Source organism: Paenibacillus sp. NPDC058071 (assembly GCF_042885235.1).
Lineage (GTDB): Bacteria > Bacillota > Bacilli > Paenibacillales > Paenibacillaceae > Pristimantibacillus.
Genome location: NZ_JBHVSK010000007.1, coordinates 226,400 through 276,439, shown reverse-complemented (window position 1 = coordinate 276,439; position 50,040 = coordinate 226,400). Strand labels below are relative to the sequence as shown.

The following is a 50,040-nucleotide window of genomic DNA, read 5'->3' as shown; positions in this document are numbered from 1 at the left end:
CGAGCCTTACAGCACAGTCGCAGGCTCGTTTTCTCCTCTGTAAGGCGCTTTCGAGCATTACAGCACGGTCGCAGGCTCATTTTCTCCTCTGTAAGGCGCTTTCGAGCCTTACAGCACAGTCGCAGGCTCGTTTTCTCCTCTGTAAGGCGCTTTCGAGCCTTACAGCACGGTCGCAGGCTCATTTTCTTCTCTGTAAGGCGCTTTCGAGCCTTACAGCACAGTCGCAGGCTCGTTTTCTCCTCTGTAAGGCGCTTTCGAGCCTTACAGCACGGTCGCAGGCTCATTTTCTTCTCTGTAAGTCTTTTTCGAGTCTTACAGCACGGTAACTGCTCGCCGTAAGACGGTTTTCCGGCTTACAGCGACGATTTGTGCTCCATGTGCTCCCCTTAAGGCTATTTTTCCAACTTACGGGAGACTTCACGTAAATAGGTTACCTACCTCCACCTGATGAAACGAGCGACAGAGTGCCGGCTGTACACAACTTATTGGAGTTGCAGCAGTTTGTTAGAATAGAAAGAGCGGCGGCTTGGCCCGCCCCGCCCCGTTCCATTCCGTTCTTGTTCAGTTCTCCCGCTCCTAAGCCACTGCCCACAATAACTGAACAAACTAGCTATACAAAAAGGCAGCAGCGCTAGATCAGTGCTCCCTTATCTACATCAGTCCACTATCACGTTAAAAGCGACAGTACGCCTCATTGTCCCCCTGTCACCCGTCCTCCCCCATTTCCGCAGCGTCAGACAGCCGCACCGGCGCAATGCTATGAAAGCTGGCCCACTTGCCGAGCTGCGTGAGCTTGTAGCTGATATTCGGCTCCATGCGGGCGCCAGGGGCCAGGTCAAACAAAACGATTGGGCCGTACCTTGAATGGGGGCGGTAACGGGCTTTTATCATCGCGCCTGCGGGATCTGTCAGTCTTAATTCTCTGGAAGCGGTCGCTTCGTCCTTTGGGTCAAGCTTTAGATGAAGTACCAACGTTCGTTCGTCGATCGGCCGCGCCGCAACGACGGCAAGCGGTTTTATGCTTTTGCCCCTCAGTTCTGCTTTTCGAATAGTCGCCCAATCGGCGAAAACCCTATATTTCATGCCAGGCGTCAGCTCCTGACCTTCGGGTAGACGAAACTTCGGCGCCTGCCGTCCATCCGTTGCTTGCGTGAAAGGCACATAATAAGCTTTAACCGACTCGCCCTTCGCTGGCGTTAACGTAATCGACAGCCCTCTCAGCGACGGAATAATAGCAAAAGGACGCTCCCCCCGCTTGTTGTTCTCTGCAAGCGTAAAATCGAGACCGTTCCGCTTTCCTGCATACTTTTGGACTACATTATGATAATCGGTCACGCCTTCTTCCAAGTCGGAAATAAGCTCAACTGTATCGTAGGCCGTTTGCTTGACTGACCAAAACGCAACCGGCTCGGCATTCGAAGTGAACGAGACCGGCTCTCCTCCCGGATACGATAGCCGATAGGTTTTTCCAGCTTCTTGAACGGTAGTTGGAACGAGATACGTCGAAGCGCTGCCGGTCATTCGGAGCGGCGGCTGCCTTACTTCAAGCCCGCCGTCGAAGCGCCAGCTCTTGGCGGCTTCATCATCGTCTAGCGACTGCGGCCATTTCACTTGCAACGCGATGGCATTCAGCGGAACGACGACGGGCTTCACCTCCATTTCACGCGGCGATCCTTCCTGTGACGCAGACGCGGTCGGAGTCGCATTAATCGTGCCGCTGAAAAGCAACACAAGGCAAACCGTAATGCCTCCAATTCGGTTCGGCCATGTAGGCTTCATCGTTTTACCTCCCTTTATTTGTTAGAGGTAGTATTTGATAAGCCGGGATGTTCATGCATGCCGAGGAGACTCAGCAGCTTCAAACAGCTCGATAAACTGCCTGGCGCTCTTGGACAAATAGCGATCTTTCAGCCATACGATTCCGACTTCCGATTGAATGTCGGCGTCTTCGATCGTCAGCATGCGGATCGTTGGCAGCGGAAACGACGCCATAACCGATTTTGGAAAAACAGTTGCTCCGATTCCCGCAGCAACGAGCGCCATAATGACGGCAACGCTGGAGCATTCACAAATGACATTGGGCTCGAAGCCGTGCGCCCTCGCTTCCACCATTACTTGATGATGCATACCGGTCGTCTTGTCCGTTTTCAAAGTCAGAAAAGGCATCCCGGCAAGCTCTTTCATTTTCATCGACGTTTGCTGAGGTTCGGCAACCCAACTGGATGGTAACACAGCAACATAAGGATCCGACGGCAATGGTAAAATCGATAGCGGCTTCATGTCGGCCGTTTCGAACGGCAACCGGGCTAATATCAATTCGATGCTTCGCAGCTCCAGCTCGCGTCCAAGCAAATAGTGATCGCCCTCCGCGATTTTGAACGTCACCTTCGGATGCAACTGCCTAAACCGCTCAATCGTAGGCGGAAGCAAGGAAATACAGGAAACGACCGAACCGATCGCAAGCATCCCTTGTATCCCTGCGTCCAGCTCCTTCACTTCCTTTAACGTTTCTCCAAATTGATGAAGCAGTAGCTCGGCCTTATCGCGCAGCAGCTCACCCGCATGGGTCAGCGTCAGTCCTCTGCCGCTCCTGTCAAACAGCGTGACGTTTAACTCCTGCTCCATCAGCTTCAGCTGCCGGCTTAACGGAGGCTGCTCCATATTTAATATTTTGGCCGCTTTCGTAATTTGACCTTCCTTCGCGATCGCCAAAAAATACCTTAATTGACGAATATCCATAAAGGCCTCCCCTGTATACCTTGAAAGTATGGTGATCCGATAAAACAGATACTATTAATATACCTTCATAAGTGGTACGATTCAAATAACCAATCCTATATAGGGAGCTGTTTTTCGACATGACACAATCAATTCGCATCGAACGTTCCGCAATTAAAAAAACGCAGCCAAAAGCTTCCGAGCTTGGCTTCGGCAAATATTACACCGACCACATGTTCATTATGGACTACGATGACGCGAAAGGGTGGCACGACGCCCGTATCGTCCCTTATCAGCCCATTACGCTAGATCCGGCTGCCAAAGTTTTTCATTATGGACAAACGGTATTTGAAGGTCTAAAAGCATATAGAACGGCAGATGACATCATCCGCTTGTTCCGTCCGGACCGCAACTTCGCCCGTCTTAACCGTTCCAACGAGCGCCTGAGCATACCGGAGCTGGACGAGGAACTGGCGCTTGAGGCTTTGAAGCAGCTCATTTTGGTCGACCGCGAGTGGGTTCCTTCCGAAGAAGACACGTCGCTCTACATCCGTCCTTTTATTATTGCAACGGAAGCTGCGCTTGGCGTCGCTCCATCGCTGCAGTATAAATTTATGATCATCATGTCGCCTGTCGGCTCTTATTATGCGGAAGGCATCCACCCCGTTAAAATTGCCGTTGAATCGGAATATGTCCGCGCGGTTAAAGGCGGCGTAGGCAACGCAAAAACCGCCGGCAATTATGCGGCGGGCTTGAAAGCGCAAGAGAAAGCTTCCGCGCAAGGAAGCTCTCAAGTGCTATGGCTGGACGGCGTCCATCGCAAATATATCGAGGAAGTCGGCAGCATGAACGTGTTCTTCAATTTGAACGGAACGATCGTGACGCCGGCTTTGAACGGCAGCATTTTGGACGGCATTACGCGCGATTCAATCATTCAAGTGATCAAACATTGGAACATTCCGCTTGAAGAGCGTCAGCTGTCCATCGATGAGCTGGTGGAAGCTCACGCGAACGGAACGCTGATTGAAGCGTTCGGAACCGGTACAGCGGCCGTTATTACGCCAATCGGCGAACTGCTGTGGGAAGGAAAGCCTCTCGTCATCAATAACGGCCAAACCGGCGAATTGTCGGCCAAGCTGTACGATACTTTGACTGGCATTCAGCGCGGCTCCGTCGCCGATCCTTTCGGATGGGTGCTTGAACTTGATTACCGGCAAGCTTCAGCTGCCAAGAACTAAGATTCGCCGTCGTATTTTTTAATCGCCATTTCATCTAAGCTTTTAAACGTATAGCCTTGCCTTCTGGCCTCCTCAATAATGCTTCCGAGCGCTTCGGCATTATCCTTCGACACGGTGTGCAGCAGTATAACTGCCCCGGGATGAAGCTGTTTAATGACCTGCTCGTATGCATATGAGGGGCCTTTTTGGCTATTTACGTCCCAGTCCTTATAAGCAACCGACCAGAATACGTTGGTATAACCCGACTGCTTGCTAACGGCAAGCACATGATCGTTAAAAATGCCTCTAGGCGGACGCAAATAAGTCATATCCGGCCTACCCGTCAGTTGCACCACCTGCTCCTTTACCTTTTCCAGCTCCGTTCGAATTTGCTCTGACGAGAGCTGCGTCATATCCGGGTGACTCCAGGAATGATTGCCTACCAGATGCCCTTCCGCCGCCATTCGACGAACAAGCTCAGGCTGATCCTTCACATAATGGCCCGTCACGAAAAATACGGCCGGCACCTTCTTCTCCTTCAGCACATCAAGCATTTTCGCCGTATACCCGTTCTCGTAGCCGTTGTCGAACGTTAAATAAAGCTCCTTCTGGGCGGTATCGCCTAGAAAAATCGCGCCATGCTTCATAACGATATCTTTGAAGCCTTCTTCGTTGATTGACGGCAGGCGGCCCTGTACGCTTTTCTTGAAACCGAAATGGAACGCTCCGTTCGAGGCGGCTGCGTAGCCGGTTAACAGCAGCAAGCCGGCGGCTGCGGCGATTATTATGCGCGCGGCGTTGCGGTAGGTCTTCATTGTCGCTCTCTCTCCTTCTTAGCTGGACTCAAACGTTACTTTTCCCCAATTCGCCCAATCGTATCATTTTGGAGCTTCCGTCTTATTTGTGAATACGCTTTCGCAAAATCAGGGCTTCTCCCCCTGCCGTTCAGGGCTTTCCCCGAATTACAGCTTTCTCTCAATCATGCTACGATGGGATTAGCCCAATATCTTACAGTCAGGAAGGTGCCGCCCATGTCCAAATTCAAATTTAGTCTCGTCAAAAAAATCGTACTCGGCATTACCATCGTATCCGCCGTCACTTACGGCACAAGCGCCTTTTTTATTTTCGTAATCAACGACTTTACGAAGAACTACATACCGGAATGGATTTTTACGATCATTACCCTTTCCCTGGGCATATTCTGGACGGCTTTTCTCGGTTGGATTGCAGCGAAATGGCTCATTAAACCGCTTATTCAAATGACGGCCGCTGCAGAGCAAGCCGCCTCCGGCAATTTGAACGCCGTCGTTGTGCCAAGCGAGTCCGATGACGAGCTCAGGGCACTAGGCCTTTCCTTCCGCAATATGATGTCGCATCTAGGAGCAGTTGTGAATGGCATCAGCGACTCCTATCAGGAGACCGACCGCCATACGGCAGAGCTGAATACGGCTATCTCCCATGCTGCCCGGCATATCGAATCCATCACGGAGACGGCAGAGCAGATTGCTGAAGGCGCTGAATCGCAGTCCAGCTCCACCGACACGATGTTCCACTCGGTCCACCGGATGACGGAAACGGCAAACGAGATCGAACGGCAGGCCGGACAGGCGCGCGAGCTGACAGCCGGTATGGTCGAGACGATTCGCGGCAATGCGGCCGTTATCCAGTCGCTGGTCGACGGAATCTATGGCATGGTCGAGACGAGCGGCCGATCTGCCGACCGGATGCGCAATCTGAATGAACAAGCAGAGCAAATTAACGGTATTTCCGCCCTAGTCGGGGAAATTGCTGAGCAAACGCATCTGCTTGCCCTGAACGCATCGATTGAAGCGGCTCATGCTGGCGAGCACGGCAGCGGTTTTGCAGTCGTAGCCGGCGAAGTGAAAAAGCTGGCCGAACAAAGCGCGGGCGCCGTATCATCTATTAAAGGATTAATTGCAGGCATACAGACGGAAATACAAGAAACGTCGCGGCAAATCGCGCAACAGGCGGAAGCGGCGCGACGAGAATCGCAGAGCGGAGCTGCCGTGTCCGAAGCGCTCGGGCAGATGAGCGAGACAGCGAGCGATGTATACGGAACTTTCGAGCATATTGCTCAAATGCTTGAGGGGCAGGTTGAACAAGTGCAGCTTACGCTGCGGGAAGCGAAGCAAATGGCCGCCGTTTCCGCCTCCATTCAGACGGGAGCGAAGGGCGTTTTCGCCTCGACGCAGGAACAAACGGCGCTGATGCAGGAAATTGCTGCCGCTTCTGATTTTCTCCGACAGCAGTCCGGCTCGCTGAAGAAGCAAATCTCATTTTTCGATAAAACGGCTTAATTTTCTGTAATTAAAAAAAGGGCTTAGTTTCCGCTCGTCGCTGAAAGGTTCGCGAGCGTGAAATCTATGCCCTTTTAGTTTCTTGTTTGGCTCTGGAGAAACGATAGTGTTCGCCTTTAAAGTCCGATTTTTACCGCAAACTTATAGAAAATAAAGGAATCGGGCTTTAACAGCGAGTGAAAGAATCCTCTGCCACGCAGCGTTCTCTCTCACTCGAAGTCAAGTCAACCGATCTAATCGATAGGTATATCCGCAAAACTTGCATTTGAACAGAACCCCCGACTCGGATACGGTAAAGGTCAGCCGATCGTCGTCTTCCAGCTCAATATATTCCTTTCCGCTATCGTCGCGATCTCCCGTGGCAAACATACCCGTTTTGTTCCCGCAAACACATTCAAACATAATGACCATAATCTATTATCAGCCAACTTTCTTTATGATTTATAGGAAATACTTGACATGATACATTTCGTATCATAAATTACTATTAGTGGGTGAATATCTTTAGGTGAGGAGCCACTGCTCATGACGATGGGAGATCGCCTGAGAGAGCTTCGGATCGGCAGAAGCTTGTCCCAGGAAGCCGTTGCGCGAACAATCGGGATTACTCGTTCCGCCTACAGTCATTATGAAATCAACAACCGCCAGCCCGTGTATGACACGCTGCTGAGACTGGCCGACTTTTTCAACGTGACGACCGATTACATTATAGACGGAAGCGCTCGCAATGGCGACACGGCAATGTCGGCCGAGACGCTCGAAATTGTCCGTCTGCTGAATGGCATGGACACCGACCGGCGAAAACAGTCGATCGACAAAATGCTGACCGCCATCCGAGAGTCCGAATAGCCGTTGTCCCGCTGCGGGCAACGGCGGTTTTGCCTTTTCGCCAGGAAAAGCGATTTTTGATGCCACTGCCCTTTGCATCTGTCTCTTTTCACAATTAAAGCGCTTCTCTAGGCATTGAATTCTCTACTGCTGCCATTCCTTGCGCTTCTCGACTTCCTGCTATGCCTTACCCGCACACCTGCTCATTGTGTCATCTTTCGGCTTCTATTGCGTGTTTCCCGCTTCTCCCGCTAGCAACTTCGCCCTTTTCGATTGCTTCGGCATGCTGGCTTCGATATAATATTCGGGTGACATCATTATAATACAAATTTGTCGTTAAGGAAGGGTTTCTTACCATGTACGTAGCAGATAAATGGACCGATTACGAGCTTTTGGACACTGGAGCCGGAGACAAGCTGGAGCGTTGGGGACCTTACGTTCTCCGCAGACCGGATCCGCAAATCATTTGGCCGCTCGCCAAAGAAACGGGCCAGTGGAAACAAGCCGACGGTCATTACCACCGCAGCACATCGGGAGGCGGTCAATGGCAGTTCAAATCTACGCTTCCAGAGCGATGGACAATCGCATACGGCGAGCTGAAATTTCATATTAAACCGACCAACTTCAAGCATACGGGGCTTTTCCCGGAGCAAGCAGTCAACTGGAGCTGGATGATGGATAAAATCCGTTCGGCAGGACGGCCGATTCGCGTCCTCAACCTATTCGCCTATTCCGGCGGAGCTACAGTAGCGGCGGCGGCTGCCGGCGCAGAAGTCGTTCACGTTGATGCAGCGAAAGGGATGGTCCAATGGGCAAAGGAAAACGCTCAGCTCTCGGGTCTAGAAAACGCGCCGATTCGATACATTATTGATGATGTTTTCAAATTCGTACAACGCGAGCAGCGCCGCGGACGGCAATACGATGCGATTATAATGGACCCGCCTTCTTACGGCCGCGGTACGAATGGCGAAACGTGGAAGCTGGAAGAAAATCTTTATCCGTTCCTCGAGCTTTGCACTACCATTTTGTCGGACAACCCGTTGTTCCTGCTTCTCAACTCTTATACGACGGGCTTATCGCCTTCCGTACTGCATAATTTGCTCCATATGACGATGCAGCGCAAATATGGCGGCGAAATTAATTGCGGCGAAATCGGGCTGCCTATTACCGCTACCGGGCTGCACCTGCCATGCGGCATTCTTGGCCGTTGGGAGTCCGTCTAATGACTGAGGATCGTTTATCGGCCATCCCGGTGCTCTATGAGGACAATCATATGATCGTTGTCGTCAAGCCTCCGGGTATTCCTTCTCAGGAGGATGAAACGGGCGATCCCGATATGCTTACGCTCCTCAAGCAGGATTTGAAAATTCGCTATAACAAGCCCGGCAACGTTTTTCTCGGACTTGTGCACCGGCTCGACCGGCCGGTAGGCGGAGCGATGGTATTCGCAAAAACATCGAAAGGCGCGTCCCGGCTATCGGAAGCGGTACGCAGCCGCTCTTTCGGAAAAACGTACGCTTGCGTCGTACACGGCTCGCCTAACGCTCCGCAAGGACGTTTGCAGCATTATATTCGCAAAGATGCGAAAAAAAATCAGGTCACTGTTTTCAACCAGCCTGCTGCTGAAGCAAAAGAAGCGATTCTTGATTACCACGTTATTGCTCAAAAAGGCGGTTTCACGCTTATTGCGGTATCGTTGCTCACCGGACGGCCGCATCAAATTCGGGCGCAGATGGCGCATATCGGCTGTTCGATTATCGCCGATCGCAAATACGGTGCGCCTCCCACTCCATCCATTACCGATATCGCTTTATGGTCAACCTCCGTATCGATGCCACATCCAGTGACCAAGGAACAGCTGCTGTTCCGCTCCGTTCCAGCGGGTTCGCCCGCTTGGAGCCGATGGAGCGAACAGGAGCTGATGGAAGCGATCGATTGGTTTATACAATAAGGAGGAAAGATCTCTGATGCGACGAAAACGCAGCAAACATACCGTCTTCAACTTTGTTTTATTACTGTTGTCGACGGCAGGACTGCTGTTTATCGTAATCACCATGCTTACGGAAGACGGATCCGGGAGCCGTTCGGTCCAGACCTCCGCGTTCGCAACGCCGGAGCCCGACGGTCTCCCCTCAGACGAGGCAAAGGCCCCCCCTTTGCCTCCGTCACCAACGGCTTCGCCGCCGCCTGCGCCGACGCCGGAGCCGACCCCCGTTTACCAGGAAGCAACACTGATTGCCGTCGGAGACATCATGATGCATAAGCCGCAAATACCCGGCGCTTACGATAAAGTCAAGAAACGATACGATTTCAGCGAGTATTTCAAGCAGGTCACTCCGCTTTTTGAACAGGGAGACTGGGTGATGGCCAATCTAGAGACGCCGATAGCCGGCGCATCCTATGGCTACACCGGCTATCCAAGCTTCAACGCTCCTATTGAACTGTTGGATGCGCTTGACGACGCTGGCGTCAATATTTTGACGAACGCCAACAATCATGTACTGGATAAAGGCGAGAAAGGCTTGTTAAGGACGCTAGAGCATTTAAAGCAATATTCATTTGCTATTAAAGGCTCTGCAGCTTCGCGGGAAGAAGCCGATGCCAATGTTATCGTCGAGCGTAATGGCATTAAGATGGGCATTCTTGCATACACGTACGGTACGAACGGCATCCCGATACCGGAAGGCAAGCCTTATATGGTCAATATGATTGACGAGAATAAAATCATTGCCGACATCAAAAAGACGAAGGAAGCCGGAGCCGACCTCGTTACAATCGCCTTGCATTTCGGGACAGAGTATCAAACGCAGCCGAATGAGGAGCAAAAACGGCTCTCTCGTAAGCTGATCGCCGAAGGGGCTGATATTATTGCCGGCTCCCACCCTCATGTCATACAGCCTTATGAAGTGTTGCAAGCGACAGATGGTAAGGGCGGTACCCGCCAAGGACTCATTATTTATTCTCTTGGAAACTTTATTTCTAATCAAAGGGACAATACGAAAGATTACGGCGTCATTTTCAAAGTTCATATCCGGAAAAACGCAACAAACGGCACTGTCGAGCTCAAAGAAATTACGTCAATCCCGACATGGGTCCACCGCTATCAGCCAGACCGCAATTATCGTTACCGCATCCTTCCTGTCGAACAAACGATTAAAGACAGCTCGGACAGTCTGTTAACGGCAGCAGATTACAAGTCGCTTAAAACTCATCTGGCGCTCCTTCGCAACAGATTGGAATCGATGAGGTAGCGCCAAGGCCAAGGTGAGCTTCGCTTAGGGATTTTGTGGTTCTCATTCATAGAAAAACGAGACCCGTATTTATGGTCTCTTTAAGATTCGTAAGAAACCCGCTTGAATCGGTCGGGTTTCTTTTTTTATTTCAAGCCAGATCAACCTAACTAACAGCAGGCATACCCAGGCTCTGGCGCTACTCTACTCTAGATCTACTCTAGATCTACTCTAGATCTACTCTTGATTTGCTCTTGATTTGCTCTAGATCTACTTTTGTTTCACTCTAGATCTACTCTAGACCTGCTCTAGACTTGCTATGCTTCTACTCTGTTTCCTCTCTATATTTGCTCTATATTTGCTCTAGATCTGCTCTAGCTTAGCTCTAAATCTTACTATAGTTCTTTTCTAGATCTCGCTATGATTGTTTGCCTTGCCTTCGTCATTCGTTCGCTTAGCGCGATCAATGCATTTCGATCGGCTCACGAACAGCATTGCCGCCCAAATGCAGCACAATATGCGACTTAGCCATATTGCACGTCTCCGGGTCGGGGTCGGGGTCGGGGTCGGGGTCGGGGTCGGGGTCGGGGTCGGGGTCGGGGTCGGGGTCGGGGTCGGGGTCGGCAGCATTCGGCGGTGAAAAACTGCAAATAACTGCCAAAATGCAGTTATTTCTCCTTGCACGAGCATCATTTAAGGGAATAACTGCCATATCGCAGTTATTTATTTGAGATCAAGGCATTTGGGCGCCTTGAACGTCAAATAACTGCCAAAATGCAGTTATTGCCCTCTTGCAGAGCGTCATTTGAGTAAATAACTGCATTTTGGCAGTTATTCACTAAAGCAAGCATGAAGATGATGTCGGAGTGGATTGAAAATATACGGCAAGCCGTTGATGCTGTTGATGCTGTTGATGCTGTTGATGCTGTAGCTACACCGCCAACATCTTCCTGGAAATGAGTCGGCTCATTTTCCGCTTCTTGCACTGCACACAGTGGCAGCACAAATCTAATACTGCAATAGCTGCTGCCGGCATTTGCCTCCAACTATTGCTTCGATGCCCAAATCGGCCGGGTGATGCACCTACATAGCGATATAATTGCACTGTCCCTCGCCTCAAGTACCGTGCCTCGCCGCATAACAAAGCGCCGCGCTCAGAGCGCGGCGCTTATCCACTTAAAACCCAGCTCCCTTCAGGGAGTCAGTCGGTCATTTCCGCGCTCAGAGCGCAGCGCTTATCCACTTAAAACCCGGCTCCCACAGGGAGTCGGTCGGTCGATTTCGCGCTCAGAGCGCGGCCGCTTATCCAAAATTCCACTCCCTTAGGGAGCCTGGCGGTCCATGCCACGCCTTGAGCGCGACGCTTATCTACTTAAAACCCGACTCCGGCAAGGATGTCGGTCGGTCGTTTCCATGCTCCTCGGTCGTCAGGCGTTCGCCACTTTGCCGAGCAAATAGACAAGCAGTTGCTGGTTATGTGAGGAGATGCGGTCGAGCGATTCTCCGATCAGCGTGGCGCGAATGGCGCTGCCGCGTTCGGCTTCTGACCGCCCTTTGTCCGATACGGAAACCCATACGATACGCCGGTCGTTATCGTCTCTTGTTCGAATAACGAGCTCGTTTCGCTCCATCCGATCCAGCAGCGTCGTGATGGCGGCAGGGGTTGTCGACAAGTATTGCAGCAAATCGGAAGGCTTCATCGGCTCGTGCTGCAGCATCAGCTCCAATACATTGAGCTGACCTTCCGTTAACGGCGCCAGTTGTTCCTCCAGACTCATCTTCCAATCTCGCGTCAGCTTTGTCCACAATCGAGTAAATTCTTCAGAAACCATAATACACCCGCTTTCTGTCCAATTTTCTCCTTTGTTCCTAATTATACCATTGCAACATGTCGAATTAAAGGTTAACCCAATTAATAATTTGAGCTATTAATCGCTAACAATCCGAACGTTTTGACAAAGCTAGACATACAATGAGCATAGGCGATATCCCATTTTGTCACTTGCAACAGCTGACAAAGGATAACGTTATGAGCAACAAGAGCCGAAGGAGTGACCCCTATGGAAGAGCGGAAGACGGAAATTTTGCGGAAAATAAAAGCTTACGGCATAATAAAAGACCCGCAATGGTTGGACCGCCCGGATGAGCCGGTTCCATTGTGGGTCATGCTTGATGCGCTAATTAGTCTGATCGAGCGTTTCGATCCGCCTAATCGGCCTTTTGATTAACAGTAAGCTCTGAACGAATGATCAGCCTTGTGATCGCGTCGTTTTTCTCGACAGCCGCTACCTGTTTGCCTATCGATTTGCGATCCTCGATCGGCGCCTTCTCCGAGCTGAACGGAAGCTGAGCCCCGCTGGCTGTCAAAGCGACCAGATCGACCGCTTTCGTCACGTATAAAGCCGCGGCGAGAACCGAACCGTTCGGCTTCACACGCTTGCCCTCTTTGAACTCAAACGTCTGTACGCCTTTACCGCCTCTGCCTTGCAGCGGGTAATCGAGCAGCAGTGTTCGTTTCGCATAGCCGATATCGGTAACGACCATCAGCTCGCCTTCGTCGTCGGCCACCCAATCGGCGGATACGATCTCGTCGTCATCCTTCAACTGCATGCCGCGCACCCCGCCGGCGACGCGCCCCATCGTATTCACTTCGCTTTCCGCAAACCGAATGCTCATGCCCAGCTTCGATACAAGCAGCAGTTGTTTCGTCGCATCGCTTAGCGACACACGAATAACCTCGTCCCCATCCGATACTTTGCACGCTGCTACGGCCGTCGAGCGGGACGTCATATAATCCTTCAGCTCTGTCCGCTTCACTTGCCCCCGCTTCGTCACAAAGACGAGCGATACGCCTGGCAAATCGAACGATTTCACTGGAATAATGCTGACAACTGCATCGTCCTTCGGAATCGGCACGATGTTGACAATCGCAGTACCGTTGTCCTTCCATTTAAATTCCGGAATTTGATGGACAGGCAGCATATAATACTGGCCTTTGCGTGTGAACAACAGCAAATTGTCGAGCGTGTTCACCTCGAACAAATCAGTCACGGCATCGCCGTCTTTCACGCCGGCGCTTTCCAGTTCCCCGCCGGAACGGGTAAAGCTGAGCATGCTGGTTCTCTTCATGTAACCTTCGTTGCTAAGTGTCACAAGTACGTCTTCGGCCGTTACCATCACTTCCAGATTTACTTTCAGCTCTTCGACCTCGCCGCGAATTTCGCAACGACGATCAATGGCATATTTGTCGCGAATTTCAACCAATTCGTCCTTAATCACGCCAAGCAGCTTCTTCTCGCTGTCCAGAATGGAACGGAAGTAAGCGATTCGCTTCTGAACCTCTTTCAGTTCCTTCTCCAGCGAAGTAATTTCTAGATTAGTCAGACGATACAATTGGAGCGTCAGAATCGCATCGGCTTGACGTTCGCTGAAGCCGAATTTCTCGACCAAGTTGGATTGCGCGTCAGCGCGGTTTTTTGACGCTTTAATCGTGGCGATAACTTCATCCAGCAAATTGAGTGCTTTAACCAAGCCTTCGACGACATGAGCCCGGTCTTCCGCCTTTTCCAGCTCGTACTTCGTCCGGTACGTGACAACTTCCTTCTGGTGCTCGATATATGCGTGTAATATCGGCTTGATGCCCAGCTGTTGAGGAGCTTTATTGACAATCGCGACCATATTGAAGTTATAAGTCACCTGCAAATCGGTCTTTTTCAGCAGATAAGCTAAAATACCGTTCGCATCGGCTTCCTTCTTCAGTTCAACAACGATACGAAGGCCGTTGCGTCCGCTTTCATCGCGCACCTCGGCAATGCCTTCGATTTTTTTCTCAAGCCTAATATTTTCAATCGCCGTAACGAGCCGTGATTTGACAACTTGATATGGAATTTCCGTCACCGTAATTTGCTGGCGTCCGCCGCGCATATCTTCGATTTGTACCTTAGAACGGATATAAATACGGCCTTTGCCGGTCGCATACGCATCACGGATGCCCTCTTCGCCCATAATGATGCCGCCCGTCGGAAAATCCGGCGCCTTAATGATCGTCATTAACTCTTCAATCGGCATGTCGGGACGCGCCATCAGCGCGATGCAGCCGTCGATAACCTCGCGAAGGTTATGCGGCGGAATTTCCGTCGCGAAACCGGCGGAGATGCCAGACACGCCGTTGACGAGCAAATTCGGATAACGGGAAGGAAGCACGACCGGCTCCTTCGTCGTATTGTCGAAGTTATCTTTGAACTGTACGGTCCGCTTGTCGATGTCCCGCAACAGCTCCATGGCGATCGTAGACAGCCGCGCTTCGGTGTAACGCATAGCCGCCGGCGGATCGTCATCCATCGAGCCCCAGTTGCCGTGTCCGTCGATTAGCGTATGGCCCATTTTCCAAAACTGCGCCATCCGGACCATCCCGTCGTAAATGGACGAGTCGCCATGCGGATGATAGTTGCCCATTACGTCGCCGACCGTCTTCGCCGACTTCCGGTACGGCTTGTCCGGCGTATTGCTGGAGTCGTACATGGCGTACAGTATCCGGCGCTGCACCGGCTTTAAGCCGTCGCGAACGTCGGGGATCGCCCGGTCTTGAATAATATATTTAGAATAGCGTCCGAAACGGTCTCCTACGACCTCCTCCAGATACGCCGGTAAAAATTGTTCGAGCATGCCCATGCCGACAGCCTCCTATTCCTCGTACTCGGTAAAATCGACATTTTCGAGAATCCAGCGCTTGCGCGGGTCGACCTTGTCGCCCATGAGCGCAGATACGCGACGTTCCGCTTTAGCCGTATCGTCGATCTGCACTTGCAGCAGCGTCCGCGACTCCGGATTCATCGTCGTTTCCCACAGCTGATCAGGGTTCATCTCGCCCAGCCCTTTATAACGCTGCAGTTCAAACGCTTTGCCGAATTCCTTCAAATAGTTTTGCAGCTGTTCGTCGGTCCAGGCGTAACGAATCGTTTCCAGCTTGCCCGATTTTTTCGATATTTTATAAAGCGGAGGCTGCGCGATATAGATGCGGCCTGTGTCGATCAACGGCTTCATGTACCGATAGAAGAACGTCAGCAGCAGCACCTGAATGTGCGCGCCGTCCGTGTCGGCGTCGGTCATAATAATAATTTTGCTGTAATTGCTTTCTTCGACGTCGAACTCCGGCCCGACCCCCGCTCCGATGGCGGAAATAATCGCTTTATACTCGTCGTTTTTCAAAATATCGAGCAGCTTCGCTTTTTCGGGGTTCATCGGCTTGCCCTTAAGCGGCAAAATCGCCTGATACTTGGAATCGCGCCCCTGCTTAGCCGAGCCGCCCGCCGAATCGCCTTCGACGATGAACAACTCGTTCCGCGAGAAGTCTTTCGATTGCGCAGGCGTCAGTTTGCCGTTCAAATTGGAGCTTTCGCTCCTCTTCTTGCCGCTGCGAATTTCTTCTCGCGCCTTACGAGCCGCCTCGCGCGCTCTGGACGCTTGCACCGCCTTCTTCAGCAGCAGCTGCGCCACTTGCGGATTCTCTTCGAGAAACACTTGCATTTTCTCGGTTACGACCGCGTCGACCGCGCTGCGAGCGGATGCACTGCCGAGCTGGTCCTTCGTCTGGCCGACAAATTCGACCTCCGACATTTTTATGTTGATGACGGACATCATGCCTTCCCGCAAATCGTTGCCTTCCAGATTTTTGTCCTTTTCCTTCAGCAAGCCGGCTTTGCGCGCATAATCGTTCATTACGCGCGTATAAGCCGTCTTAAAGCCGGTTTCGTGCGTGCCGCCGCCCCTAGTCGGAATGGAGTTAACGAACGAAGCGATCGTTTCCGTGTAGCCGTCATTATACTGCAGCGCCACTTCCACCTCGATATCGTCGCGCTCGCCTGCAAAATGGATAACGTCGTGCAGCACCGTCTTATCGTCGTTCAAATACTCGACGAATTGGCGCGCTCCGCCTTCGTAATGAAACACGTCCTGCTTGCCGCTGCGGTCGTCCTTGATCGTTACTTTCAAGCCTGAGTTGAGGAAGGCGATCTCCTGCAAACGCTCGGCCAGCGTGTCGTAATTGAGATTGGTACCGTTCTGGAACACGCGTCCATCCGGCTTGAACGTCACTTTCGTGCCCGTCCGGTTGGTCGCCCCGATTACTTCGAGGCCGGTGACCGGCTCGCCGACATGCTCCTTCCCTTTCTCATCTACCCAATATTCGAAACGCATTTTATGTATTTTTCCGTCACGAAAAATTTCGACTTCCAGCCACTCGGATAACGCGTTCGTTACCGAGGCGCCGACGCCGTGCAAACCGCCTGACTTTTTGTAGCCGCCTCCGCCAAACTTGCCGCCTGCGTGCAAAATTGTATAAACAACCTGCGGCGTCGGAATGCCGGTTTTGTGCATGCCCGTCGGAATGCCGCGACCGTTGTCGTGCACCGTTATCGAGCCGTTTTTATGCAAAGTCACGTCGATAGCGCTGCAAAATTTGGCAAGATGCTCGTCCACCGCGTTATCGACGATTTCCCAGACGAGGTGATGCAAGCCGGAACTGCTTGTACTGCCAATATACATGCCCGGCCTTTTGCGTACGGCCGTTAATCCTTCAAGCACTTGTATGTCATCGGCCTCATAATGCCGGTCAGCGGCCGTCGTGTTCGTGAAAAGATCTACTTGCTCTGCCATAGGGCCTGGCCCTCCTTATCTACAGTCACGTTTCCACATCTTCATGTATTTTAATGCAAATGATCCCGATTAGTAAAGATACCGGATCACTGGTTTTGCCGAACAATCGGCGCAATCGCAAGCTAGGCAAGGGCTGAGAGGGATGATAATTTCAGTCGTCCGTCGATTCTGATCGCGTTAATGCGATAGAATAGCGATCCGTATCGATCAGTTTTGCCGGAAATCGTTATTTATAAGCTTTACTCCGTTTTATCAACTCAAACCAAAAATCAGTACTTGGCTTCATTTTTACCCAAATAAAGGGCAAACGTTCGGCGACGTCCGCACACGCAAACCGCCCTCTTGGTCCGTATATTAATCAGAAATAGAGCAATAGAGAGGAAGTCGGCACATGGCGCATAACGAAGCGGCGGAGCATTATTTGGAGCTGCTGAAAAAAACGATACTGTTCGAAATTTGGCTCGAGCACGAAGGCGGTCTCGCTACCCCTCATAATCGCAAGCTCGGCCTCGACTGGCCGAATATCGCCCACAGCATGATCGGCCGGGTTAGAATGAATCAGCTACATGCTGCGATGGATACCGTGCTCGAAGAAAATATTCCCGGCGATTTCATCGAGACCGGCGTTTGGCGCGGCGGCGCCTGCATTTTTATGCGCGGTTTCCTGAGAGCGCACGGCGTGGGCGACCGGAAAGTGTACGTCGCCGATTCTTTCCAAGGGCTGCCAGAGCCTGACCCCAATTATCCCATCGATGCAACGTCAACCTTCCATTTACAGCCATTCCTGCGAGTCTCGCTTCCGGAAGTGATGGATAATTTCAAAAAATACGATCTGCTCGACAATCAAGTGTCGTTTCTAAAAGGTTGGTTCAAGGATACGCTCCCCGTCGCGCCGATCAAACAAATTGCCGTTGCTCGATTAGATGGCGATATGTACAGCTCGACGATGGACAGTCTCCGAAGCCTCTATGCAAAAGTATCCATCGGCGGCTTCATCATCATCGACGATTACTCGATCGGTTACTGCTCTGCCGCTGTTCATGACTTTAGAGCTGCTCTTGGCATCACCGATCCTATTTATCCTATCGACGATACCGGCGTCTATTGGCGCAAATCGAAGTAACGGAGAAGGCAAAAGCCAAAGACTTCCGGTCTGTGCCGGTTGCCTTTGGCTTTTCATCTGCCGAATTTCCGCTGTGCTGCAGAACTGGCTGAGACTAATCGATATATTCAACCGTTAAAGCTTTCGCTGCTTCGGCAGCCGTTCGCCGTGCCTGCTCGACGTCCGCGGCTGAGCTCAAGGTGACGGCCATCCGCCGTCCCTTCTTCGTCTCCGGCTTGCCGAAAACGCGCACCTGCGTAAACGGAAGCTCGAGCGCCGTCTCCACCCCGCCGATCCGGAAATCTCCACAGTCGCGGTCGGCTTTTAGTGTATGCGAAGCGCCTGGCGAAAGCAAGCGAATCGAAGGAATTGGGAAGCCCAGAATCGCTCGGACGTGCAGCGCAAATTCGGACAAGTCCTGCGTGGCCATCGTCACCATGCCGGTATCGTGCGGGCGAGGCGACACTTCACTGAACAGCACGCCGTCTTTCGTCAGAAATAGCTCAACGCCGTATAAGCCATAGCCGCCCAACTCGTCGGTGATGCGTTTCGCGATCGCTTCGGCTTCCTCGATTTGTTTGGTCGACATCGCATGCGGCTGCCACGATTCGATATAATCGCCGTCCTTCTGCACATGGCCGATCGGCGCACAGAAGCTTGTCCCCGAAACAGAGCGCACGGTGAGCAGCGTGATTTCGGATTCGAATGTAATAAAGCCTTCTACAATAATCCGCTGCTTTTTCGCCCGACCGCCCTCCATCGCATAATTCCAACAGGTCTCGATTTCTTCTTCGGACCGGCAAACACTTTGGCCTTTGCCCGAGGAGCTCATGATCGGCTTAATAACGCAAGGGAAACCAAGTTCCTTCGTTGCCGCCTTCAGCTCGTCCAACGAATCGGCGAACCGGTACGGCGCAGTCGGCAGTCCAAGCGTCTCGGCGGCCAGCCGGCGAATGCCCTCGCGGTCCATCGTCAGCCGCGCCGCTCTTGCGGTCGGAATGACGCCGAACCCTTCGCTCTCCAGCTCGAGCAGCGTCTCGGTCGCGATTGCCTCGATTTCCGGAACGATATAATCCGGGCGTTCTTCCTCAATAATGCTTCTGATCGAATCGCCGTCCAGCATATCCGTCACGTAGCTGCGATGGGCGACTTGCATGGCCGGCGCGTTCGCATAGCGATCGACCGCGATTGTCTCTACGCCGAGGCGCTGCGCCTCGATGACCACTTCCTTGCCCAGCTCTCCCGAGCCGAGCAACAGCATTTTCCGCGCCTGCGGCGACAATGGCGATCCGTAAACCATCAAAAAAACCTCCCAGGAAGTAAGCCGGACCTTCGGCTGCGGAATAAAGGATTGCCGCAAACCGAAAGTCCGGATTCATTTTCTTCCATTGTGGAGGTTCTTCATTCAAATTGCAAGAGCTAAGCGGATAGGAAGCGGTACTGCGCTTCGATCAGGCCATTATAGACGCCGCCCTTCGCAATCAGCTCTTCATGGCTTCCTTGCTCGACGATACGTCCATGATCAAGCACAATAATTTCGTCCGCGTTACGAATCGTCGACAGCCTGTGGGCGATCATGAACGAGGTCCGGCCGGCGAGCAGCGTCTTGAGCGCACCTTGAATTTTCAGCTCCGTCTCCGTATCGATGCTTGCGGTCGCTTCGTCTAGAATGAGTACACGCGGATCAGACAGAAGCGCTCTTGCGAAGCTGAGCAACTGCCGCTGCCCCATCGACAGCACGCTGCCCCGCTCCTCGACTTCCGTATCGTAGCCGTCCGGCAAATTCACAATGAATTCATGCGCATTGACCGCCTTCGCCGCCTCAACGATCTCTTCGTCTGTCGCGTCCAACTTGCCGTAACGGATGTTGTCCCGGATTGTACCCGAGAAAATAAACGTATCCTGCAGCACGATGCCGACCTGCGAACGCAAGCTGTCGATGGTGACGTCTCGAATATCCCGGCCATCCACGAGCACTCGGCCTTCAACAGGATCGTAGAAGCGGCAGAGCAGGTTGATAATGGTGCTTTTGCCGGAGCCGGTATGGCCGACAAGCGCGATCGACTGGCCCGCTTTCACGTCGATGCTGACCCCTTTCAGCGCTGGACGCCCCTTCTCATACTCGAACACGATATTGTCGAACTTCACGTCGCCCCGAATATTGGCAAGCGGCTTCGCATCCTGTTGCTCGGAAACCGTCGGGTCTTCGTCGATAAATTCGAATATTCGCTCCGATGAAGCCATGGCAATTAGCAGCTGCGAATACATTTGGCCGAGCCGGTTGATCGGGTCCCAGAAGTTTCCGATATAGTTGGCAAAGCCGACCAGCACACCTACCGTTATCAAATTATTCTGAATGAGATACGAGCCGTACATGAACAGAATGAACGTCCCGATTGCAGAAGTGATCTCAATAATCGGACCGAAAGATTGGTTCAATGTCGAAGCCCGGTTCCACGACTTCAGGTTGTCGCTGTTCATATGCTCGAAAAATTGCATATTGTCCTTCTCTTGCACGTAAGCTTGCGTTACCTTCATACCTTGAATACTTTCGTTTAAATGGGCGTTGATGCGCGACTGCTTCATTCGCACCGTCTGCCAAGCGAACCGGATGCGCTTGCGAAGCGCCGTCGACACGATGAACATAAGCGGTACCGTCACCATAACGGCAAGGCCCAGCTTGAAGTTCCAAATCAGCAAAATCGCAACGATGCCTACGAGCTGTACACAGTCCATCAGCAGGTTGACGACGCCATTCGTGAACAGATCCTGCAGCGCATTGACGTCGTTCGTCACCCGAACAAGTACCGAGCCAGCCGGCCTCTTGTCATAGAAGCGGAAGCTAAGCTTCTGAATATGCTGGAATAAATGATGGCGTAAATCGTAAATGACCTTCTGGCCGATGATATTCGTATATTTGATCCGATAAGCATTGGCCGCCCACTGAATGACAAAGAGCGCAAGCATGATGCCGCCGAACATATAAAGCTTCGTAAGGCTCGGCTCTCCGTGAGCCGGGTTGATCGCTTCGTCAATAGCCAAAATGACGAGCGCCGGAATAGCCAGTCTTGTCAACGTACCCAGTATCATCATAATAATGACCGGTGTAAGCTGCTTTTTGTACGGGCTCATATAGACAAACAGTCTTCGTATCTGCGCCCAGTTAAACGGTTTCTCGATCGCTTCGTCATCCTGATAGATAAATCGCTGCCGTTTATCGTTCACGTTCTTGTTCGTACTGCCGCTCATTGGACGATGCTCCTTTTCCGCTCCTCGTCGGCCGCTTCCGATTGCAGATCGGCGAGCGGTCGGTCGGCGTATTGAATATTGTAAGTATCACGGTACGGACCGCTCAGCGAGACTAGCTCTTCATGCTTGCCCCGCTGTACAACCTTGCCTTCATCAAGCACGATTATTTCGTCGGCATGCCGCAGCGAAGAGATGCGGTGAGCGATGATGAAAGTAGTCCTACCCGCCATCAGTTCCTTGAAGCCGGCTTGTATTTCATGCTCTGTCTCCATATCAACGGCGCTTGTCGCGTCGTCAAGAATAAGGATGCGCGGGTTCTTGATCAGCGCGCGAGCAATCGCGATTCGCTGCTTCTGGCCGCCGGATAAGCCCATTCCCCGTTCGCCGACGATGGTATCGTAGCCGAGCGGCAGCTCCATAATGAAATCATGCGCTTTCGCCAGCTTGGCCGCCCGCTCAATTTGTTCGTTCGTTACATCGCGCACGCCGTAAGCGATATTGTCCCGAATAGAGGCGGAGAACAGGAACGTTTCCTGGAACACCGGCGCGATCTGGCTGCGCAGGCTGACGACGTCGATATTGCGGATATCGATGCCGTCCAGCGTAACCGTGCCATTCTTTACGTTATAAGCGCGCATTAGCAGTTGAATAACGGTCGATTTGCCCGAGCCGGTTGCGCCAAGCAAGCCGATAACCGAGCCTGCCGGAGCGTCGATCGACAGATCGGTCAGCGCCGGCGACTTGTCCGGGTAATTAAACGTCACGTGATCGAAGCGGACATGCCCCTTCACCATTTTCGCATCCAGCTCAATCGGTTGCTCGATATTTTTGACGTGGACATGCTCGTTGAGCAGGCCAAGCACCCGTTCGCCTGACGCTTTCGATTGCGTATAGTTGTTGATATGAAAGCCAATGCCCCACATCGGTCCGATAATGTACCAGATCAAGCTGAAGAAGGCAACCAGTTCGCCGAGCTGCAGCTCCTTGCGAATAACGAGTGCTCCGCCGACGATGAGCAGGATAACGACGCTTAGGTTGGCAGCAAGCTCCATCAGTGGAAAATACCTGGCCCAGATTGCCGCAGCTCCGACCTGATTCGTCTGATAAGCTTCGTTGCGGACGGCGAATTTGCTCACCTCATGCGGCTCGCGGGCGAACGATTTGACCGTTCTGACGCCCGTAATATTTTCCTGTACGGCCGTCGTCAAGTTGCTAAGCGCTTTTCGCATTTCCCGAAATGCCGGATGAATGCGGTTTTCGAAGCGAATCGCCGTATAGGCGAGCAATGGAATTGTAACGAGCGTAATCAGTGTCAGCTGCCAATGAATCGACATCATCATCGCTGCGCCGAAGACGATCATCAGTCCGACGTTCAAAATTTGCGCAAAGCCGAAACCGATAAAGTTGCGGATGGCTTCCAAGTCGGCCGTCAACCGTGACATGAGATCGCCGGTCTTCGCTTTATCATAATATTGGAAGGAAAGCGCTTGTAATTTGTCGTAGCATGCATTGCGAAGCCTGGAAGCTACCCGGTTGCCGAGTCTGGCTCCGAAAAAACCGTGCAAAAACTGCATCGAACCTTTTAATATCACGACGCCGACTACGGTTAACGCGATCATCGGCACTTGCCCGAATTGCTCTTTCAAAATAACATCGTCAATCAGAATGCGCAGCATGTTCGGATATACAAGCCCTAGCGCCGTCGCGAACATTAAGCTGACAATCGAGGCGAGCAGAAATCTTCGTTCCACCCAATAAAATCGCTTTAATTGCCTAAAGACGTCCAATTCGTTCCATCTCCCCGTCTCTAATTGTTAAGTATGAGTGAATCTTATCAGCATCAATACGGGGTAGCAAACAGGAGATAAATCCGAATAATGGATTGTTAGAGCCGAAAATGGCGAATTACAGCCGTGAACGGGGGTATCCTCCCAAATGGTCCCAAATCATCCCTCACGTACGTGTATTCCTCCATTTTTGCATCTGAGCACACATGAAAACAAAAAATGCTTCCGTTATCCTTTGAAAGGTAACGGAAGCATCAAGCGATTATTGATATGAATGGTTAGGCAATCGTTGACGATTGGAGATCGGTTAGCTGTTCTCGCAGTCGCTGCAGCGCACCAACGTCCGCCTGGTCGGCCAACGAGCTTTGCTTGCCTTCCACGAAGGCAGCCAAATCGGCCGCAAGCCTCTCGCCAGCGGAAACCGCCGATTGCTGCCATAGATCATCGTATAGCTTCGTCCAAGCCGCTCCGTGCCGCTTCATCCAGTCCTGCAAGGACGGCCAAATGACCGCCTCTAGCTCTTTGCGCAGCGTCGCCTTGCCTTCTCCTTCGAAAAACTGACGAGGCGATTTGAAACGGCTCGACAGCCATTTCGCGTCAATCCCATCTGCCTGCCAGTCAACTTCGGCCGACGGCGTAGGAAGCTGCGCCGCTTCGTACGGACGGCTATCATAGCCGCCGATCGCTTCCTCCAGCCGTTCTGCGCAGCTGTCGAATTGCTTCTGCAGCAAGGCGTTCAGCATCCGCTCCATGCGCAGCGATGTCGCCTGCAGCTCTTGAGACAGCTCCGTCCGCACAAGCCGCTGCAGCTCAAGCCAGGAGGTCCAGATCATCCGGCGCAAATCGCGGCCGTCGTCCTGCAGCGTCGATGGATTAAACGCATAGTTGTAGAACTCGCCGAACCGCAGTTGAAGCCGCTGTACGACATAATAGAGCAGCTCGTTCAGCTCCTGCTCCTGCTGGGCAGGCGCGGTGCCTCCGGCGAAAGCCGCGAGCTCCTGCTTCGCCTGCTCATATAGACGCGCCAGTTCTTCGCTTTCAGCTCGCCGGGACGCGGCATCACCCGTCGCGCTTTTCAGCCAGCCGTCCACCGCTTTGGTCGCGCGGCCGATTTCCTGTTCTGCCGCCTCGACGGCAAGCCGTCCCAAATCGTTTTGGACGAAACCAAGGAAGCTTTTCTCGAACGCCTCTACGCCCGATTGCGTTAGAAGCGCCTCGTCGCCGGCTTGCTTCGCATCCAGTGCCTGCAGACTCGATACAGGGAACAATCGAGGATTGCGGATGCCGTGCTGCAACAGATTGACCTCTACATGTTTCAGTACGCCCGCCAGTTCGTTCTCATCTGCCGCCAAATCGGCAGCGTTGACAAGGAAGAACATTTTATCCAGCTCGAACTGGTCCTTAACCCGTCCCAATTGCATCAGGAATTGCCGATCTGCTTGTGAGAACGCATGGTTGTAATAGGTGACAAATAAGACCGCATCTGCGTTTTTAATGTAATTAAACGCAACCCCAGTATGGCGCGCATTTACCGAATCGGCGCCAGGAGTGTCTACGAGAACGATCCCCTGTCTTGTCAGAGCGCAATCGTAATGAAGCTCGATTTCGCTCACGAAGCAGGAACGGGACTCTTCCGCGACATATCGCTCGTATTCCTCCTGCGACACGGACATTCGCTTGCCGAGCTGGGCCTCATGAAGTTCCCATCCGGCTCTGGCCGCCCGCAGGAAGCTGAAATGCGGACGCCCGCCCGCATGAATGGATTCCGGCGTCAGCTTGTCAATCGCCTTCAGAATAGCCGCAGCATCGGGCAAAGCCGCTTCCGAGGCGTCCTCGCCAAGTAATGCGAGCGAGTAGCGCAGATCTTCAAGAATCGCTTCACGCGATTTCATGACGACAGAGGCGGTGCCGTGTGGCTGCTCCGCTGTCGGAGGCACTAGCCGATTGATCGCCGCCGTCGTCGGATTCGGCGATACCGGCAGTGCCGATTCGCCGATCAGCGCATTGGCAAGCGAAGACTTGCCCGCGCTGAACGCGCCGAACAGCGCGATAGTGAATCGGCTGTGCTGCAAGCGGCCTGCTTTGTCGCGCATCGCCTGCGCGGCCGCCGCTAGCAGCGGATGCGGCGCTAGCAGCTCCGCCGCGCGCTGCAGCCTGTCTGCGGCGCCGTGCTGCTGTGCCAGTGCCGCGCCGCCCGCTAGAGCGGCTCCTGCCTGCGCAGCCGCTTTCGCTGCGCTGCTCGTTGCCGTCGCTTGCCGGGCAACCGGCCGTTCTCCGGCTGGAGACGGCTGCGAACCTGCCGCCGTGCCGGCAGCCGATCCGCTTTTCGCCGCCGGACGAGGCTCGGGAAGCGACGGACGAGGCGCTTTCGACGGCAGCGCCGCTTCCAGCTTCGCCTCATGCGCCGCAAGTCTGTCTCGCATCGCCGTCAGCATCGTCAGCGCCTTCGCCTGCTCAGCAAGCTCCTCAAGCTCGCTTTCGGCCGCTTGGCCTGCGGCCTCGCTAGCCGCCGCCGTATGCTCCGCAAGCTGATCGATAACTTCAAACGACCGCTTGCGGTAAATTGCTTTCACTTGTGTTTCCAGCTCGCGTGAATAAGTCATCGTATATTCGTTGCCGAATACAGCGCCTGTATTCACTCGCTCGATCAGCCACACGGAATCCGGCGACCAACTGAATGAATCGGCCGCCAGCTCACGCTCTAAAGGCTCGGTAGGATAGCCTAGCCGCTCCGCCGCTTTCCGCAGCAAATCTTTCAAATGCCAATCGATGGCAGCGTCGATCTGTCCCGCAAATTCGCTGCGGAACGTTTCTAGCCTTCGCTCTTGCTCGGCTGCCGTCTTCGCACCGGCGAAGAGCAGCCCCGCTTTAAAGCCCGGCTTGCGGCTTTCCAGAAAGACGTGTGCCTTATCTCTGAGCGCGGCGGGCGTAATAATCGCGTTGTCGATTAGCGCCTGTGCCTCTCTGCGCAGCTCGGCGCGCACCCGTTCGGATTCGCCCAGCAGCCGCTCGCGTTCGCCACTCAGCCGGTTCAGTTCCGCCTGCACCTGCGCGGCCGCTTCTTCGCCGCCAGCCTCGGCCAATAGCCGCTCGCGCTCCGGCTCCTCGCCTTGCTCCAGCAGCTTGCCGTGCTCCGCCAGCAAATGGCGCAGCGACGCGTCGACGCTGTACGCCGCAAGCGGCTCACGAAGCTTCGCCAACTCGCTGAGCAGCCGCTCCAGTTCCTCCCGCTCGCTATGCGGATGATCCGGCTCACGCAACGACAAATAGACGATCCCCGCTGGCTCGAGATGCCAAGCTTGGAACGCTTCCGCTACGCTTTTTCGATAGGACTCGAACGAAAGTTCACTCTCGCGATGCTTATCGATCTGATTAACAATAAAGTATAAGGGCTTGCCCCAATCCTTCAATTGCTTCGCAAAAGCGAAATTGATCTCGGATTGGACATGATTATAATCCATGACATAAAAAACAACATCAGCCAAATGAAGCGCAGACTCGGTGGCCATGCGATGCGCATCGTCCGTCGAATCGATTCCCGGCGTATCGAGCAGCACCGTATGATCGCCCAACCGTTCGGTGGGGTATGAAATAGCTACCGATACGATCTGTTCGCCGTTCTTGCAATACGCATCTAATTCATCCAACGGAATATCTACCGTTTCCGTTTGTCCATTCTCTTCCTTGACGACGCTTGCTTCCGCCCTTTCACCGCCCCGGATGGACACGACATTCGCGCTTGTCGGGATCGGACTTGAAGGCAGCAGCCGCGCGCCGCATAACGTATTGATTAAGGTTGATTTGCCGGCGGAGAAATGCCCGCAGAAAGCAACGGTAAGCCGACCCTCGGTCAGCTTACCGTTCAGCTCGAGCGCCTGCTTCGCATGAAGCGCATCCCCTGTTGCGGTCATTTCACGGGCCGCAAAGGCGATCGCATCCGCCATGCTCGTTAGCGTCGTTTCCGTCATCGTCTATACAGCTTCCTCTTCCGTTGCAGGCAGGACAATTTCAAACACATTGCCATGCTGCAAAATCATAATGTTGCGTTCTTTTTCCCTCATCACGACAACTTCCGGTTTTTGACGCATGCGCTCGATGTATTGCTCAGGCACGTCTCCGGAACCGCTAACCGTTATGCCCTCAACCAAGATGTCTTCATTCTCTTGAGGAGGAGATTCCAGCACCTGCTCGTAAATATCAGAAAACAGTTCAAAATTGTTCGTATACACGGAAATGCACTTCATCTTCATCATCCTTCATTTGCTTTTTTCGGTTTAATCGTCTTTTTACTAGTTTTGTTCAATATTCCCGGCTTCATACGTTTTTGCCCTTCTTTGCACAAATCGAGCAGCGGGCAAATCGGACATTGCGGGTTTTGAGCCTTGCAATGGTAGCGTCCGAAAAAAATAAGCCGGTGGTGGGTCAACGTCCATTCTTCACGCGGAACAAGCTTCATCAGCTTCTTCTCGACCTCCAGCACCGAATCGTCCGGTTTAGCAAAGGCAAGTCGTTTCGATACGCGATCCACATGGGTATCCACCGCAATGGCCGGCACTCCGAAAGCGTTCGAGACGACCACGTTCGCCGTTTTCCTCCCCACGCCAGGCAGCTCAGTCAGCTGCTCATGCGTGGAAGGCACGTCACCGTCGTACCGATCAATCAGAATGCGGCACAGCTTCTGAATATTGGAAGCCTTGCTCCGGAACAAGCCGATCCGCCGAATATCCTGCTCAAGCTCTTCCAGAGGAACGGCTAGATAATCTTCCGGGCGCTTGTATTTCTCAAACAGCGTCGCCGTTACCTTGTTTACCGTTTCATCCGTGCATTGAGCAGACAGCAGGACGGCGATGGTCAGCTCGAACGGATTGCGGTGATGCAATTCGCAATGCGCGTCCGGGAACATATCAGCTAATGTATCCAGTATATGGCGCATTTTTTGTTTCGCATTCATCGTTCTTCGCTCCTTGTTCATCAAAGCCCAGCCATTATCCGTCTAATCAAAACTATATTCTTAAACACTATCGTTCAAAGTGTAGCGAAATTTGTCACGCCGCGCAACTATATTAACGATTAAAAAAAGAAAAAACTGCCCAAAGGGGCAGTTTAGTCACATAACCTTACGATTTTTTTAAAGTTTCACAATTTCAAACGCTCGATTGCGAACCGCTAAAACTTGCAGCTGATCTCCCGCTTTCAGCGTAAAGATGGAAATCGTCGCTCCTTTATGCGTTACCTTTGTGTCGCCTGCTACGACATAGAAATTGGCATTATCCGTCGAAGATTTCTTCAATACCCAAAGCGTCGAATCGTAGCTTGTATAATCGGTGTACGTTCTCGTCTCCGCAACAGCAATCGTCACGACAAGCGCATTGGTCTCATCACGATACGTCTCTACGTAATCCCCGTTTTGAATAAGCGAATAATTTCCTTTCTGCGAGCCCTTCAATACGCGGTAGTTCGTTGTGAACGCGACGTTCTTCGTTGTGCCGTCGCCGAGCGTAACGGCGATGCCGCTGCTGGTCACGCTTTGCACTTTACCATACGTGAATTCGAGCGTTTGAGCGGATTGCAGCTGCTTACCGGCGTAAGAAACGTTGAGATACATGCCAATGGCCAAGTTCTCGAACGAAATTTTCTTGCCGGTTTCATCTGACAAGCTAATGTTTGCCAAATACAACTCGGTCAACACGCCGTTCGAGCTTAACGCATTGACGCGTTTTGCAGTTGTGCTAATCGATTTAATCTCATATTGCAGCGTTTTATGAACCTGCAGCGTGCTGATTTTATCTTGCGATGCATTCAATACAGCTGTAACCGTAGAGCCTTCCGCAATATCGGTAATATAAGCGTAGGTTTGGCCTGGAATTTCTACAACCGGAGAATCATAAGGCAGCGTGACTTTGGAGCCTCCAGTAAGTTCAAGCGTAATGGTATTGCTATTCGTGTTCACGGAAAGTACTTTACCTGTTTGTTTATAGATAAAGGAAATCGAGACCGCCATATCACCTGAATAAGTAACAGACAGCTTACGATCTTTCGTCATATAACCCGGCAAGTCTGTCACTTTGACAGGCGTGCCGTTATAATCGATTTTCGTACGTTCGGTAATGTTCAACAATACGCCGTTCTTGCCAGACGAATCGTAGACAGTTAAAACGCGGCGAGTTGGATTATAATTGTCGACAGTCGCGCCTACAAGCGTCTTCACGTTGCGGTTGACAACTGTGATTTTCGTTACCTTCTCCTCGTCATTCAGCGTCAACTCAACATTGTCCACTTCTTTCAGCAAATCGTCGACGGTAGGCGCTTCGATGCCTGGAACTGTAATTTCCACATTATCGGCCAAAAATTTGGAGACAAGCTCTTTTTTCGAATTGAGGTACGTGACGACCGTCTTGTCGACGTTCAGCAATTGACCGTTTACTTTGCCGGCGCCCATCTGCTGCTCAACGACGACCTTCATCGCCACTGGAGTGGAGCGGAACTTATCCTGCAAAATCGTAACCGTGCTGTCTCGTTTGACAGCCGATATATCGATTGGGTTACCCGACAAATCCGTAAATGCTGTCGTTGTGTCGTAGTTGATTTTAACCGGCTCTTCGTTGATCCATACGTAGAAGTACTTGCTACCTTGTACGTTGCGCTCGAACTTCGCCTTAATCGTCTCGACCTTCTGCGTATCGCCTAAAATCTCAACGTACTGCGCTTGGCCCAGCGCGCCGATGATCGTAATGTCGGTATAGAGCTGCACGCTCGCGGCAGTGACTGCCGTTTCGCTGTCATGGCGATAGAACATGGAATTGCTCGCGATCGTATACGTTTTCTCGGTACCGTCCGCGAAAATCGTAATGGAAGAATCGGTCTTCTTTGTCACGATGCCGGTAGCTTGTCCTTCGTATTGTACCGGATAAAGCGGCTCGGCGCGGCTAATCAAAGCAGCGAGGCTCATCCGGTTAACCGGTGCCTTAGGATCGAACTTGTCTGCCGTCACGCCCTTCACAAGTCCGAGCGATACAGCAGCATTTACATAACCTCTGTAATTAGAAGCAATCTGCGAGTCGTCTGCGAATGAGGATGCTGTCAGGCTCAGTTGCTTAGCTGTCGCATCCTCGCCAATTGCTCTAACGAGCAGCTTCGTTACCCACTCGCGGGTAGCCGGTAAGCCGCCCCAGCCCTTGCCTCCGTTACCCTCAGCGATACCAAACTCTTCGCTTTGATCCAAGAAACCTTTATCGAACGCCAGTTTAATGAACGGTTTGAAATACCCGCCCACTTTAAAGCTTTCCGGGAAAGCAATAACGTCCGATACAGAAGCCTGCTTCTCTAAGCCAGCGAAACGAAGCGCCATAACGACCGCTTCCTCTTGTGTAATGCTTTTCGCCGGTCGGAATTCGGATGTGCCGTTAGCCAAGGAATAACCGTTTACGATGCCTTGCAGAGACAGTTTGGCGATGTGCTTCTCCGCCCAATGACCTGCGCTTACGTCGGTAAACGTCGTGTTCCCCACAGCCGCATAAACGGAAGATACGGGAAGCAGAGTCGCGGTGCCGGAAGATAGAAGCGTTAGCGCAAGAGCGCCGGCAATAATTTTTTTGCGTGCATCAGAAGTAGGCATCGATAAGTTCCTCCTAAAATAGTTTCAATTAGGCAAAACAGGCGGCAACCGAATTATTCGGCGCCGCGGATTGTTGGATATTCAAGCTCTACATGCCCCATAAGACTGTCCACTTGGGAGCCGTCTACCAGCAAATTATAAGATTGGACGAAATCAAATTGGAACAATGTTCGCGATAACGTCTCCAGAGCGGTCACTTCACCCGCCGAACCTGATCGTGCTTCGTCTGGCATATGGATGTCAAGCGTCACAACGCCGTCCTCCAGCTTGACCGATTTAAACTCCATCTTCTCCCAAGGGGAAGGAACATCGTTGTCTCCTCTTTGTTGAAGAGCGGCAATCGCTTGCTCAAGAAGTTCCTGATCGTTATCGTATGTCACGTCGATCTGCCGCTTTAAGTAGTCCGTCAGCTCCGTGTCGGTGTAGTAGACATCGATAGAGCGATGCGGTTTTGGACTTTCCGTTGGGGCTATACTTATAGTCGGCGGAGGGTCCGTCACTTCTCCCCCGGCTGATCCTCCCGTGCCGTTCAGCTTGCCGGATTGGCCGCATGCTGTCAGCAGCGTCATGACAAACAGGACGGGCAGAAGCCATGCCGTCGATTTACGCATTGTAAATCCCCCCGCTTTCTAAGGTAGTTTCAAATACTCCTTGATGCCTGCAACGATGGCGGCAGCCATTTGGTTTTGCGCGCTGTCGCTGTACAATATAGCCGAATCGCTAGCATTGGATAGGAAGCCCGCCTCCAGCAAGATGGCCGGCATCGTCGTCTCACGGATAACGTGGAAGCTGTTCTTCTTCACGCCTCTGTCCTTCAACCCAGTTGATTTGGCCAAATGCTTGTGAACGATATCCGCAAGCGGCTTACTGGCGTCGCGATAATAATAGGTTTCCGTTCCCGTTACCGTTGAGTTCGTATTGCTGTTCGCGTGGATCGAGATAAACAAATCAGCTTTGTTGTTTTTCGCAAACGTGACGCGATCGGAAAGCGTTGGATACGTATCTCCCGAACGGGTCAACAGCGGATTAATGTTTTTCTCGTTATCGAGCAGTGCTTTTACTTTCAATGTAAGCGACAAATTGAATTCTTTCTCCCATTTGCCTTGAATAATGCTCTTTGCTCCCGGATCGGTACCGCCATGGCCCGCGTCAATAACGACGTTGAATACTTTGTTCGTCGGATTCGTCGGCGGCGTGGTTGGCGGATTCGTCGGCGTCCCCGGATCGATCGGCGGCTGCGGCTCGGTCATATGAATACGCAGCTCGTTCGTGCCCGCGGTTAGCTCCGCATCGGCGTCCGAGTACAAGTCCAGCACGATCCTAGACGTTACCGGATTGTTACTGAAGACGGAGTAGCGCACCGATTGCAGGTAAGCGCTTGTCGTAAACGGCAGCTTGCCTTCCGCTCCGACAAACTGCTGAGCGAGCTTGTCCGAGAACGAAACGTTCGGAATGTCGATCACGATCCGCTTCGGATTGTCGAGCTTGAACGGCTTGTTCGCCGTAACTGTGCCTTCGTAATTGATGACGATGCCTCCGAAACCGTCGTCATAAATATCCGTCAGCTTGCCGGTAGGCTCTGTTACAACTGGCGGCTGCACGACAGGTGGTTCAACCGGCGGCGTCGTTTCGACAGGCGGTTGTGGTTCGACAGGCGGCTGCGGCTCCGTCTTATACAGATAGACCGACTTCGTATTGTTGTCCCACTTGACTTGAATGCCGAGCTGCTCCCCGACAAATCGCAGCGGAACAAGCGTATTGCCGCTCAGCACGACCGCAGGCGTGTCCATTTGTACTTTATTGTTGTTTACGAGCGCGATGTTGTCGTTGATGTTAAGGATGATTTCGTCCGTTTCGCTATGTATAGTGACCTTCTTCTCGGCCTCCGACCATTGGACTTTGTAGCCGATGCTCTCGGATACAAGCCGGATCGGTACAATCGTGTACTTGTTCTGGATCAATTGCGGAGCGACCTTCGGCTGAAGCAGTTGATCGTTCAAATAAAGCTTTGGAACGATGCTAGCCGAGGCAGCTTGTCCGACACCCGAGAACAGCGTGAACAAAACCGACATAAACAACAGAATAGGTACAAATTTCTTCATTCTCCACCTCGATGACTGAAATTGCCCGCATCGAATGTGCGCATTCGACTTAACCAGACAATCTATAGACGCAAGGTGTCGGAAAAAGTTGCGTACGAAGCCATATTAATCCGATAAAAATTCCGGCTCGTACTATGAAAAAAGAGGCGGTCTCCTTTTTTCCGGAAACCGCCTCTCGCTTTGACGCTTGTTTATGCTCTGCCTAGTTTAGCGGCATGCTGTTGCTCATATGCCGTAATCTTGTCTTCATGCTGTAACGTCAAGCCGATGTCATCCAGTCCAAGCAACAGGAATTGACGGCGGAACTCTTCCAGTTCGAAGCTGATTTCAAGGCCATACTCGTCCGTAATTGTCTTGCTTTCCAAATCAACATTCAGCTTGTAGCCTTCATGCTTCGCTGTGCGTTGGAACAAATCTTCGACCTGCTCTTCACTCAGTTTGATTGGCAGAATGCTGTTTTTGAAGCAGTTGTTGTAGAAGATATCGGCGAACGACGGCGCGATGACTACTTTGAACCCGTAGTCGAGAATCGCCCAAGGCGCGTGCTCACGGGACGAACCGCAGCCGAAGTTGGCGCGCGAAATCAGGACGGAAGCGCCTTGATAACGCGATTTGTTCGGTTCGAAATCGGGATTGATTTCACCGTTCTCGAAAAAGCGCCATTCAAAGAACAGGAACTGGCCGAAGCCGCTGCGCTCGATCCGTTTCAGAAATTGTTTAGGAATGATGGCGTCCGTGTCGACATTGACGCGGTCAACCGGGGCTACGATGCCCGTTAATTGTTTAAAAGCTTCCATATCGGTAATACCCCTCTCACACGTTCAATTAGTTCAACACTTCGGATTTGATTTCCCAGTCGCGTACGTCAGTGAAACGGCCATTAATTGCCGCTGCCACCGCCATTGCAGGCGATACGAGATGCGTACGTCCGCCGCGGCCTTGACGGCCTTCGAAGTTACGGTTCGATGTCGATGCGCAGCGTTGGCCTGGCTGCAGTACGTCCGGGTTCATCGCGAGGCACATCGAGCAACCCGCTTCACGCCATTCGAAACCTGCCTCAACAAACACTTTGTCGAGACCTTCCTTCTCGGCTTGGATTTTAACACGTCCGGAGCCTGGTACGACGATTGCCGTTACGCGGTCACTAACTTTGTAGCCGCGTGCGATTTCCGCAGCAGCGCGAAGGTCTTCGATCCGGCCGTTGGTGCAGGAACCGATAAAGACATAGTCGATTTCGATTTCAGACATTGGTGTGCCTGGTTTCAGATCCATATACTCAAGCGCTTTTTCAGCCGCTTTGCGTTCGTTTTCAGTCGGCAGATCTTGCGGGAACGGTACTTTCGACGTAATGTTCGTACCCATGCCTGGGCTTGTGCCCCAAGTTACTTGTGGAATAAGGGAATCAACGTCGAACGTTACAATCGTGTCGTACTCGGCGCCTTCATCCGTCGTCAGCTTTTTCCACTCTTCAACGGCTGCGTCGTAATCAGCAGGCGAGTATTCGCGGCCTTTCAAATAATTGAAAGTCGTTTCATCCGGCGCGATCAGGCCGGCACGAGCGCCGCCTTCGATCGACATGTTGCAGACGGTCATACGCTCTTCCATCGTCAGCGTGCGGATCGCTTCGCCCGTGTACTCAATAACGTAGCCTGTAGCAAAGTCAGTACCGTATTGCGCAATAACGCCGAGAATCAAGTCTTTTGCAGTAACGCCAGGTTTGCGGCTGCCGATGAAGCGAACTTCCATCGTTTTCGCTTTCGCCTGCTGCAAGCATTGCGTTGCCATGACGTGTTCTACTTCCGACGTACCGATACCGAAGGCAAGAGCGCCGAATGCGCCGTGCGTCGAAGTATGGCTGTCACCGCAAACGATCGTTTTGCCCGGATGCGTCAAACCGATTTCAGGACCCATAACGTGTACGACGCCTTGGTCGATGTTGTCCAGATCGAACAACTTAACGCCGAAGTCTTTACAGTTTTGCGTCAGCGTATCGATTTGTTGCTTGGAGATCGGGTCTTTAATATTGTAGCGGTCTTTCGTCGGTACGTTGTGGTCCATCGTTGCAAAAGTCAGATCCGGACGGCGCACTTTGCGGCCCGACAGACGAAGTCCTTCAAACGCTTGCGGCGATGTTACTTCATGCACCAATTGAAGGTCGATATAAATAATGCTTTGCTTGCCTTCTTCTTGATGAATGACGTGATTGTCCCAAATTTTCTCAAACAGTGTTCTTTTCGTCATTTCGATTCACCCCATCGTCTTATCAATCAATAATAGTCTTTAATAAGTTGAACCTAGCATAGCATTTCTTTCTTGATTGATCTAAGATATAATATCTATAATGTTTATAGGTCATAACTATAGAGAAGCAAATAATACGTATGAATGAGAATAAGCTATGTACCAGTGAGAATACGCCTTTCAATAGAGGAGAAATAATTTTATGGAACTTCGACAATTACAATACGTGAAGCAAATCGCTATCGAAAAAAACTTCTCGCGAGCGGCCGAAAAACTGCATATCGCGCAGCCCTCGCTCAGCCAGCAGCTCTCCAAACTGGAGCAGGAGCTTGGCGTGCTGCTCTTCCGGCGAACAACGAATTCGGTGGAATTGACGCAGGCTGGCGAAGTGTTTATTACGAAAGCACAGACCATTCTAGACGCCGTCGAGCAATTGGTGCAGGAAATGGACGACATGGCGCAAATGCGAAGAGGCAGACTCGTCGTCGGCACGATGCCGATTACCGGCTCTCATATCCTACCGCTTGTGTTGCCCGTATTCGGTGAGCGCTTCCCGCAAATCGAAGTCGTCCTCGTTGAGGAGACGTCGGCTCGGCTCGAGCAACTGACCGCCAGCGGCGGAACGGACATCAGCTTATTGTCGCTGCCGCTTATCGATGCTTCTCTTGCCTGGGAGCCTTTAATGGAAGAAGAAATATGCATCGCCGTTCCGCCCGGTCATCGGCTAGCTTCATTGGATAGACCGGTTAAGGTAAGTGAGCTGGCGAACGAGCCGTTTGTCGGTCTGAAAAAAGGACAAGGCTTCCGGCAGATAACAGTTGAGCTTTGCCAGCGTTCCGGCTTTACGCCGAACATTGTGTTCGAGAGCAGCAATATGGAGACGATTCAATCACTCGTTGCGGGCGGAATGGGCATTGCCTTCGTTCCGAAGCTGCTGACCCGTCCTGAAGGCGCTCTGCTTGCTCCAGCTTATTTGCCGCTGGACGGCAATCCTTACCGCACACTCGTAATCGCGAGCCGCAAAGGCCGCTATCTCTCGAAAGCGGCAGATGCTTTTATCCGCACGATGAACGAAACAATGAGCCGCTATCGATAGCGGCTCATTGTCTCTACTTATATAAGGAAGGTCTGCGATCCTCGAATACTGGGATTTTGCCGCGAACCGAATCAACAAGCGACAGATCGATATCGGCATAAAGAATCGTTTCTTCCTCTCCCGCCTCGGCGACGATTTCGCCCCAAGGATCGATCACCATTGAGTGTCCGAAAAAGCTCGTGTTGCCGCTCGTTCCCGACCGGTTGCACGCAATAACGTACATTTGATTCTCGATTGCTCTCGCCATCAGCAGCGTGCGCCAATGATGCAGCCGCGGATGCGGCCATTCAGCCGGCACGAACAGCAGCTTGGCTCCGTCCAGCGCCAGCTTGCGAGCAAGTTCAGGGAAGCGGATGTCATAGCAAATCATCATGCCGGCTTGCTCGCCCTCGATGACGGCCGATCCCGGCTTGTCTCCTGCAGCCAAATATTTCTCCTCGTCCATTAAGCGGAACAAATGAATTTTGGAATATTGTCCGATTGGATTCCCTTCCCGGTCGAAGGCGTAAATCGTATTGAACACGCCGCCCTCTTTACTTTCCGCAATCGATCCTGCTATCACGTTGATCCGATGCTTCCGGGCAAAATCGGCGACAAACGCTCTCGTCCTTTCTCCTTCACGATCGGCCAATTCGTTAATCTCCGTTAACGCATAACCGGTATTCCACATTTCCGGAAAAACAAGCACATCCGGTTTTTGCGGATGTGCGGCCGCTTCCTCCAGCATGGCGGCCAGCTTCGAGAAGTTTTGTTCCGGGTATCCAGCTTCTATATGCATTTGCAATAACGCGACGCGCAATTGTCGGGGTTGTGTCATGAGCCAAGCTCTCCTTTTTGCGATGCAGATCTTTTTTACTAATGATACCCTCTCATCGTTCGCTGTCAAGATGGGAACGATAGCTCCGAGTGCTTATGACGGAACTCTTTGTTGCAAGTACAATCTAGAGCATAGCTCGAGAAGGAGTGAATCGCCTTGTATAACAGACACAGCCGTTTTGCGGCAATTATTGCGATAATCATGTGCTTTACGCTCGGCCTTACCATCCTATCCCCGAAGGTCGACGCTTCGGCAAAGCGGCCGTCCGAGGAGTCCAAGCCGGTGCAAGTATTCGACGTCAAGGCAGGCAAAGTCGTTAAATCCGAAACGAACGACAAACAGTATCAGAAATTCGCTCGCGATTGGATCGGTTCCGTTACCGGACTCGCTCCTCAATTAACAAACGACGACAGCTGCAGCTACATTTACCGTATCCCTCTCGATAAGCCGGCAACGATAAAAACGGACGGCGTATCCGTCAAGACGCAGGACGTTTTCTTATTCACATGCGACGGTAAAGCGCCGACGCTGCTTGTTTTCGACGAACAACGGCGTCCGTATTTGCTGCTGTTTAAAGCCGATATTGCACCGTTTGTCAAAAAAATCGGCGTTCCTGAGACGTAAGCCGTTTCCATACCGACTAATATACTCGACATAAAAGGTTTTATCATGCTACATTTAATGCAATGTTATTTGGAAAGCATTATGATGGAGTGTGAGATAGATGGAAACGCAAACCGGATTTATTCAACCGGCAGACCGTCTTACCGGTCTGCCGACGCAATTTTTCGCCAAGTTGGTAGCGAAAGCGAATGCGCAGGCTGCAAAAGGACGCGACGTCATTAATCTCGGACAAGGCAATCCCGATCAGCCAACCCCCGCGAATATCGTCTCCAAAATGCAAGAAGCGGCCGCCAATCCGTTGTATCACCGTTATCCGCCGTTCAGCGGCTTTCCTTTTTTAAAGGAAGCTGTCGCCAAACGGTATAAAGAGGATTACAACGTCGATCTCGATCCGACGACCGAAGTGGCCATTTTATTTGGTGGCAAAACCGGTCTGATCGAAATTAGCCAATGCTTGCTTAATCCGGGCGATGTCTGCCTCGTGCCCGATCCTGGTTATCCCGATTATTGGTCCGGCGTCGCTCTTGCAGGCGCGGACATGCATTTCATGCCGCTGAAGGCAGAACGCGGTTATTTGCCCGATTATGCAGCGATCGATGAAGAAACGCGCCGAAAAGCGAAGCTGATGTTTCTTAACTACCCGAACAATCCGACTGGCGCGGTAGCAAGCGCCGAGTTTTACGCTGAGACGGTCGATTTCGCCAGACGTTCCGGCATTGCCGTTGCCAGCGACTTTGCATATGGCGCGCTTGGTTTCGACGGCAAGAAGCCGATCAGCTTTCTGCAAACGCCTGGCGCCAAGGAAGTTGGCGTAGAGTTTTATACGCTTTCGAAATCCTATAATATGGCGGGCTGGCGCGTAGGCTTCGCTATCGGTAATCCTGAAATTGTATCACTCATCAATCTTATTCAAGATCACTACTACTGCAGCCTGTTCGGCGGTATTCAAGAGGCTGCAGCAGAAGCGCTCGCAGGACCGCAGCAGTCCGTTGTTGAGTTGAATGCGCTGTACGAACGCAGACGCGAAGCGCTGTTCGGCGCTCTCGAACGCATCGGGTGGAAAGCAGATCGTCCCGGCGGCTCCTTCTTTTGCTGGCTGCCTGTTCCTAATGGACACACGTCTGAGTCGTTCGCCGATCTTGTGCTTCAGGAAGCGGATGTAGTCGTCGCACCGGGCGTCGGCTTTGGCTCGCATGGTGAAGGGTACGTCCGACTCGGCCTGTTGACAAGTGAAGAACGGCTTATAGAAGCAGTTGACCGCATCGGCAAGCTCGGACTGTTTTAGAGGCCCGCGGGCGCAATGACAACTATGCGCGGAAACGGCTGTTTTTCCGCTGAAGCCGGGGGCGGCATTGCTTTACAGCCCTTTCGGTTCGTGCTATGCTAGAATGTAATCGAACATATAACGTGATGACGGGAATAGTAAGCTTGACAGATCGTGAACAGAGAGTAGATTCCTTAGGCTGCAAGAATCTTCCTCGATCCCTCGCCGAACCAGCCCCCGAACGGCCGGCGAAGAGCCGGACAGCGCCTCCTGTTACGAGGCATGAAGCAGGATCTGCGGCATTGATGCGCCATTTTACGGCGAAGTTGCGACAGGTCAACAAAGGTGGTACCGCGGAAGTTCAGACTTTCGTCCTTTATGGACGGAAGTCTTTTTATTTTGTCAGGAAATGGGATGAGACGATGGTTTCAGAACGTATTGTTGTCAAAATTGGGAGCAGCTCGCTAACGTCGGACGAAGGCGGCTTGAATCGCGAACGAATCGCTTTTTTTGCCTCCGAGCTGGCTGCTCTACATAACAAAGGCGCTAATGTCATACTGGTCACTTCCGGCGCTGTAGCGGCGGGCTTTCGGCAAATTGGCTATACGGCCCGGCCAAAGGCGCTGCATGAGAAGCAAGCCGCAGCTGCCGTCGGTCAAGCGCTGTTAATGCAGGCTTATCAAGAAGCGCTTAGCGGGTACGGAATTGTAGCAGCGCAAATCCTGCTCACCCGATCCGATTTCTCCAATCGAAAACGAATACAGAACGCTTTAATGACGATCGAGGAGCTGCTTCGCTTGCGCACGATCCCGATCATTAATGAGAATGATACCGTCTCCACCGACGAATTGAAATTTGGCGACAATGATCACCTCTCCTCGCTGGTAGCCGCGATGACGAAGGCGGAGCAGCTCGTTATCATTACCGATATGGACGGCTTATATACGGAAGATCCTCGGAAAAATCCCGAGGCGATCAAGATCGAACGGGTCGATCAAATTTCCGAGGACATTATGAGCGTTGCTGGAGGCTCCGGTTCTTCCGTCGGCACGGGCGGCATGCGTTCCAAAATCGAAGCGGCCCGCATTGCGATGCGCGGCGGCGTTCATGCCTTTATCGGCAGCGTGCAGCAGCCTGGAGATTTGCAGCTGGCGTTGTCCGGCAACGGCAAAGGCACTTATTTCGATACGAAACTGGATAGCCTGCCGATGAAAAAGCAATGGCTTGGGTTCCATTCAATGCCGAAAGGCCGCATTATCGTCGACAAAGGTGCCGAAGACGCGCTGTTAAGCGGCGGTAAAAGCTTGCTTCCGGCAGGCGTTCGCGGAATCGAGGGAGACTTCCACCCCGGCGACGTCGTCGAAGTCGTCTCGCTGGAAGGCGCGCCGGTTGGCCGGGGCGTCGTTAACTATACGGCATGGCAGGCACAAGCCGCCGCTGGTCTCGGAAGCGAAGAGGTTAGCCGCCGAATCGACGTCAATCGGATCGAAGTCATTCATCGGGACGAATGGGTATCGCTTAGATAGAAACCAACGGAATCTACTTCCGGTTAAACTTTACGAATATCAATTTATTTTAGGAGGGTTCCACTATGTCAAGCGAAGTTGTGCAAAAAGCAAAGCTCGCTCAAGCGGCGGCAGCTATTATGAACAAAATGACTACTGCGCAAAAAAATGAAGCGTTGAATACCATGGCCAACGCGCTAATTGAAAATCAACAGTCCATTATCGAAGCGAATGCGCTCGATCTGGAACGCGGCCGCCAGCAAGGCACCGCGTCATCGATGCTGGATCGGCTCGCGCTCGACGAGAAACGGATTGTAGCGATTGCAGAAGGCTTGCGCGAAGTTGTCGCTTTGCCAGATCCAGTTGGCGAATTGCTGGAGCAGTTCGAGCGTCCGAACGGCCTTCGCGTCGAGAAGAGCCGGGTACCGCTTGGCGTAATCGGCATGATCTATGAAGCAAGACCTAACGTTACGGTAGACGCTGTCGGCCTTTGCCTCAAGACCGGCAACTGCGTTGTACTGCGCGGCGGCTCGGCAGCGCTCGAATCGAACCGGCAAATTGTCAGCGTGCTTCGGGCAGCGCTTGAGAAAACAGCACTGCCAGCCGATGCGATTCAACTGATTGAAGATTCCGACCGCGCTTCGGTTAATGAAATGCTGAAGCTGAACGGCTTGCTTGATGTCATCATTCCACGCGGCGGCGCATCGCTCATCCGCAATGTCGTTGAAAATGCGACCGTGCCCGTCATTGAGACCGGCGCCGGGATCTGCCATACTTATGTAGACGAGAGCGCGCAATTCGAGATGGCTTCGGATATTGCATTCAACGCTAAAGTTCAGCGCCCATCAGTCTGCAACTCGATCGAAACGGTGCTTGTTCACCGGACATTTGCCGAGAGCTCTCTCGTACGATTCGCGGAACGATTCACAGCAGCCAATGTTGAGCTTCGCGGCTGCGAGCGGACGACCGCCCTTTTGCCGCAAGCCAAATCCGCTTCGGATGAAGATTACGCGACAGAGTACAACGATTATATTATGAACATTCGCATCGTCGACGATCTCGATGAAGCGCTAGCCCATATCTCCCGTTTCGGAACGAAGCACTCAGAATGCATCGTCACGGAAAATGCAGACAACGCCGCCCGCTTCCTTCAGGAGGTAGACGCGGCAGCTGTTTACCATAATGCCTCCACTCGCTTCACTGACGGCTTCGAATTCGGCTTCGGCGCGGAAATCGGCATTAGCACACAGAAGCTGCATGCTCGGGGGCCAATGGGACTTCCTGCTTTGACGTCGACGAAATTTCGGATTTACGGCAGCGGTCAAATCCGCGGCTAAAGACAAGGCCAATAAAAGGCCATAATAATAGTATCAATTATGTGAGTTGGAGGTTTGCAAAACTATGGTTCTATCGACTAATCCGGCTGCCGGCATCGCGTCGCTGCAGCTTTGCTTTTATGGAGCAGGCTCGCTGGCCGAAGCGCTGGCAAGAGGCATTTTGAACAAGGAGCTAACCGCTCCGAGTCAAGTCTCGATGATTAACCGCTCCAACCGTGAGAGGCTGGCCGAGCTTTCTGAACGGTACGGCGTGCATACGATTTTGAATGGTGCGGACTTAACAAACGAGCAATTTTTGCAGCGTGCAGACGTTATTTTCCTCGCTATGAAACCGAAGGACGCGGCGGCGGCTATCGAATCGATCCGCCCTCTCGTCTCCGACAATCAGCTCATTATTTCGCTCATTGCCGGACTTTCCATCTCTTCGATCGAACGATTGCTCGACCGGAAATTGCCGATTGTCCGGACAATGCCTAACACGTCAAGTACGATCGGACTAGGCGCCACAGGCATCAGTTATTCAGATGCCGTATCGCCAGAGCAGCGCGCGATTGCGGAAGCTATTTTCCAATCGGTCGGCATTAACGCGATCGTTGACGAATCGCTTCAAGATTCGATTACGGGCGTATCCGGCAGCGGACCGGCCTATGTCTATTATTTCATGGAAGCAATGTTGACCGCCGCTGAAAAGCTTGGTCTCGATTCGGCGTCGGCGAAAGATTTGGTCGTCCAAACGGTGCTCGGCGCGGCCGAAATGGTTCGTTTGACCGGAGAGACGCCGCAAGATCTGAGGCGGAAAGTGACGTCCCCGAACGGTACGACGCAAGCCGCAATAGAGAAGCTCACGGAAGGCGGATTTAGCGATATTGTCGTGCAAGCGATGCTGCGCTCCTCCGAGCGCGCCGCCGAAATCGGTGCTGATTTCGAAAGGAGCACATCGAAATGAGCAGCATGTGCATTGCCACTTACCGCAGCTATGACGATAAAGCCGATTTTCAGAAAAAGGCGCTGTCCATTGCCGTTGGCCTGACCGTCGGCAGTTGGACTGATCTTCCAGAAGCGCGCAAAGCGGAAATGGAGAAACACTTGGGAAAAGTTCTTTCCGTTGAAGAGCATGTTTCGCCAACGGGCGAGCGCTACGCCGACATTCGTATCGGCTATCCGGACATTAATTTTAGCCGCGATATTCCGGCGTTGCTGGTCACGATCTTCGGCAAGCTGTCGATGGACGGGCGAATCAAGCTGATCGACCTCGATGTATCGGATGACTTCGGCTCCGCCTTTCCAGGTCCCGCATTCGGCATGAAGGGCGTCAGAGAACTGCTTGGCGTTCATGACCGCCCGCTCCTAATGAGCATTTTCAAATCGGTCATTGGCCATGATCTGGCCGGCTTGGAGGATCAATTTTACAAACAAGCGCTTGGCGGCGTCGATTTGATCAAGGACGATGAGATCTTGTTCGAGAACCCGCTCACGCCGCTTGAGAAGCGCGTCGAGGTGTGCATGAACGCGGCTGAGCGCGCGAGCCGTGAAACCGGCCAGAAACTGCTGTACGCCGTTAATCTGACCGGCCCGACTTCTCAGCTGGCAAGCCAGGCCCGTAAAGCAGTTGCGGCAGGAGCCAACGCCTTGTTGTTCAACGTCCTCGCTTATGGCTATGACGTCCTGCACGAATTGAGCTCGGACCGTTCTATTAACGTGCCGATCGCCGCTCATCCCGCATTGGGAGGCGCCTATTATCAATCGCCGTATTACGGAATCGGAGCATCCGTCCTGTTCGGCAAGCTGATGCGCCTCGCAGGCGCTGATCTCGTTCTCTTCCCTTCGCCATACGGCTCGGTTGTCATGCCGAAGGAAGAGAATATGGCGGTCAAAGAGGTGCTGCTCGCACCGTCGGACAAGCTGCCGGCTAGTTTCCCCGTTCCGTCGGCGGGCATTCATCCGGGACTTGTACCGCTTATTTTGAACGACTTTGGCACAGACGTTGTCGTAAATGCCGGCGGCGGCATTCACGGTCATCCGATGGGAACGGCAGCAGGCGGACGAGCGTTCCGTATCGCGATCGATGCGACGTTGAGCGGTATTAGTCTTCGCGAAGCTGCGGCGGCGCCGGGCGGCGAACCGCTGCAAGCTGCAATTGACGCTTGGGGGATTAAAGAATGACAGCATCCAACACAACTAAGAAACGCATCATCTTCTGCGATTTTGACGGCACAATTACGGTTAACGACAATATCGTCGCGATCATCCGCCATTTCAATCCTCCCGGCTGGGAGCAAATCGTCGAGAAGATTGTTTCGCAGCAAATTTCGATTCAGGAAGGCGTCGGTCACATGTTCCGGCTCCTCCCTTCATCCATGCAGCAGGAGGTTGTCGATTACGGTATCAGCAATGCGCGAATTCGCGAAGGCTTTGCCGACCTCCTTGCTTACTGCAAGGAACAGGATATCGAATTTTACGTCACGAGCGGCGGCATCGACTTTTTCGTCTATCCGATTCTTGCCGGGTTCGGCATACCGGAAGATCATATTTACTGCAACGGAAGCGACTTTAGCGGCGATGCAATTGAAATTACTTGGCCTCATCCTTGCGACGAGCATTGCCAGAACGATTGCGGCATGTGCAAAACGACCATTATGCGCCGCTTCCCTGCTAATGAATACGAACGCATCCTTATCGGCGACAGCGTTACTGATTTCGAAGGCGCGAAGCTTGCAGATCTTGTTTTTTCTCGTTCGATTCTAACGGATAAATGCAAAGAGCTTGGCCTGCCTCATCGGGAATTCAGCGATTTCCATAATGTGATCAGCGGCTTAGAACAAAGCAAAAGCTAAGTTTAATCGGCTTAGAATGAAAAGAATGCTAGGGGTGGGCTGACGGCTGTCCGCCCCATTTTTGTAGGATAGAAAGGGCGATATATAACGATGGCATATCAAGACGTTACTCTGGAGCAAAAACAAAAGGCTTTCGCCGATCTGCGGGATGCGAAGGATTTGTTTGCTTCACGCGGCTGGTTCCCGGGCACGAGCGGCAATCTATCGGTGCGTGTCGGCGATTTCAGCGAGCAGAGCTTCCAATTCGCGGTGACGGCGAGCGGCAAAGACAAAACGGTGCATACGCCGGAGGACTACCTGATCGTCGATCAGGACGGCAAACCATGCGAAGCGACTGCGCTCCGGCCTTCCGCTGAAACGCTAATTCATACAGAAATTTATAAGCTGACAGGCGCAGGCGCCATCTTCCATATCCATTCCGTCTACAATAGCATTGTTTCCGAATGGTTTTGGGAGCGAGGCTCCGTTCCCGTCACGGCTGTCGAACTGATAAAAGGGCTTAATATTTGGGAAGAAAATGCTCATATTGACATTCCGATCGTATCCAATTACGCGGAAATCCCGCGTATCGTACCGGAAGTTACGGCGCGCCTCGATAAGCGCATTCCCGGCATTTTGCTGCGCAATCACGGTATTTACGCTTGGGGCGCCAACGCTTTTGAAGCGAAACGCCACTTGGAGTCGTTCGAATTTCTGTTCGAATATGTGTACCGCTGGGAGCTGCTGAAGAACGGCAAGTAAAGACAGAATTATACAAGAAGGGTCAGACGTTATGCAATGTGCGAGTGCAATGCATACGTCTGACCCTTTTTTAGTTCCACTCTTCTGCATGAATTCTCTTCGTTAACTGTCTGACGCCTGTTATGTAAGAGGACCAGTCGCCGCCAATAGACGCATTAAGCTGGAAACCCGCTCCACTCAAATGATCGCGAAGTTTGTCTAGCTGCAACTTATCCTCCTCTGTGACTGTCGCAAGTTTATATAGCTCATTGCTTGGATAACGGTATAAGGCCGAATATAAGCTGCCAAGATCGTTGCGATCCGATCTGCTTCTCAATTGACCGGTTAAAGTTCCATTTGCATCGGTTGGAAATATCGCAAGTCGAATTTCGTCCAGTTTCATAATGACCAGTTGCGGCTCATTCCATCCATTCTTTTGCTGATGACCAATCAGTCCCTCTAATTCTACAAGCGCTTGTGATTGATTAGCCAGCAGTTTCCCGTTGAAGTCGCCCAAATACATCACATAAGCTAACGATAGCGCAAGCATTGCATTTAATACAACAGAAACGCGCAGCCAACGTTTGACTGTGCTTGTTTGCTTCATATCCCCTTTCCCTCCAATCCAACCACAATATCCATTTGGATAATCACATTCAGTTCCATAAAAAAACGATTGGCAGTCCGGCTTAGTCGCCTCCATGCTGCCAATCGTTGATGTTAAGTCTTTCTTGCCTGAACCGCCGCAAACGCTGTTAACCTATCATTACCCGCGCGGTCCTCTAAATTTTTGCGAATGCGCACGCGCCTCGTCGACATTCGTCACACGGTTGCGACTCCATTCGAGCAAAATGCGGTCGATATATTTGAAATTAAGCTTGCCGGAAAAAACCGCTTCTTTCAACGCGAAGCGGATCAGCTCGTCCGAGTACTTATCCTCGTCCAGCCAGTTTGCAATCGTCTCCAGCTCGATCGGCGACAGCAGCCGGCCGAACTCCTGCTCGAAGACGGTGAACAGGTTCGTCGGATCGGCCGCCAGCTTTGCTGGCTGCTTCCTCGCTGTCCGCTTCGTATCCCGTTTCTCCTGGGCCGACAGCTCGGCTGCTAGCAGCAGCCAGCCTGTCCAGTTGTACATTTCCGACTGTACGCCTGTAACCCCGTCAATTCGGCTGTCGATCGATAATAATCCGGCCTTCATCAGCCTCTCAATCGTCTGCTCGACTGTTCTCACGCTCGCTCCCAGACGCTCAGCCAACTGGTCAGGCGTCGGGAATTCGTTGCCTTCCGTATCACGGAACAGCATCAATTGAAGCAGCAGCATCGCCTCGGAATCAGAAATCCCCAGTTCGCGATAAGTGCGAAGCAGGACGGCTGGCACGAATACGCCGCCCTGGCCCAGCACGTCCGCCATTCCGCGCGAGTACGCTTTCCATATATCGTCGTTGCTCACTTGCACGTATACCCTCCCTTATTATTGGGCTGCTGCTGTAATGAGCCTATACGTATCTCTCGCTATAATCAATTCTTCGTTCGTCGGCACGACAAGTACCTTTACCCGCGACTCATCGGTAGAAATTAGTCTCGGTTCCTTGCTCCGTACCGCATTGCGGCTCTCGTCCAATTCCAGTCCGAGGAACGTCAATCCTTCGCATACCGCCTTGCGCAGCAGCGACGAGTTTTCGCCGACGCCCGCCGTGAACACAAGGGTATCGATGCCATTCATGGCTGCGGCATAGGCTCCGACATATTTGCGCACTCGATACGCATACATATCGAACGCCAGCTTCGCGTTGCGGTCGCCTTCCTCCATCGCCTCCGACACTTCCCTCATGTCGCTGCTAATGCCGGAAATAGCCATCATGCCGCTGTGCTTGTTCAGCATGGAGTTGACCTCAGTCAGCGTCAGCTCCTCTTTATTCATGACAAAAGGTACGATCGCCGGATCGATATCACCGCTGCGCGTGCCCATCATCAATCCTTCAAGCGGCGTCATGCCCATGCTTGTATCGAAGGATTTGCCGTCCAGAATGGCTGTACAGCTAGCGCCGTTGCCAATGTGGCAGGAAACCATCTTAAGCGATTCCAACGGTTTGCCCAAATAGGAAGCCGCTTGTTCGCTAACATATTGATGGGACGTGCCGTGAAAGCCGTAACGGCGTACTTTATGTCTGCGGTACAGCACTCTCGGAATTGGATAAAGATAAGAAGTATCAGGCATCGTTTGATGAAAAGCGGTATCAAATACGACAGCTTGCGGGATATTCGGCATATTGGTTTCCACCGCCATAATGCCCATCATGTGAGCCGGATTATGCAGTGGAGCCAAATCGAACAGGTTGCGAATTTCCAGCTTCACTTCCGGTGTTACAACGACCGAGCTTTTAAACGATTCTCCGCCATGCACGATCCGGTGTCCGACCGCTTCAATTTCGCTCATCGAAGCAACCGCTCCATGCTCTGGATGAGTGAGCATTTCCAATACCTTCTTGACGGCGGTTACATGGTCCAGAATTTCACTCACGCTGCGTACTTCCGGTTTTCCCTCCGCCTCATGCGTAACGATGGAGGAATCCATGCCGATTCGCTCCACCCTTCCGCTAGCGAGTACGGACTCGTCGACCATATTGTACAGCTGGTACTTTAAAGATGAACTGCCTGCATTGATGACGAGTACTTTCATGAGATCCGGTCTCCATCCTTATCGTATTTGAAAAAGCCAACGCCCGATTTAACGCCCAAATGGCCGGCCCGCACCATTTTTTTCAGTACGATCGAAGGTCTGTACTTCAGTTCGCCGTATTCGCGGAACATCCGGTCAAGCGCTGCCAGAACCGAGTCGAGTCCGAAGCGGTCGGCCATTTCGAAAGGTCCGTGCTGGAACGAGTAACCGATGCGCATCGAGCTGTCGATATCTTCCACGGAAGCGACGCCTTCCTCAAGTACATGCAGCGCCTCATTAATAAGCAAGCAAATAAGCCGCGAGGTTACAAAACCCGGCGATTCGAAAACCATGATGCCTTTTTTGTAAATTGTATTTTCTACGAAATCTTTTGTCGCGGAAAAAGTCTCTTCCGACGTTTTCAAGCCGCGAACGATTTCGACGAGATCGATTTTAAAAACAGGGTAAATAAAGTGCAGCCCGATAACCCGCTCTGGATGAGCGGTGACGCTCGCAAGCTCGGTTAAGCTCAGCGTCGACGTATTGCTGGCCAAAATGACATCCGGCGAACAAATGAGGTCCAATTGCTCGAATACCGCTTTTTTCGCATCCAGATCTTCTGTTATCGTCTCGATAACGAGCTCGCAACCGGCTAAGCAATCGTAGCTTACCGACATATGAATGCGGCTTAAAATTTGTTTTTTCTCCGATTGAGTCAGCGCCCACTTCTCGATCTGTTTGTCTAAGCTCAGCTCAATCATCGTTTTTCCGTATGTCAGACGTTCTTCGGAACGTTCAATTACATAGACATCCAAACCATTCGAGGCGAGCATTTCGGCGATGCCTTGGCCCATTGTGCCAGCGCCGATAACTCCGATTTTTTTAATCGACATGTTTCTCTCCTTGTCCTCTCCTTACGCCTTCTCGGCGGAAGAGCGGCATTTCTTTTTATATATACACTTCTCTTCAATTATACCGATTTTCAGAAAAAAAAGAAGGCAGACAATGGGTCTGCCATCATTTGTTTATAACTATCGCAACAATTTCGCAACATTTTGCCCATTGTGAGCAAAATCATAGTGCATAGACAACCCGTTAGGCGGTTTTCGACAATTTTCCAAGCAGCGCGCGGAAATCGTCGCCGCCGATCGTTTCCTCTCGAATGACGACATCAAGCGCCTCGACAAATACTTGCCGTTTCTCCTCGAGCATCAGTTTCGTCTTGGCCATCAGCTCATCCAGAATGGACCGGTTTACCTTCGCCCAGCTATCCGGCGTCATCATATTCGCGTCGATAATGCCAAGCTCGGTCAAACCGGATTCAACAAGCGTCCGGACAATGTTCATCGCTTGATCGAAATCGCCTCTCGATCCAGTACTGCGGCCGCCGTAAAACATTTCCTCTGCAGCCGCGCCGCCGAGCGCAATAATTATCTGACCGTCCAAAAAGTCTTTCGTATACAAATATTTGTCCTGCTGCGGATTATGCCGCACATAACCAAGCGCTTGCCCCCGCGGTGAAAGCGCCACTTGCGACACGCTGCCCGGACGGACGAGCTCGGCGGCGATCGCATGGCCCAGCTCATGCAGCGCTACGCGCTCGCGCTCCTCCTTTGTCGCTTCCCGGTCGGTCTTCTCGCCCATCATCACTTTGTCGATAGCACTGGCGAGATGCTGCTCATGAATAAGCTCGCTGTTGTCCCGCATGGCATAGATCGCCCCTTCGTTCATGACGCTCTCCAGCTGCGCACCGGAGAAACCAAACGATTCGGATGCGATTCGCTCCAGATCCACCTCGGGATTGAGCGGCTTGTTAGCTGCATGCAGCTTAAGAATATGCAAGCGCCCTTTCTTGTCCGGCAGCTCGACGCCGATATGACGATCGAAACGACCCGGACGGAGCAGCGCGCTGTCCAGCATCTCCTTCCGGTTTGTAGCCGCAATCAGTAAAATACGCGGCGATTCATCGGAATGGATACCGTCCATCTCGGTCAGCAGCTGGTTCAGCGTCTGATCATACTCGCGATGCTGCCCGCCGTCGCGTTTGCCGCCGATGACATCGATCTCGTCGATAAAAATCACGGCGCTGCTTTTATCCGCTTTTTTTGCCTTTTGCCGCGCTT

General features: G+C 52.3%; 43 protein-coding genes (1 of these 43 running past the window's edge). 17 read left to right on the top strand and 26 right to left on the bottom strand.

Annotation, left to right across the window (positions count from 1 at the left end; all coding sequences use genetic code 11):
- Positions 1 to 705: 705 nt before the first annotated feature.
- Positions 706 to 1,779 (bottom strand): hypothetical protein, encoded by a 1,074-nt coding sequence (locus ACFVTB_RS14625; protein ID WP_387750173.1) that lies wholly within the window; start codon positions 1,777 to 1,779, stop codon positions 706 to 708.
- A gap of 51 nt (positions 1,780 to 1,830) precedes the next feature.
- Positions 1,831 to 2,739, bottom strand: a complete 909-nt coding sequence (locus tag ACFVTB_RS14620; RefSeq protein ID WP_387750170.1) for a LysR family transcriptional regulator — start codon at positions 2,737 to 2,739, stop codon at positions 1,831 to 1,833.
- Between the two features lie 119 nt (positions 2,740 to 2,858).
- On the opposite strand from ACFVTB_RS14620, the gene ACFVTB_RS14615 reads away from it, so the two are divergent.
- The gene (locus ACFVTB_RS14615) at positions 2,859 to 3,956 is read left to right on the top strand and encodes a branched-chain amino acid aminotransferase (RefSeq protein WP_387750167.1); all 1,098 of its coding nucleotides are present in this window, start codon (positions 2,859 to 2,861) and stop codon (positions 3,954 to 3,956) included.
- Here ACFVTB_RS14615 and pdaA read toward each other — a convergent pair.
- Positions 3,953 to 4,750, bottom strand: coding sequence for a delta-lactam-biosynthetic de-N-acetylase (pdaA, locus tag ACFVTB_RS14610; protein ID WP_387750164.1), 798 nt, complete (start codon positions 4,748 to 4,750; stop codon positions 3,953 to 3,955). The two genes, ACFVTB_RS14615 and pdaA, sit on opposite strands and share 4 nt — an antisense overlap.
- Before the next feature lie 216 nt (positions 4,751 to 4,966).
- On the opposite strand from pdaA, the gene ACFVTB_RS14605 reads away from it, so the two are divergent.
- On the top strand, positions 4,967 to 6,253 hold the full coding sequence (locus ACFVTB_RS14605; RefSeq protein WP_387750162.1) for a methyl-accepting chemotaxis protein: 1,287 nt from the start codon (positions 4,967 to 4,969) through the stop codon (positions 6,251 to 6,253).
- A 219-nt stretch (positions 6,254 to 6,472) separates the two neighbouring features.
- Here ACFVTB_RS14605 and ACFVTB_RS14600 read toward each other — a convergent pair whose 3' ends face one another.
- The gene (locus ACFVTB_RS14600) at positions 6,473 to 6,622 is read right to left on the bottom strand and encodes a hypothetical protein (RefSeq protein WP_387750159.1); all 150 of its coding nucleotides are present in this window, start codon (positions 6,620 to 6,622) and stop codon (positions 6,473 to 6,475) included.
- 156 nt (positions 6,623 to 6,778) lie between these two features.
- On the opposite strand from ACFVTB_RS14600, the gene ACFVTB_RS14595 reads away from it, so the two are divergent.
- The 4 genes from ACFVTB_RS14595 to ACFVTB_RS14580 all read left to right on the top strand — a co-directional run bounded on the left by ACFVTB_RS14595 (position 6,779) and on the right by ACFVTB_RS14580 (position 10,332).
- Positions 6,779 to 7,102: a helix-turn-helix domain-containing protein gene (locus ACFVTB_RS14595; RefSeq protein WP_387750156.1), complete on the top strand. Its 324-nt coding sequence runs from the start codon at positions 6,779 to 6,781 to the stop codon at positions 7,100 to 7,102.
- Between the two features lie 335 nt (positions 7,103 to 7,437).
- Complete coding sequence (locus tag ACFVTB_RS14590; RefSeq protein WP_387750153.1) at positions 7,438 to 8,304, top strand: class I SAM-dependent methyltransferase; 867 nt, start codon at positions 7,438 to 7,440, stop codon at positions 8,302 to 8,304.
- Positions 8,304 to 9,032, top strand: coding sequence for an RluA family pseudouridine synthase (locus tag ACFVTB_RS14585; protein WP_387750150.1), 729 nt, complete (start codon positions 8,304 to 8,306; stop codon positions 9,030 to 9,032). Before ACFVTB_RS14590 ends, ACFVTB_RS14585 begins: the two co-directional genes overlap by 1 nt.
- A gap of 16 nt (positions 9,033 to 9,048) precedes the next feature.
- Positions 9,049 to 10,332, top strand: coding sequence for a CapA family protein (locus tag ACFVTB_RS14580; RefSeq protein ID WP_387750147.1), 1,284 nt, complete (start codon positions 9,049 to 9,051; stop codon positions 10,330 to 10,332).
- Between the two features lie 442 nt (positions 10,333 to 10,774).
- On the opposite strand, the gene ACFVTB_RS14575 is transcribed toward ACFVTB_RS14580, so the two are convergent.
- The 3 genes from ACFVTB_RS14575 to ACFVTB_RS14565 all read right to left on the bottom strand — a co-directional run bounded on the left by ACFVTB_RS14575 (position 10,775) and on the right by ACFVTB_RS14565 (position 12,143).
- Positions 10,775 to 10,972: a hypothetical protein gene (locus tag ACFVTB_RS14575; RefSeq protein WP_387750145.1), complete on the bottom strand. Its 198-nt coding sequence runs from the start codon at positions 10,970 to 10,972 to the stop codon at positions 10,775 to 10,777.
- Positions 10,973 to 11,069: 97 nt separating this feature from the next.
- The gene (locus ACFVTB_RS14570) at positions 11,070 to 11,357 is read right to left on the bottom strand and encodes a hypothetical protein (RefSeq protein WP_387750142.1); all 288 of its coding nucleotides are present in this window, start codon (positions 11,355 to 11,357) and stop codon (positions 11,070 to 11,072) included.
- Between the two features lie 381 nt (positions 11,358 to 11,738).
- A complete protein-coding gene (locus ACFVTB_RS14565; RefSeq protein WP_387750139.1) occupies positions 11,739 to 12,143 on the bottom strand; it encodes a MarR family winged helix-turn-helix transcriptional regulator in 405 nt (134 codons plus the stop codon).
- A gap of 228 nt (positions 12,144 to 12,371) precedes the next feature.
- On the opposite strand from ACFVTB_RS14565, the gene ACFVTB_RS14560 reads away from it, so the two are divergent.
- A complete protein-coding gene (locus tag ACFVTB_RS14560) occupies positions 12,372 to 12,539 on the top strand; it encodes a hypothetical protein (protein WP_387750136.1) in 168 nt (55 codons plus the stop codon).
- Here the strand turns inward: ACFVTB_RS14560 and gyrA are convergent.
- Together gyrA and parE are read right to left on the bottom strand one after the other, a co-directional pair.
- Complete coding sequence (gyrA, locus tag ACFVTB_RS14555; protein ID WP_387750133.1) at positions 12,520 to 14,982, bottom strand: DNA gyrase subunit A; 2,463 nt, start codon at positions 14,980 to 14,982, stop codon at positions 12,520 to 12,522. The genes ACFVTB_RS14560 and gyrA overlap by 20 nt on opposite strands.
- Before the next feature lie 12 nt (positions 14,983 to 14,994).
- Positions 14,995 to 16,965 (bottom strand): DNA topoisomerase IV subunit B, encoded by a 1,971-nt coding sequence (gene parE / locus ACFVTB_RS14550; protein ID WP_387750131.1) that lies wholly within the window; start codon positions 16,963 to 16,965, stop codon positions 14,995 to 14,997.
- A 391-nt stretch (positions 16,966 to 17,356) separates the two neighbouring features.
- Between parE and ACFVTB_RS14545 the strand changes: the two genes are divergently transcribed.
- Positions 17,357 to 18,088 (top strand): TylF/MycF family methyltransferase, encoded by a 732-nt coding sequence (locus ACFVTB_RS14545; protein WP_387750128.1) that lies wholly within the window; start codon positions 17,357 to 17,359, stop codon positions 18,086 to 18,088.
- Between the two features lie 94 nt (positions 18,089 to 18,182).
- Here the strand turns inward: ACFVTB_RS14545 and purT are convergent, their stop codons facing one another.
- The 11 genes from purT to leuC form a co-directional block, all read right to left on the bottom strand.
- The gene (gene purT / locus ACFVTB_RS14540) at positions 18,183 to 19,367 is read right to left on the bottom strand and encodes a formate-dependent phosphoribosylglycinamide formyltransferase (RefSeq protein ID WP_387750125.1); all 1,185 of its coding nucleotides are present in this window, start codon (positions 19,365 to 19,367) and stop codon (positions 18,183 to 18,185) included.
- A gap of 119 nt (positions 19,368 to 19,486) precedes the next feature.
- Positions 19,487 to 21,316, bottom strand: coding sequence for an ABC transporter ATP-binding protein (locus tag ACFVTB_RS14535; RefSeq protein WP_387750123.1), 1,830 nt, complete (start codon positions 21,314 to 21,316; stop codon positions 19,487 to 19,489).
- Positions 21,313 to 23,103: an ABC transporter ATP-binding protein gene (locus tag ACFVTB_RS14530; RefSeq protein ID WP_387750120.1), complete on the bottom strand. Its 1,791-nt coding sequence runs from the start codon at positions 23,101 to 23,103 to the stop codon at positions 21,313 to 21,315. The genes ACFVTB_RS14535 and ACFVTB_RS14530 overlap by 4 nt, the downstream gene beginning before the upstream one ends.
- Positions 23,104 to 23,381: 278 nt before the next feature.
- A complete protein-coding gene (locus ACFVTB_RS14525) occupies positions 23,382 to 27,071 on the bottom strand; it encodes a dynamin family protein (protein WP_387750118.1) in 3,690 nt (1,229 codons plus the stop codon).
- 3 nt (positions 27,072 to 27,074) lie between these two features.
- Entirely contained in the window at positions 27,075 to 27,347 is a 273-nt protein-coding gene (locus ACFVTB_RS14520) for an NAD/NADP transhydrogenase alpha subunit (protein ID WP_387750115.1), read from the bottom strand.
- 5 nt (positions 27,348 to 27,352) lie between these two features.
- Entirely contained in the window at positions 27,353 to 28,054 is a 702-nt protein-coding gene (gene nth, locus ACFVTB_RS14515) for an endonuclease III (RefSeq protein WP_387750113.1), read from the bottom strand.
- 177 nt (positions 28,055 to 28,231) lie between these two features.
- A complete protein-coding gene (locus ACFVTB_RS14510) occupies positions 28,232 to 30,718 on the bottom strand; it encodes an S-layer homology domain-containing protein (protein ID WP_387750110.1) in 2,487 nt (828 codons plus the stop codon).
- Positions 30,719 to 30,771: 53 nt separating this feature from the next.
- Positions 30,772 to 31,329, bottom strand: coding sequence for a GerMN domain-containing protein (locus ACFVTB_RS14505; protein ID WP_387750107.1), 558 nt, complete (start codon positions 31,327 to 31,329; stop codon positions 30,772 to 30,774).
- A gap of 18 nt (positions 31,330 to 31,347) precedes the next feature.
- The gene (locus ACFVTB_RS14500; protein ID WP_387750104.1) at positions 31,348 to 32,820 is read right to left on the bottom strand and encodes an N-acetylmuramoyl-L-alanine amidase family protein; all 1,473 of its coding nucleotides are present in this window, start codon (positions 32,818 to 32,820) and stop codon (positions 31,348 to 31,350) included.
- A 191-nt stretch (positions 32,821 to 33,011) separates the two neighbouring features.
- Positions 33,012 to 33,617, bottom strand: coding sequence for a 3-isopropylmalate dehydratase small subunit (gene leuD / locus ACFVTB_RS14495; RefSeq protein ID WP_387750101.1), 606 nt, complete (start codon positions 33,615 to 33,617; stop codon positions 33,012 to 33,014).
- 28 nt (positions 33,618 to 33,645) lie between these two features.
- Positions 33,646 to 35,061 carry a 3-isopropylmalate dehydratase large subunit gene (gene leuC, locus ACFVTB_RS14490; protein WP_387750098.1) on the bottom strand — a complete coding sequence of 472 codons (1,416 nt, stop codon included), beginning with the start codon at positions 35,059 to 35,061 and terminating at the stop codon, positions 33,646 to 33,648.
- A 202-nt stretch (positions 35,062 to 35,263) separates the two neighbouring features.
- Between leuC and ACFVTB_RS14485 the strand changes: the two genes are divergently transcribed.
- On the top strand, positions 35,264 to 36,157 hold the full coding sequence (locus ACFVTB_RS14485; RefSeq protein ID WP_387750096.1) for a LysR family transcriptional regulator: 894 nt from the start codon (positions 35,264 to 35,266) through the stop codon (positions 36,155 to 36,157).
- 13 nt (positions 36,158 to 36,170) lie between these two features.
- Here the strand turns inward: ACFVTB_RS14485 and ACFVTB_RS14480 are convergent, their stop codons facing one another.
- Positions 36,171 to 36,974, bottom strand: a complete 804-nt coding sequence (locus ACFVTB_RS14480; RefSeq protein ID WP_387750093.1) for a carbon-nitrogen family hydrolase — start codon at positions 36,972 to 36,974, stop codon at positions 36,171 to 36,173.
- A 156-nt stretch (positions 36,975 to 37,130) separates the two neighbouring features.
- On the opposite strand from ACFVTB_RS14480, the gene ACFVTB_RS14475 reads away from it, so the two are divergent.
- From ACFVTB_RS14475 to mtnB, 8 genes are all read left to right on the top strand, one after another.
- On the top strand, positions 37,131 to 37,598 hold the full coding sequence (locus ACFVTB_RS14475; protein WP_387750090.1) for a hypothetical protein: 468 nt from the start codon (positions 37,131 to 37,133) through the stop codon (positions 37,596 to 37,598).
- A 100-nt stretch (positions 37,599 to 37,698) separates the two neighbouring features.
- Positions 37,699 to 38,883: a pyridoxal phosphate-dependent aminotransferase gene (locus ACFVTB_RS14470; RefSeq protein WP_387750088.1), complete on the top strand. Its 1,185-nt coding sequence runs from the start codon at positions 37,699 to 37,701 to the stop codon at positions 38,881 to 38,883.
- Between the two features lie 401 nt (positions 38,884 to 39,284).
- Positions 39,285 to 40,388 (top strand): glutamate 5-kinase, encoded by a 1,104-nt coding sequence (gene proB, locus ACFVTB_RS14465; protein ID WP_387750085.1) that lies wholly within the window; start codon positions 39,285 to 39,287, stop codon positions 40,386 to 40,388.
- Positions 40,389 to 40,453: 65 nt separating this feature from the next.
- The gene (locus ACFVTB_RS14460; RefSeq protein WP_387750082.1) at positions 40,454 to 41,704 is read left to right on the top strand and encodes a glutamate-5-semialdehyde dehydrogenase; all 1,251 of its coding nucleotides are present in this window, start codon (positions 40,454 to 40,456) and stop codon (positions 41,702 to 41,704) included.
- A gap of 64 nt (positions 41,705 to 41,768) precedes the next feature.
- Complete coding sequence (gene proC, locus ACFVTB_RS14455; protein WP_387750079.1) at positions 41,769 to 42,650, top strand: pyrroline-5-carboxylate reductase; 882 nt, start codon at positions 41,769 to 41,771, stop codon at positions 42,648 to 42,650.
- Positions 42,647 to 43,867 carry a 2,3-diketo-5-methylthiopentyl-1-phosphate enolase gene (locus tag ACFVTB_RS14450; protein ID WP_387750077.1) on the top strand — a complete coding sequence of 407 codons (1,221 nt, stop codon included), beginning with the start codon at positions 42,647 to 42,649 and terminating at the stop codon, positions 43,865 to 43,867. The genes proC and ACFVTB_RS14450 overlap by 4 nt, the downstream gene beginning before the upstream one ends.
- On the top strand, positions 43,864 to 44,538 hold the full coding sequence (locus ACFVTB_RS14445; RefSeq protein ID WP_387750075.1) for a 2-hydroxy-3-keto-5-methylthiopentenyl-1-phosphate phosphatase: 675 nt from the start codon (positions 43,864 to 43,866) through the stop codon (positions 44,536 to 44,538). The genes ACFVTB_RS14450 and ACFVTB_RS14445 overlap by 4 nt, the downstream gene beginning before the upstream one ends.
- A 90-nt stretch (positions 44,539 to 44,628) precedes the next feature.
- A complete protein-coding gene (gene mtnB / locus ACFVTB_RS14440; RefSeq protein ID WP_387750072.1) occupies positions 44,629 to 45,279 on the top strand; it encodes a methylthioribulose 1-phosphate dehydratase in 651 nt (216 codons plus the stop codon).
- Between the two features lie 70 nt (positions 45,280 to 45,349).
- On the opposite strand, the gene ACFVTB_RS14435 is transcribed toward mtnB, so the two are convergent.
- The 5 genes from ACFVTB_RS14435 to ACFVTB_RS14415 form a co-directional block, all read right to left on the bottom strand.
- Positions 45,350 to 45,865, bottom strand: coding sequence for a hypothetical protein (locus ACFVTB_RS14435; RefSeq protein WP_387750069.1), 516 nt, complete (start codon positions 45,863 to 45,865; stop codon positions 45,350 to 45,352).
- Between the two features lie 159 nt (positions 45,866 to 46,024).
- Positions 46,025 to 46,714 (bottom strand): DnaD domain protein, encoded by a 690-nt coding sequence (locus ACFVTB_RS14430; RefSeq protein ID WP_387750067.1) that lies wholly within the window; start codon positions 46,712 to 46,714, stop codon positions 46,025 to 46,027.
- Positions 46,715 to 46,729: 15 nt separating this feature from the next.
- Positions 46,730 to 47,938 (bottom strand): acetate/propionate family kinase, encoded by a 1,209-nt coding sequence (locus ACFVTB_RS14425; RefSeq protein ID WP_387750065.1) that lies wholly within the window; start codon positions 47,936 to 47,938, stop codon positions 46,730 to 46,732.
- Entirely contained in the window at positions 47,935 to 48,810 is an 876-nt protein-coding gene (locus ACFVTB_RS14420; RefSeq protein WP_387750062.1) for a 3-hydroxyacyl-CoA dehydrogenase family protein, read from the bottom strand. Before ACFVTB_RS14420 ends, ACFVTB_RS14425 begins: the two co-directional genes overlap by 4 nt.
- 202 nt (positions 48,811 to 49,012) lie before the next feature.
- A protein-coding gene (locus ACFVTB_RS14415; protein ID WP_387750059.1) for an AAA family ATPase crosses the window boundary here: on the bottom strand, positions 49,013 to 50,040 show its 3' portion. The gene runs 469 nt beyond the window's last position; only the last 1,028 of its 1,497 coding nucleotides appear in the window; the start codon falls outside the window, past its right edge — the gene reads right to left on this strand; it ends in the stop codon at positions 49,013 to 49,015.

Bases quoted from the DNA above. Each gene is read 5' to 3' on its own strand.
- purT (WP_387750125.1), bottom strand. From the start codon at position 19,367: ATGGTTTACGGATCGCCATTGTCGCCGCAGGCGCGGAAAATGCTGTTG.
- ACFVTB_RS14485 (WP_387750096.1), top strand. From the start codon at position 35,264: ATGGAACTTCGACAATTACAATACGTGAAGCAAATCGCTATCGAAAAA.
- gyrA (WP_387750133.1), bottom strand. From the start codon at position 14,982: ATGGGCATGCTCGAACAATTTTTACCGGCGTATCTGGAGGAGGTCGTA.
- ACFVTB_RS14470 (WP_387750088.1), top strand. From the start codon at position 37,699: ATGGAAACGCAAACCGGATTTATTCAACCGGCAGACCGTCTTACCGGT.
- ACFVTB_RS14520 (WP_387750115.1), bottom strand. From the start codon at position 27,347: ATGAAGTGCATTTCCGTGTATACGAACAATTTTGAACTGTTTTCTGAT.
- ACFVTB_RS14595 (WP_387750156.1), top strand. From the start codon at position 6,779: ATGACGATGGGAGATCGCCTGAGAGAGCTTCGGATCGGCAGAAGCTTG.
- ACFVTB_RS14600 (WP_387750159.1), bottom strand. From the start codon at position 6,622: ATGTTTGCCACGGGAGATCGCGACGATAGCGGAAAGGAATATATTGAG.
- ACFVTB_RS14615 (WP_387750167.1), top strand. From the start codon at position 2,859: ATGACACAATCAATTCGCATCGAACGTTCCGCAATTAAAAAAACGCAG.
- ACFVTB_RS14425 (WP_387750065.1), bottom strand. From the start codon at position 47,938: ATGAAAGTACTCGTCATCAATGCAGGCAGTTCATCTTTAAAGTACCAG.
- ACFVTB_RS14605 (WP_387750162.1), top strand. From the start codon at position 4,967: ATGTCCAAATTCAAATTTAGTCTCGTCAAAAAAATCGTACTCGGCATT.
- ACFVTB_RS14580 (WP_387750147.1), top strand. From the start codon at position 9,049: ATGCGACGAAAACGCAGCAAACATACCGTCTTCAACTTTGTTTTATTA.
- ACFVTB_RS14585 (WP_387750150.1), top strand. From the start codon at position 8,304: ATGACTGAGGATCGTTTATCGGCCATCCCGGTGCTCTATGAGGACAAT.
- ACFVTB_RS14505 (WP_387750107.1), bottom strand. From the start codon at position 31,329: ATGCGTAAATCGACGGCATGGCTTCTGCCCGTCCTGTTTGTCATGACG.
- proC (WP_387750079.1), top strand. From the start codon at position 41,769: ATGGTTCTATCGACTAATCCGGCTGCCGGCATCGCGTCGCTGCAGCTT.
- proB (WP_387750085.1), top strand. From the start codon at position 39,285: ATGGTTTCAGAACGTATTGTTGTCAAAATTGGGAGCAGCTCGCTAACG.
- pdaA (WP_387750164.1), bottom strand. From the start codon at position 4,750: ATGAAGACCTACCGCAACGCCGCGCGCATAATAATCGCCGCAGCCGCC.
- ACFVTB_RS14525 (WP_387750118.1), bottom strand. From the start codon at position 27,071: ATGACGGAAACGACGCTAACGAGCATGGCGGATGCGATCGCCTTTGCG.
- leuC (WP_387750098.1), bottom strand. From the start codon at position 35,061: ATGACGAAAAGAACACTGTTTGAGAAAATTTGGGACAATCACGTCATT.
- ACFVTB_RS14435 (WP_387750069.1), bottom strand. From the start codon at position 45,865: ATGAAGCAAACAAGCACAGTCAAACGTTGGCTGCGCGTTTCTGTTGTA.
- parE (WP_387750131.1), bottom strand. From the start codon at position 16,965: ATGGCAGAGCAAGTAGATCTTTTCACGAACACGACGGCCGCTGACCGG.
- mtnB (WP_387750072.1), top strand. From the start codon at position 44,629: ATGGCATATCAAGACGTTACTCTGGAGCAAAAACAAAAGGCTTTCGCC.
- ACFVTB_RS14450 (WP_387750077.1), top strand. From the start codon at position 42,647: ATGAGCAGCATGTGCATTGCCACTTACCGCAGCTATGACGATAAAGCC.
- ACFVTB_RS14620 (WP_387750170.1), bottom strand. From the start codon at position 2,739: ATGGATATTCGTCAATTAAGGTATTTTTTGGCGATCGCGAAGGAAGGT.
- nth (WP_387750113.1), bottom strand. From the start codon at position 28,054: ATGAATGCGAAACAAAAAATGCGCCATATACTGGATACATTAGCTGAT.
- ACFVTB_RS14420 (WP_387750062.1), bottom strand. From the start codon at position 48,810: ATGTCGATTAAAAAAATCGGAGTTATCGGCGCTGGCACAATGGGCCAA.
- ACFVTB_RS14625 (WP_387750173.1), bottom strand. From the start codon at position 1,779: ATGAAGCCTACATGGCCGAACCGAATTGGAGGCATTACGGTTTGCCTT.
- ACFVTB_RS14500 (WP_387750104.1), bottom strand. From the start codon at position 32,820: ATGAAGAAATTTGTACCTATTCTGTTGTTTATGTCGGTTTTGTTCACG.
- ACFVTB_RS14590 (WP_387750153.1), top strand. From the start codon at position 7,438: ATGTACGTAGCAGATAAATGGACCGATTACGAGCTTTTGGACACTGGA.
- ACFVTB_RS14445 (WP_387750075.1), top strand. From the start codon at position 43,864: ATGACAGCATCCAACACAACTAAGAAACGCATCATCTTCTGCGATTTT.
- ACFVTB_RS14460 (WP_387750082.1), top strand. From the start codon at position 40,454: ATGTCAAGCGAAGTTGTGCAAAAAGCAAAGCTCGCTCAAGCGGCGGCA.
- ACFVTB_RS14480 (WP_387750093.1), bottom strand. From the start codon at position 36,974: ATGACACAACCCCGACAATTGCGCGTCGCGTTATTGCAAATGCATATA.
- ACFVTB_RS14545 (WP_387750128.1), top strand. From the start codon at position 17,357: ATGGCGCATAACGAAGCGGCGGAGCATTATTTGGAGCTGCTGAAAAAA.
- leuD (WP_387750101.1), bottom strand. From the start codon at position 33,617: ATGGAAGCTTTTAAACAATTAACGGGCATCGTAGCCCCGGTTGACCGC.
- ACFVTB_RS14565 (WP_387750139.1), bottom strand. From the start codon at position 12,143: ATGGTTTCTGAAGAATTTACTCGATTGTGGACAAAGCTGACGCGAGAT.
- ACFVTB_RS14560 (WP_387750136.1), top strand. From the start codon at position 12,372: ATGGAAGAGCGGAAGACGGAAATTTTGCGGAAAATAAAAGCTTACGGC.
- ACFVTB_RS14535 (WP_387750123.1), bottom strand. From the start codon at position 21,316: ATGAGCGGCAGTACGAACAAGAACGTGAACGATAAACGGCAGCGATTT.
- ACFVTB_RS14510 (WP_387750110.1), bottom strand. From the start codon at position 30,718: ATGCCTACTTCTGATGCACGCAAAAAAATTATTGCCGGCGCTCTTGCG.